Here is a 48,513-nt window from a genome sequence, read left to right on the forward strand (position 1 = left end):
GTTCGGCCGCCGCCGGGTCCGCGATCCGCTCCGCGAGGTCGCCGACCTCGCGGACGAACGAGCGGTGCCCGAGCGACCGGTACACGTCGTCGCCCCGGACCTGCGAGATCGCCGCGGTCTCCAGCAGCGCCAGCAGGCCCAGGCCGATCACCGCCGCCTCCGGCTCGGAGGCCGACGTACGGGCCTTGTGGATCAGCCGTACCAGTTCGGCCAGCAGGTCCGCGCGGCTCTGCTGGCGCAGCGCCTCCGCCTCCTGGCTCATACCGGCCGACGACACGAAGAACACGGTGGCGGCGGACCGCTGCTCGCCCAGCCACGCCAGCAGCGTGGTGACGGTCGGCCCGATGTCCGTGCCGGGCTCGTGGGCCTCGGTGAGTGCCCGCAGCTCCTCGCGCAGGGCGGCGGCGAACACCCGCATCCCCTCCGCCAGGACCTGGTCCTTGGAGGAGAAGTGGTAGTACACCGCGGCCGAGGTCATCTCCGCACGGGCGGCGATGTCGGCCACCGTCACCTCGTCCGGCGACTGGGTCGCGAACAGCTCCGTGGCTGCCTCGATCACCCACTGCTTGCGCGAGGGACGGTGGGCGGCGCGGGTCCCGGATGTCGTCATGATGTCAAGTATGCCGGGACCTGGATGCTCCGGAGGCCCATGTTCAGCAACAATTCCGCCGCCCGCCGGTCGGAGTTACTGGATAACATGGTCAGTACAGAGGATCGGCGGAAGCGGTCCACGGCAGTCGCCAGGGGAGCACGATGGCCACCACGAAGAACGGCAAGCAGCCCGCCCACCGCCCCTCGCGACGGCAGCACATCATCACCGCCGCCGTGCGGGTGTTCGGCCGCAACGGTTTCGCGGAGACCAGCATCCAGGACATCGCGGCCGAGGCCCAGGTGGTGCCCACGGCCGTCTACTACCACTTCGACGGCAAGGAGGAGCTGCTCGAACTCGCCATGCGCCGCGTCTTCGACCAGCTGAACGCGGTCGTGGAGGCCGCCCGGCCGGAGTCCGAGCCGGGCGATGCGGAGGGTCTGCTGCGCGTCATCGACGCCGTATGGGAGTGGGTGGAGCGGAACCCCGACGAGGCCCGCCTCTATCAGGTGCAGTTCGCCTCCGCGAGCGGCAGCGTCAAGGCCCTGCGCGACGAGTTCGAGCAGCGTCACATCCAGCGGGGCTACGACTACCTGCCCGAGGGCACCACCCGCAGCCCCCGGGCCGCCAAGGCCCGGCACGCCGCGCAGGCGCTCGCGGTCCGCACGCTGATCAGCACGACCATGCTCGTCACGGCGCTGCGGGCGGAGGGGGGCCCGTTGTCGCAGATGCCCTCCCGGGCCGTGCTGGAAGCCGTCAGGGCGCTGGCGCTGCGGATCGTCGCCGAGGAGAAGCCGGCCCCGGCACGCCCCTGAGGCGTCTCACCGGGGCGGCGCCCCCAACGCCCGGCCGCCCGCCCGTCCTCACACCGTGAGGACCGAGCAGGCGCTGATGCCGGGCGCCCCGTACACGTGCGTGAAACCCACCCGGGGAGCGCCCGGTACCTGTATGCCCGGTGCCCGCCCCTGCAACTGCCGTACGACCTCGTGGAACTGCCGCAGCCCGGAGGCGCCGACCGGCTCTCCGCCGGCCAGACAGCCGCCGTCGGTGTTCACCGGTATCCGGCCGGTGGGGTCGGTGTCCCCGCGGGCCAGCAACTCCTCCTGTTCGCCGTGCCCGCAGAGTCCGGTCTCCGCCAGGTGGATCAGTTCCGAGCCGCTGTCGGTGTCCTGCAGCTGGGCGACCCGTACGTCCGCGGGCCGCACACCGGCCGCGCGGAAGGCGGCCTCGGCGGCATCGACGCTGGGGCTGCGGTGCGGTCCCGGCGGCAGCCAGGGGGAGAACACCTCGAAGGAGCCGAACCGCCGGGTGCGCAACGCCAGCGCCGCTAGCTTGACGGGGCGTTCGCACAGGTCGAAGGCGCGGTCGCCGAGCGCCAGCACGAGCGCCGCCGCGCCCTGGCCCGGCGAGCAGAACATGTACTGGGTGAGTGGAGGGCTGACCTCGGCGGAGTCCAGGATCTCCCGCTCCGTGAGCGGCTTGCGCCGCCAGGCCAGGGGGTGGTGCGCGCCGTTGCGGAAGGCCCGCGCGGCGATCGTCGCGAGCGCCCGCTCCGGGATGCCGTGCTCGTACAGGTACCGCTGGGTCTTCAGGGCGAAGAACTGGGTGGTCAGCATCATGCCGGTCTCGGCGTACCAGTCGCCCAGGCCGTAGCGGGCCGCGGAGACGTGGAAGGCGCCCCGTTCGTGCTTGTCGAACCCCACCGCGAGGCCGAGGGCGGCCTCGCCCGCGCGCAGCGCGTTGGCCACCGCGAGCACGGTGGAGGCGCCGGTGGCGCAGCCGTTCTGGACGTTGACGAACGGTACTCCGGTCAGGCCGAGGCGGCTCACCAGGGTGTCGGGCTTGCCGGAGACGTCGGAGCCGCCGGCCGCGTGACCGATGTCCTCCCAGGCGACCCCGGCGTCGGCCAGCGCCTCGCGGACCGCCCGCTCGGCCATGTCCATGCCGGTGACGCTCTCGTCGCGGCCGAAGGGATGCATCCCGCATCCGACCACGTAGACGTCGTCGGTCCGGCTCATCGCTCCCCTTCCCCGTCCGGCCGGAACGCGAAGGTCAGGACCTCGGTTCCGTCGTCGTCGCGGTAGGCGGGCACCGTGGTGAGCCGCACCGGCAGCCCGATCCGGATCTCCGCGCGGGGAACCGCGAGCCGCGCCTCGACCAGCACCTCACCGAGGTCGACATAGCCGACGTGGTACGGCCGGTGGGCGCCGGCCGGCGGCCGGTAGGGCGGCTTGGGCGGGAACGCCTGGAGCGTCCAGGACCACACCCGCCCGTGCACCGGCAGCACATGATCGGCCATGGGCCCGTCCGAACACCTGGGGCACGAGTCCTGCCGGGGGAAGACGACTGTGTGGCACCCCGGGCAGCGGGCGCCCACGAGGCGCGACGGTGCCCCGTCGGGCCCGTCGTCGAACAGCGAGTCGTCGATGAGTCGGGTGGTCATACCGGTTCCGCCTTTCACGTCACCAGCCCAGCAGCCCGGCCAGCCGTTCCCGGTGGTGCGTGGCGCCGCCCAGCAGGACGGCGTCGGACTGGGCCCGCCGGAAGTACAGATGGGCGTCGTGCTCCCAGGTGAAGCCCATCCCGCCGTGCAGGTGCACGCACTCGGCGGCGACGGACACGAATGCCTCGCACGCCCACGCCTGGGCCACCGCCGCCGCCTCGGCCAGCGCCTCGGGCGAGTGGGCCACCCGGACGGCACGCGTCACCGCCGAGCGGGCGCCCTCGACCTGGAGCAGCATGTCGGCGCAGGTGTGCTTGACCGCCTGGAACCCGCCGATCGCCCTGCCGAACTGGGTACGGTCCCGCACATGGGCGACCGTCATGTCCAACGCCGCCTGCGCACCGCCGAGTTGCTCGGCCGCCAGGGCGACCAGGGCCACGTCCAGGGCCCGGGAGACGACCTGCGCCCCCTCGCCGCCGGTGGTCAGGGCCCGGACCCGGGCGCCGGAGAGGGTGACCACCGCCTGGCCCCGGCTGAGGTCCAGGGTGGACACCCGGCGGACCGTCACCCCCGGCACGCCCGGGTCGACGAGGAAGAGGTCCACGCCGTCGGCCCCGGCGGCGGCCACCACCAGCGCCCGGGCGTCGGCGCCGTCGAGGACGAACGGCGCGGTGCCGTCGAGGACCGGGGCCCCGCCCTGCCAGGAGACGGCGACCGGCACGGCCCCGGGCCGCCACGTCCCGTCGGGCGACGCCACCGCCAGGGCGTGCACCGTGCCCTCGGCCAGCTCGGCGAGCGCCTTCTCGGCCGTACCGCAGCCGGCGAGCACCTGCCCGGCCAGCACGGTGGAGGACAGCAGGGGGACCGGTGCCAGCGTCCGGCCCAGTTCCTCGCAGACCACGGCGATCTCGGCGAGTCCGCCGATGCCGCCGGCCGGCTCGGGCAGTCCGAGGGCGGCGAGGCCGACCTGCCGGCCGAGGGTGTCCCACAGCGCGGCGTCGATGCCCGGGGAGTGCTCCGGCAGTCGCCGCACCGCCGCGGTGCCTCCGGCGTCCGCGCACACCGACCGTACGGTCTCGCGCAGGTCGTCCAGCTCGGCGTCGGACAGGGCCGGGCCGCCCGTCACGGTGCTCGTCATCGTGCGCTCCCGATCCCGCTGTCGCTCTCGTCGTGCCGTTCGCGCCGGGCACTGTGCGCGGCCGCCATCCGGGCCACCGGCACGCGGTGCGCGGAGCAGGAGACGTAGTCGAGGCCGAGGCCGTCGCAGAACGCGATCGACTCCGGATCCCCGCCGTGCTCCCCGCACACGCCCAGCTTGATGTCGGGCCGCACGCTCCGGGCCCGTTCGACGGCCAGGGCGATCAGGGCGCCCACCCCGTGCGGGTCGAGCCGTGCGAACGGGCTGGCCGTCAGAAGGCCCCGCTCCTCATAGGTGGCGAGCACCTGGCGCTCGACGTCGTCGCGCGAGAAACCGTAGGTCAGCTGGGTGAGGTCGTTGGTGCCGAAGGAGAAGAACTCGGCGTGTTCGGCGAGTTCGCCGGCCAGCAGCGCGGCGCGCGGTGTCTCGATCATCGTGCCGAGCCGGTACGGAACCCGCACTCCGGTGCGCGCGGCGACCGCCCCGGCGGCCTCGCGGACGTACGCGGCCGCGGCGGCCAGCTCCTCCGGCAGGCTGACGAGCGGGATCATCACCTCCAGCTCGGGCCGGACCCCGCCGGCGGCGACGTCCGCCCAGGCGGCGAAGAGCGCCTCGGCCTGCGCGGGGTAGAGCCGCTCGTGCAGCAGCGCCAGCCGTACCCCGCGCAGCCCGAGCATCGGATTCGCCTCGCGCAGCGCGGCGGCCCGCTGCTCCTCGGCCGCGTCCGAGGCGTGTCCGGGGGCGGGCAGGAACTCGTGCAGCGGGGCGTCCAGCAGCCGCACGGTCACCGGGCGGTCGCCGACGGCGGCCAGCAGCGCCCGGAAGTCGTCGTGCTGTGCCTGTTCCAGCGCCACCAGCGCTTCGTCGCGGGCGGCCGGATCGGCGGCCAGGATCACCCGGCGGATCAGCGGCAGCCGGTCCCCGAGGAACTGGTGCTCCGTCCGGCACAGTCCGACACCTTCCGCGCCCAGGGCGACGGCGGTGCCGACCTCGGCGGCGGTGTCGGCGTTGGCCCGTACGCCCAGTCGGCGCATGCCGTCCGCCCAGGAGAGCAGGGTGGACAGTTCGGGCGGGGGCCCGGCGACGCCGACGCTCAGCGTCCCCGCGTAGACGGCGCCGGTACGGCCGTCCAGCGACACGGGGTCGCCCTCGCGGAGCACCCGGTCGCCGATGCGTACCGTCCCGGCGGCCCGGTCCACGTGCAGCCCCTCGGCGCCGCACACCGCGGGTGTGCCGGCACCCCGTGCCACCACGGCGGCGTGCGAGGCGATGCCGCCGGTGCCGGTGAGTACGGCGGCGGAGGCCAGCATGCCGGGGACGTCCGCCGGGGTCGTCTCATGGGCCACGAGCACGACCGGGGTGCCGTCCGCGCCCCGTTCGAGGGCCCGCTCACTGGACAGCACGACCACGCCGGTCGCCGCGCCGGGCGAGGCGGGCAGCCCCTTCACCAGCAGGTCCTCGTCGCCGGTCAGCCGGAACCGGGGGTGCAGCAGCTCCTGCACCTGCGCGGGGCCGATCCGCAGGACGGCCTCCTCGGGGCCGAGCGCGCCGTCGCGGGCCAGATCGGCCGCCAGGCACACCGAGGCCCGCAGCGGCGGCCGCTGCTGGGCGGAGGCGGCGAGCAGGGAGATCTCGTCGTCACGCACCTCGAAGTCGACGCAGACGGGCGCGTGCAGATGACGTTCGAGGGTGAGCAGCGAGTGCTCCAGCAGGGCCCTGCCGCCCACGAGACGGTCCAGCGGTTCACCGGTGTGCGGGGGCGGGGCACTACGCCGCACCCCACGGAAGAACGAGCCGTGCGGGGAGAGACGGCCGGTCTCGGGATGACGGCTGACCGCCGTGCCGTGGCCCGAGCGGTCGGCCGGGCCGATGCGCAGCGCCTGGACGTGCAGGGCGATCCCCAGGTCCGCGGGCAGCCGCTGGGCCTTGCGGGACCTCCTGGCCCGGGGCGAGTCCCACCGGGCGAGGAGGGCACGGGCGGCCAGGGCGAGCTGCCGGGCCGGGTCGTCGGGAAAGGGCTGGGTTCCGTGCCGTGCGGCCAGGCCCAGCAGCGCGTCGATGCGCGCCCGCGGCTCGGGGGTGTCGAGGAGGGCGTCGTCGAGCACCGCGCCGGGTACGTCGAGGGCGTGCTCGGCGATCAGCCGCACGGTCGCCGTCCACACCTCGAACAGGGCGTCCCCCCGCCCGATGACGCTGCCCAGGGCGTCGGCGTTCGTGGCCGTGACACCGAGACAGGCGAGGTCGGGCGGCAGTCCGGCGATCTCGGTCGGTGCGCTCGCCGACAGACGCAGCAGCAAGGGACGGGCGGTGTCGCCGATCCGTCGTCCCGCGAGCTGTTCGACCAGGCCGACGGCGGCTTCGGCGGTGCCGGCTTCGCACAGGGAGGCGGCGGCCCCGGCCGGCACGGTGAGTCCCGGGACGACCGGCAGCCCGAGGGCCACCAGCCCGTCCATCGCCGCGCCGTGGGCGCCCAGCTCCGCGGCGTCGAGCCCCCGGCCACGGCCCTGTCCGTACGGCACCAGGACCCGGCCGGGGGTCTCGGGAGACGGGGTGGGCGGTGTCTCGGTGCCGACCGGGACGAGTGGGGCCCCGGGCCGCGCGAACGGTCCCGCCCCGCGGTCGGTGACGCTCAACCCCGGCTCCTCGTGACCAGTTCCTCTTCCCGGGCCTCGTCCTCGGCCCGGCTGATGCCCAGCACGAGCAACAGCTCCTGGTGCAGCCGCATCCACACGGTGTGGTACGAGTCGCACAGCGGCGAGGCCAGCCACTTCACCGCGCCGTCGTCGAAGTGGTCCAGGGCCTCCTCCAGGTCGGTCAGATACCGTCCGCTGCCTGCGAGGACCCGCTCCAGCCTGCGCAGCACGGGCTGGATGGCCTCGTGCACATCCTCCAGCGACTCGCGCACCCCGGCGTCGTAGACGCTGTCGGAGTGGTCGTTGACGGTGCCGTCCGGGCGGCACTGCCATGCCGTGCACACCTCGCGGATCTTCCGGTTGACCGGCAGGAACGCCTCGTACGCCGTGATGATCTGCTGCTCCTCGGCCGATCCCGGCGGGACGCGCAGGACCTGTGCGGCGGTGGCCTTGGCACGCTCCGTCGGCAGCACGAGCGGGCCCTTGACCATCGCCAGCCCGGCGTCGACCAGGGGGCGGTGCTCCGACTCGGGCCTGCCGCGCCACATGCCCCGCAGAACGAGGTCCACGACGGCTTCGGTGAGCGTCTCGTCGGAAGCGTCCGGAAGGTCCACGGCAGCAGATTGCATCGCCACACCATTTCCCCGGTTCTGTGGTGACCGGTTCCTCGGTTCTGTGTTGCCCGGAGGTTACGCTCCGGCGGGCCTGTTAGTGAAGAGGGATTCAAGAAACACTTTCCGCGTCCCGGGGGCGGGCCCCGCCGTCGCCCGGCCGTGCACGGTCTCGCGCGCGGTCCCGGGAGCGGTCCCGCGCGGCGAGGAACGAGGCCATGCGCTCCTGTGCCTCCGGCCGGCCCGCCAGGGCCGCGATCTGCCGCGCCTCCTCGGCGAGATGCGTGGCCAGGGAGTCCTCGTCCCGGCCGCGCAGCAGGGCCTTCGCGGCGCGCAGCGCGTCACCGGCGCCGGCGGCCAGACCGGCGGCGGTGCGGTGGGCGGCGCCGTCCAGCTCCCCGTCCTCGACGCAGCGGGAGACCATGCCCCACCGTTCGGCATCTTCCCCGGTCAGGACCCGGTTGGTGAGGACCAGGTCGGCCGCCGGCCGGGGGCCGACCAGCCGTGGCAGGAACCAGGAGGCCCCGCAGTCCGGCGTGAGCCCGACGTCCGTGTACGCCAGCCGGAACCGCGCCGACCGTGCCGCCAGGACGATGTCCCCCACCAGGGCGAGCCCGACGCCGCCGCCGGCGGCGGCACCGCGCACGGCGGTCACCACCGGTACCGGCAGTGCGTGCAGGGCCTGTATCGCGGCGTGGGCGGCCGTCGCCACGGCGTGCACATAGGCGCTCGTCCCTTCGCCGAGACCGGCGAAGGCGCGCAGGTCACCGCCGACGCAGAAGGTGCCGCCGGTCGCCCGCAGCAGGACCGCGCCGCCCGGGTCCGACGCCACCCGGGCCGTGGTGTCCCGCAGCGCCTCGGCCGTCGCCAGGTCCAGGGCGTTGCCCCGGCCGGGATCGTCCAGCCGCACCTCGACCACCCCGTCGGGGTGGCGGACGACGCGGACCGGCTCGGGACTCGTGGAGTTGCTCATGGGACGTGTCTCCTGTCGTCTTCCCGTCGCCGGGTTCTCTCGGCAAGATACTGAAGACGCTATACAGTTTCTAGACGCGACGGGACCCGGTGCCCGTACGCCCTTCGGCGGGAGGCCCCGTGCCCATCCAGTTCGACATCGATCCGACGGTCGCCCAACTTGCCGCGTCCACGTCCGCGTTCGTCCGCGACGTGGTGATCCCGGCCGAGCGCGCGTGCGGCGGGTCCGTCCACGACGCCCCCGAGGACCTGCGGCAAACCCTCCAGAAGGGCGCCCGTGAAGCGGGCGTGTTCGCTCCGCACGTGCCGGTGCGGTGGGGCGGACACGGACTCGACCTGCGCGGACAGGCGGCGGTGTTCGAAGCCGCGGGCTACTCGCTCCTCGGGCCCCTGGCGCTGAACTGCGCGGCGCCCGACGAGGGCAACACGCATCTGCTGGAGAAGGTGGCCACCGAGGAGCAGCAGGAGCGCTATCTGCGCCCGCTCGCCGCCGGCGAGGTCCGCTCCTGCTTCGCCATGACCGAACCGGCCCCCGGAGCCGGGGCCGACCCCCGCTCCCTGCGGACCACCGCGACCCGCGTTCCCGGCGGATGGCGCATCGACGGGCGCAAGTGGTTCATCAGCGGGGCGCACGGCGCCGCCTTCAGCATCGTCATGGCCCGCACCTCCGGGAGCCCCGGCGACCCGGGCGGCGCCACCATGTTCCTGGTCGACGCGGGCACCGACGGCATGACCATCGTCCGGGACATCGAGACCCTGGACGAAGGACTCTTCGCCGGGCACAGCGAGATCGTCTTCGACGGCTGCGTGGTCGGGGAGGACCAAGTGCTCGGCGCGGTCGGCGAGGGCTTCGCGGGAGCCCAGGTCCGGCTCGGCCCCGCCCGGATGACGCACTGCATGCGCTGGCTGGGAGCCGCACGGCGCGCCCAGGACGTCGCACTGGAACGGGCCGGCAGCCGCACGGCGTTCGGCTCCGTCCTCGGCGACCTCGGCATGGTGCAGCAGATGCTGGCCGACTCCGAGATCGACATCGAGGCGAGCCGCGCCCTGATCCTGCGCACCGCCTGGGAGCTGGACACCGGCTCGGCCGCCGCCGCCCAACTCACCTCGATCTCCAAGACCTTCGTGGCGGAGGCCGTGAACCGGGTGGTCGACCGGGCGGTGCAGATCTGCGGAGCCCTCGGCATCTCGGCCGCCGACGCCCCGCTGGCCCGCCTGCTCAGGGAGGTGCGGCCGTTCCGGATCTACGACGGCCCGTCGGAGACCCACCGCTTCGCCATCGCACGCCGCGCCGTACGGCCCTACCGGCGGCCGACAGCGGACGCGTGACCTCCTCCCCGGGGGGGCCGGACGCGCCGCACCGTACCCGGGGCCGGACGGCGAGCGTGCGGCCGTGATTCTTCCTCGCGGGGGAGGGCGCCTCGTGAGCGTGAGCCCCCGCGCACGCCCCGTACCCAGAGGTGTCAGACCATCAGGGAAACCGCCATACCGATGAGCCCGATCGCCACCAGAGCCGTCACGACCATGATCACGACGATGGGCATGGGCCCCCACCCCTTGCTGCGCAGCTCGGGCGGCTCCGGATGGGAGATGCCGTAGGTGCCCCCCTCGCCGGGAGGGGTCTCACCGGGTGACACACCGCCGCCCGGCCGGCCCCCCGGGACGCGTCGCGGGTTGGAATCTGGAGTGGTCATGGCACACGCTTCTTCCGTGGAGTGCAGGGTGCGTACCGGCTCTCGACCGGCCGGGTACCCAGGGGCGCGGAGACCGCACACGACCTGCTCATCCCCGCGACCGAGCGGTGCCGACCGCCCCCCGTTCACCCGGACCGGCCACCGAGGGGCCGCCGCAAGCGACGTACGGAGGGGGTCCGAAGCGCCGCCACTCGCCCCGTTTGCCCTCTTCGCGGGCGGGGACCCGCCCGCCATGAGTACGCGATCACGTCGCCTGACCGGGCGGACACCGTCATCGACGCGCTCCCGCCTCGGGGTGAGGTCCCTGCCGCTGGGGCGCGGCCGGGACCTGCTGCACGGCGGATGGCTGGGGCATCCGGTGCATCCGCTGCTGGGCCAGGTGCCGATCGGCACCTGGCTGTCCGCGGCCGTGCTCGATGCGCGCCCCGGCCGCTCGCGCGAGGCGGGGCTGCTGGTCGGAGTCGGTCTGGCCGCGGCCGCCCCGGCGGCCGTCGGCTCAGCCGGCTCCTGAGCAAGGCCGCGGTGACGAGCCCCCTGCGGGCCCCCTTCACGCGGTACGTCGGCCCGCAGGGCGCGGCCGAACTGCACGAGGAGGCGCGGCCCGAGGGTGGCAAGGACACCGTCGGCGAGCTGGTGACCTGCCCCTTCTGCGTGAGCGTCTGGGTGGCCTCGACCCTGACCGCGGGCCGGCTGCTCTGGCCGCGCGCGACCCGTACCGCGATGGGCGCCCTCACGTCCCTGGCGGGCGCGGACGCCCTGCAACTGGCGTACGGCGCGCTGATGGGCAGGGCGACGGCGGACGAATGAGGGCCGATGAATGAAGGCCGACGCATGAAAGATGAATGAAGGCCGACGCATGAAAGCCGACGAATGAAGGCCGCCGAGCGGGACCGGCGCGGGGGAGGGCTCCGCGCCTGACGCAGGCTGCCCAGGGGCACAAGACCGCACATGACGGTGCAGGCGGTGTCAGTCCGCGATGTGCCGCTGGATCCAGTCGGCGGCGGTCCGGCGGAAGAGTCTGCGGCTGTCCGCGCGCAGGAAGTCGTGGCCCTCCTCGCGCAGCAGGAGCAGTTCGGCCTCCAGACCGCGTTCGCGGGCCGCGCGGACGAACTGCTCGGACTCGCCGAGCGGCACATTGGTGTCGTGCTCCCCGTGGACGGTGAGGACGGGAACCCGCAGCGCGTCGACGCGGGTCATCGGGGACAGCGAGCGCAGCAGTTCACGGTCGTGTTCCGGATGGCCGTACTTGTGCGCGGCCGACTCCGCGATCCACGGCTCGGTGCCGGCATAGAAGGTCGCGAAGTCGGACATGCCGCAGGCCGCGACGCCGGTGCGGAAGAGGTCCGGGTGCCACACCAGGCAGGCCATCACCAGGTAGCCGCCGTACGAGCGGCCCATGACGGCCAGCCGTCGCGGATCGGCGAGGCCGGCCACGACGACGTGGGCCGCGCAGTCGGCGACGTCCTCGATCGCGGCGAACCTCCCGGTGCCGAGGTCGGCGTCGACGAACGACCTGCCGTGTCCCGACGAGCCGCGCACGTCCGGCGCGAACACGTCCACACCCCGGCCCAGCAGTTCGTGGTAGAGCGGGTTGAAGACCGGGCGTTCCTGTTCCTCCGGGCCGCCGTGCAGATGCAGGACGCAGGGCGCCGGCACCCCGGGCCCCCGGCCCGGCGCGCGGTAGTACCAGCCGTTCAGCGGCAGGCCGTCGCGCGCCGCCAGCCGCAGCGGAACGGGACGCACGGGGGGACGGCCGGGCGGCACCGCGTCCTCGTCGCGGGACGACCACCGCGTGCGCCGCGCCGTGCCGTCCGGGAACCACCACACGCCCGGCCGGCGCTGCGAACCGGACAGGGCCAGTACCAGTCCGGCCCGGCCGCCGACCCGCGGGACGCGGGTCACCACCTCGTGCGGCAGCGCCACCGTCTGCCGCGGCCCCGTGCGGGCGTCCTCGCCGGCCGGCGCCGAGACGGCGGTGACCTCCAGCTCACTGGCCCCGCGCACGTTCCAGGACAGTGCCGCCGTACGCCCGTCGCGCCCGAAGGCCAGCAGTTCCAGTCCGCAGTCCGCGCGCTCGGCGGCGACGGACAGCCCGAGCCCCGCGCCGCCGGGGTCCAGGCGCACGGCGAACAGCGCCGCGAACTCGCGGGAGGCGTCGCTGCGCAGCCACAGTGTGCCGCCGTCCGGGGAGAACCGGCCGATCCACGGATCACCGTCGGCGACCGGCAGGGCGAAGGTGGTCCGCAGGTCGGTGGTGCGGACGACGAGGGCCTCACGGCGCCCGCGCGGGCCCCGGCGCACCAGGGCCAGGCGTCCGTCCCGGCTGATGTCGCACACGCGCAGGGTGGCGGCGCCGCGCTCGACCGCCAGCAGGGCGGGGGCGGCCACGCCCAAGGGATCGACGAGGTAGGCGGCCAGCCCTCCGCCGGCCGCGTCGGCGGACGCACTGTCCGGCCCGGGCGACGGCCCGGCCCCCGACAGGTGCGGGGGATCGTGAGCGTCCCCGGCTTCATCCCCTCCCCGTGCGGTCCGAGTGTGGGCGGCGGGACCGGCGTCGCCGTGGTGCGGACCGCCCAGCAGCACCGCCCGGCCGTCCCGGGCGGCCCACCCCGGCGGGCGGCGGGCGGTGTACGTACCGGGGTCGGCGAGGCCGGGCTCCGCGAGGGCCGGCCACTCCTCGGCCTCGCCCTCGCCCGGCGCGGGAACCGGCTCGGCGACGGTGACGGCGACTGCCGAGCCGTCGTGCTGCCAGCAGCCCAGGTAGGCGGAGCTGCCGGGCTCGGCACCGGCCAGGATGCGGCGCCCGGTGCCGTCGGGGCGCACGCACAGCACGCGAGTGTGCTCGCCGCCGCCCGGCGCGGTGGTGTAGGCGATCCAGCGGCCGTCGGGCGACCAGGCCACCTCCTTGACCGGATGGGGATCGGAGTCCAGCAGATGGACCTCGTGTCCGCCGACCGGGCCGCTCCATAGCTGTGGCACGCCCCCGCGGTCGCAGATGAAGGCGACGTGCGCGCCGCTCGGATCCACCGACGGATACCAGCAGCCGTGGGACCTCAGCGGCTGGGGTGTGTCCAGCGGGCCGGCGTTGTCGGGCAGCGGGACCTGCGCCGGCGCCGGAACCGTGACGGGCGTCGTCGGGGACACGGCCGTCGTCCCGGCGGCCGGGGCCGCGCCGTCCTCCTCGGCCCGCCACGGCACCCCGTCGACGACGTTCTCGCCGACGGGGGCGCGGGAGGGGAGACCCGGCGGCCGCTGCGCCGCGGCGTCCGTCGCGGAGTACGCGTTCCTGGCCCCCTGCGCGCCGGTCAACTGATTCCGTGCGTCTGCAGCCATATCTCCAGCAGAGCCACCTGCCACAACTGGTTCGCCCCTCGCCTGGTGCGGTGCTCGTCCGGCGCCGACAGCAGCCGTTCCACGTACGCGTCCTGGAAGACGCCCCGTGACCTGGCCTCGGGCGCCGTCAGGGCCTCGCGAACCCGGCTCAGTACGGGGCCGGCCATGTGCTTGACGGCGGGCACCGGGAAGTACCCCTTGGGCTGGTCGACGACCGCGGAGGGCAGGACCCGGCGGCCGGCGGCCCGCAGGACGCCCTTGCCACCGTCGGCGAGCTTCAGTTCCGGCGGGCAGGCGGCGGCCAGCTCCACCAGCTCGTGGTCGAGGAAGGGGACGCGGGCCTCCAGCCCCCAGTCCATGGTCATGTTGTCGACCCGCTTGACGGGATCGTCGACGAGCATCACCTCGGCGTCGAGCCGCAGCGCCGCGTCCAGCGCGGTCTCGGCGCCCGGGCGGGCCATGTGCTCCGCCACGAAGCGGCCGGACACGTCGTGGTCGGGCAGCAGAGAGGGCTGGACGATCCCCGCCAGCTCGGAGTGCGACCGGTCGAAGTACGTCTCGCCGTAGACCTCGTGCGCGCGCTCCCGCTCGACGGCGGCCATGTCCGGGTACCAGTGGTAGCCGGCGAAGACCTCGTCCGCGCCCTGGCCGCTCTGGACGACCTTGACCTCCTTCGCCACCTGCTCCGACAGCAGGTGGAAGGCCACCACGTCATGGCTGACCATCGGCTCGCTCATCGCCTCGATCGCCGCGTCCAGCGCGGTCGACACCCGGTCCGAGGGGACCATCAGCTGGTGGTGGTCCGTGCCGAAGTGCCGGGCGACCAGGTCGGAGTAGGGGAACTCGTCACCGCTCTCGCCACCCTCGGACTCGAACCCCACGCTGAACGTCGCGAGATCGCGCTGCCCCTCGTCGGCCAGCAGGGCCACGATCAGGCTGGAGTCGAGACCGCCCGACAGCAGGACGCCCACCGGCACGTCGGCGACCATGCGCCGGCGTACGGCGGTGCGCAGCGCGTCCAGGACCGCGTCCCGCCAGTCGTCCGCGTCCATCCCCGCGTGTTCGGGACGACGGGTGTAGGGGGGCCGCCAGTAGCAGTGGTCGCGCTGGCTCCCGTCCGGCTCGATGACGCGTACGGTGGCGGCCGGCAGCCTGCGCACGCCGGTGAGGACGGTGCGGGGCGCGGCCACGGTGGCGTGCCAGCTCATGTACTGGTGCAGCGCGACCGGGTCGAGCGAGGTGTCGACGCCGCCGCCCGCCAGGAGGGCCGGCAGCGAGGAGGCGAACCGCAGCCGTCCCGGCGCCTCGGCCAGGTACAGCGGCTTGATGCCGAGCCGGTCACGGGCCAGCACCACGCGCCCGGTGGTCAGTTCGACGATGACGAAGGCGAACATGCCGTAGAAGCGGTCGACGCAGGCGGTTCCCCACTGCTGGTAGGCCTTGAGCACCACCTCGGTGTCGGAGCCGGAGAAGAAGCGGTGGCCGAGACCGCGCAGTTCCGCGCGCAGCTCCTGGTAGTTGTAGACGCATCCGTTGAAGACACCGGCGATCCGCGCCTCGGGGTCGGCCATCGGCTGGGCGCCGCACTCCGACAGATCGATGATCTTCAGTCGGCGGTGCCCCAGTGCGACGGGGCCCTGGGACCACAGGCCCCTGCCGTCCGGACCACGGGGAGCGAGACGGTCGGTCATGCGCTCCACGGCCGCCAGATCGGGCCGTCCACCGTCGAAGCGGATCTCTCCGCTCAGGCCGCACATCAGGCCGCACCCCCTCGCAGGGGCCGGCCGCCGGCCTCGCTCGGGGGCGGACCCACGAGGGCGAACGAGCCGCTCGGATTCGCGTGCGTGTCGGTGTTCCTGCTGGGCATGCGAGCCACTCTCCTTGATCGCGGGCGGCACCGCACCACGGGCGGAGGACGGCCTTTCCGTCCGGTTTCACCGCACCGGGGTGAGTCGTCGGTGGCGACAAGCGGGTGCCTGCCTTCCTGCATGCGCTCGGGTATCAGCCGCCGAGGGTCCCCACCGAGAACGGCGCCGGGGCCCCGGGCGGGGCGGTGTCGGCCACCGTGACGGGTCGGCGTACGGCGTTGGCGGCGGGGCTCGGCGCGCGCTCGCCGCGGGTCTCGGCGACCAGCGAGGCGACGCAGGCCGGCAGCCCCTGCTCCCCGGCCACGCGGCGCAGGCGGTGCGCCGCGCTGCCCCGGGCCAGGGCCTCCTCCATGAGGACGGGCACGGTGTCCCAGTCGCCGAGGGCCTCCAGGGTCGGCCGCAGCCGTCGGAGCATCCCGCCCAGGACGGCAGGCGCGGGCTCGGCGGTTCGGGTGACGGGGTCGACCAGGTCGCCCTCCAGGCCGGACCGGGCGGCGCGCCAGACGGCGGCACGCAGCCACTCGTGCCCGCCCTCGCAGACCCGTCCCGGCTCCCGCTCCAGCAGGAGCCGGGCCTCCTCCACGAGGGCCCGGAACAGTCCGGTGACGAGCACGACCGTCTCGGGGCGCGGAGCGGCGTCGCAGATGCGCAGCTCCAGGGTCCGCTGGTGCTCGCTCGGCCGGAGGTCGTAGTAGACCATTCCCGAATCCTTGATCACGCCGGAGCGGATCAGACCCTGGACGGCGGCGTCGTACTCGGCGGCTCCGGCGAAGCAGCCGACCGGCCCGGCGGTGGGCCAGCGCTGCCACAGCATCGTGCGCCAGCTCGCGTAGCCCGTGTCCGCGCCCAGCCAGAACGGTGAGCTGGCGGACAGGGCCAGCAGCGGGGGCAGCCACGGCGAGACGGCGCACATGATCCGTACGGCCGTGTCCCGGTCGGGTACGTCGACGTGGACCTGCGCGCTGCACACCAGGTGCTCGTCCGCGACGCGCCGGTACTCCTCGGCCATGTACCGGTAGCGGAAGTCCGGGGTCGTGTCACCGGGCGTCATCCGCGCGAGCGGTACGGTCCCGGCCGCGACGACGGACAGTCCGACGTCGGAGGCCGCCGAGGCCAGCCGTCGCCGCGCTCCGGTCAGGTCGGCGTGCAGGGACTCCAGGGAGGCGTGCACCGGGCTGTTCCACTCCACCGCCGACCGCTGCAGCTCGGCCTTGAACTCCGGTCCGGGTACCCGGCCGAGAATCGCGCCGGCTCCCGGTACCAGCCGCCCGTTTTCCGCGTCCAGAACATGGAACTCTTCCTCTACGCCCACACGAACGGTCACGGTCTCTCCCTCGTCCGTCGCCCGAGGCCGTCCGCCGGGCCGGAGCCCCACCGACGACCGCTGCGCACCCCGAGTTCCCAACAAATGTTCACATAAGCCTCACCCTCGTACATCTGCTCCCAATACGCCCTGTCCGGGGACACGCCATGTCACCGGCCTCTGCCGCCGCCCGCACGGGATGCGGTTTCCTGGTCCGTGCCGGGCCGGATGCAGGGGAGTGGGAGACAGATGCGCGTTCCGATGACGATGGCCGACTTCCTGGACCGGGCGGAGCTGGGGTTCGCCGACAGCCCGGGGGTGATCGACGAGCCGGACCAGCCCGCGGCGCCGTTGCCGCCGTCGACGTACGGGCGGCTGGGGGAGCGGGTGCGGGCCTGGCAGGCGGGGCTGGACGCCCTGGGGGTGGGGGAGGGCGAGCGGGTGGCGGTGGTCAGCCACAACTCGGCCCGACTGCTCGAACTTCTGTTCGCGGTGCCGAGGGGTGGGCGAATCTGTGTTCCGGTCAACTTCCGGCTGAAGGCGGAGGAGATCGAGTACGTGGTGCGCCAGAGCGGTGCCTCGGTGCTGCTCACCGATCCGGAGGTCGAGGACGCGGTCGCCGGGGTCGAGGTGGCCCACCGGTTCACACTGGGGGAGCCGTCGGACGCCGAGCTGATGCGCTTCGGGGTGGAGCCGAAACCCTGGTCGAGGCCGGACGAGGACGCCACCGCGACGATCAACTACACCTCGGGCACGACGGCACGCCCCAAAGGGGTCCGGCTCACGCACCGCAACATCTGGGTCAACGCACTGACCTTCGGTCTGCACACCCGGGCCTGGGAACGCGACGTGTACCTGCACACGTTGCCGATGTTCCACTGCAACGGCTGGGGGATGCCGTTCGTGATGGCCGGTCTCGGCGCCAAGCAGGTGGTGCTGCGCAAGGCCGACGGGGCCGAGATCCTGCGCCGGGTGGACGAGCACGGCGTCACGCTGATGTGCGGCGCGCCGGCCGTGTGGAACGCGGTGCTGGACGCGGCGGCGACCTGGCAGGGCCCGGTGCCGGGACGCGACCGGGTACGTATCGTGTGCGCGGGAGCGCCGCCGCCGAGCCGGACGATCCAGCGGGTCGAGGAGGAGCTGGGCTGGGAGTTCACCCAGATCTACGGCCTGACGGAGACCTCTCCGTTGCTGACGTTCAACCGCGCGCGGCCCGGGGACGACGCGCTGCGGGGCGAGGAGCGGGCCCGGAGACTGTCACGGGCGGGGTTGCCGGCGCTCGGTGTGAAGCTGCGCGTGGCGGACTCCGGAGAGGTGCTGGCGCGGTCCAACGTGGTCCTCGACGGGTACTGGGAGAAGCCCGAGGAGACGGCGGCCGTGCTGGAGGACGGCTGGTTCCACACGGGCGACGGCGGGACGCTCGACCCGGAGGACGGCCATCTGACGATCTCGGACCGCAAGAAGGACGTCATCATCACCGGCGGTGAGAACGTGTCGTCCATCGAGGTCGAGGACACCGTCTTCGGTCACCCCGGGGTGGCCGAGGTCGCGGTCATCGGCGTGCCGGACGCGAAGTGGGGCGAGACGGTCAAGGCCCTGGTCGTCCGAGCCGAGGGAGCGACGGTGACCGAGGCGGAGATCATCGCCCACTGCAAGGAGCGGATGGCGGGATTCAAGGCCCCTACGAGCGTGGAGTTCCGGGACGCCATCCCCCGGACGGCGACCGGGAAGATCCAGAAGTTCAAACTGCGGGAGCCGTACTGGTCCGGGCACGACCGGAGCATCGGCTGACGGCCAGAACGCGTGAAGTCCCGGCAGGATGCGGGTGAACCTTCGGGGCTTCGTCGCCGACAGCGCCTGCGGCGGCCCGTGCGGCACCGCCCACGCCACCCCCGCGGGCCCGGGGATCTCGGGCCGGGTCATCAGCCGGACCACCGTCGACGGCACGGGCCACACCCGGCGGGAGATCACCCTCCCGCCGGGCCAGGTCACCGGCCGGCACCACCACCACGGGCCGCTGTTCCACGTCCTCCTGCACGGCTCCCCGTTCTCCGAGGAGGCCCCTGACCCGGGCTGCTCCTTCGAGCGAGCCCCCTGCAGGGGGCCGGCGCGCCGCGCGGCACCCCGCAGTTAGGCGCGGCGGCCCACGGCGACATAGGTGTGGCCGAAGAAACGGAGGTCGGACAGGGACCGTTCGGCCGCTCGGAACCCCTCGTCCCAGCGGGCGATGTCGTCCGGGGTGGCCAGACCCTCGGCGAGCAGGGTGTCACGCGCGGCCCAGGCGGGACCCCGCATGCCGGGCGGAGGCGTCATCACGTCGATGTGCCCCTCGTAGGCGCTGACTTCGAGGCCGGCGGCGGTGAGGAGTTCGTCGAGCCGGGTGCCGACGGTCAGGTCGTTGCCCCGGCGCCGGTGCAGCGCGAGATAGCGCTCGCTCATCTCCTCGTACGCGGCGGGCGCGCCCCGCAGCCGGAAGGCGGTCGCGTCGATGTCGACGAGGTACACCGTGCCGCCGTCAGGCCTGGCCAGCCCGGCCAGGTGGTCCACGATCGCCTGCTCCCGGCCGCCGTTGTGGGCGAGGACGTGCCGGAGCATCACCACGTCGAAGGTGTCCTCGGGCAGCGTGGTGGCCTCGGCGGAGCCGGTGGAGGTGTGCACGGGGACACCGGAGCGTTCGGCGAGCGCGGCGGCGACGGCCAGTGCACCGGCGTCGCGGTCCACGGCCCAGACGGCGCCCCCGGGGGCGGCGATGTCCGCCAGCCGCACGGAGAGCGCGCCCGGCCCGCACCCCACGTCCGCGATCCGCGCCCCGGACACCACCCCGGCAGCGGTCCACAGCTCGCGTTCCCGCCGCTCGGCGATGTCGGCCATCAGCCGGTAGCGCGCGATCTCCGAGTCGTCGAGGGTCAGTGAGTAGTCGGCCACGGAAGGGTCCTTCCCCTGGGCGTCGATGGCTCATTGTGGTCCGCGGAACAGCTGGCGCGGACCAGGACGCACAGGACGTTTCACCGGTTGCCGGGTTTGCCGGGTTTGCCGTGCGTCGCGGGGCGCGTCGCGGCAGCGGTCGCCGGTGACGCTCGGGCTGCTCCTCGACCTGCCGGACCGGCCGGCCGGCGGCGCCGTCAGAACATCGCGCGGATGATCCCCACGGTGCGCGCCAGATGCGGCTCGGCGCGCTCGGCCCGGTGGGCGACGGCCAGTTCCACGCGCGCGTCGGCCCCGGCCAGCGGCAGGTAGGCCACGCCGTCGAGCGCCAGCGCGGTCACGGGCTCGGGCACCACCGCGACACCGAGGCCCCCGGCCACGAGCGTGACCAGCGTGGAGGTCTCGCCCACCTCGTGGCGGACGTGCGGCTCGACGCCCGCGTCGCGCAGGAGCCCCACGACCACGCCGTACATCACCGAACGACGGTCGGCGGAGTGCACGATCAGGTCGGCGCCGTCGAGGTCCGTGACGCGCAGCCGTTTCCGGCGGGCGAGCGGATGGTCGACCGGCACGGCGACGACGAGCCGGTCCCGCCGCAGCGCGTGCACGGTGAGGGACGGGCCGGCCACCGGGGGACGCAGCAACGCCACGTCGATCGCGCCGGTGCGCAGCGCCTCGGCCTGGTCGGGCGCCAGCATCTCGCCGCGGAAGGAGAAGTCGACGCCGGGCAGCTCCTCCGCGAGCCGCCGCGAGAGCGCGGGCAGCAGGCTGTACGTCGCCGAGCCCACGCAGCCGATCGCGAGGTGGCCCACCGTTCCGGCGGCGACGCGGCGAGCGTGGTGCGCGGCCTCGTCGACCTCGGCGAGGATCGCGCGGGCCCGCTCCAGATAGGCCCGGCCGGCCTCGGTCAGATCGACCCGGCGGGTGGTGCGGTGGAGCAGTTCGACGCCCAGCTCGCTCTCCAGCCGGCGGATCTGCTGGGAGAGCGGCGGCTGGGCCATGTGCAGCCGTTCGGCGGCGCGACCGAAGTGACGCTCCTCGGCCACCGCCACGAAGTACCGGAGATGCCGCAGATCCATATGTCGTCCATATCAATCGGTCGGGATATGCGTACTTCAGAATATTGTGGCCGGGCAGTAGCGTCGCTGCCATGAGTGCTTTCCTGTACGCCGCGACCCGGACGCCCTTCGGCCGCTTCAACGGTGCGCTGGCCGGGGTCCGCCCCGACGACCTCGCCGCCGCCGCGATCACCTCGACACTCGCCGGGGTGCCGGACCTCGACCCCGCCGCGATCGACGACGTGGTCTGGGGCAACGCCAACGGCGCCGGCGAGGACAATCGCAACGTCGGCCGCATGGCGGCGCTGCTCGCCGGGCTTCCGGTGAGCGTGCCCGGCACCACGGTCAACCGGCTGTGCGGCTCCAGCCTCGACGCGGCGATGGCGGCCAGCCGCACCATCGAGTCCGGGGACGCCGAGGTGGTGCTGACCGGTGGCGTGGAGTCGATGACCCGGGCGCCCTGGGTGCTGCCCAAGTCGGCCAAGCCGTTCCCGGCCGGCGATGTCACCGCGGTCTCGACCACGCTCGGCTGGCGACTGGTCAACCCGCGGATGCCGAAGGAGTGGACGGTCAGCCTCGGCGAGGCCAACGAACGGCTCGGGGAACGCTTCGGCATCTCCCGCGAGCGGCAGGACGAGTTCGCCGCCCGCTCCCACCGACTCGCCCACGAAGCCTGGGAGTCGGGCTTCTACGACGACCTGGTCGTGCGGGTCGAGGGTGCCGACCTCACCCGCGACGAGGGCATCCGGCCCGGATCCACCCCCGAGGTGCTGGCCGGGCTCAAGACGTCGTTCCGTACGCCGGAACAGGGCGGCACCATCACGGCGGGCAACGCCAGCCCGCTCAACGACGGGGCCTCCGCGGTGCTGCTGGGCAGCGAACGGGCCGCGGCCGCCATCGGCACCGACCCGGTCGCCCGGATCGCCGGCCGCGGCGTGATGGCCCTCGAACCGGAGGCCTTCGGCTACGCACCGGTCGAGGCCGCGAATCGCGCGCTGGCCCGGGCCGGGATCGGCTGGGACCAGGTGGGAGCGGTCGAGATCAACGAGGCCTTCGCCGTGCAGTCCCTCGCCTGCCTCGACGCCTGGAAGATCGACCCCGCCCTCGTCAACCAGAAGGGCGGAGCCATCGCGATCGGCCACCCGCTGGGCGCTTCCGGCGGGCGGGTCCTCGCCACCCTGGCCAAGGTGCTGCGCGAGACGGGGCAGCGCTACGGTGTCGCCGCGATCTGCATCGGTGTCGGCCAGGGCCTGGCCGTCGTCCTGGAGAACTGCGACACGACGGGGGCGGCAGCGTGAGCCGGGCGGAGATCGTCGAGAGCACCGATGCCGCGGTCGCCGGGGTGGAGGACGGCTCCACCGTCCTCGTCGGCGGCTTCGGCATGGCCGGGATGCCGTTCGACCTGATCGACGCGCTCATCCGGCAGGGCGCCAAGGACCTCACCATCGTCTCCAACAACGCCGGCAACGGCGATGTCGGGCTGGCCGCGCTGCTCGCCGCCGGCCGGGTGCGCAAGGTGCTCTGCTCCTTCCCGCGCCAGGCCGACTCCTGGGTCTTCGACGGCCTCTACCGCGAGGGGAAGGTCGAACTGGAGGTGGTGCCGCAGGGCAACCTCGCCGAGCGGATGCGCGCGGCCGGGGCCGGCATCGGCGCGTTCTACTGCCCGACCGCCGTCGGCACACCGCTCGCCGAGGGCAAGGAGGTCCGGGAGATCGACGGCCGCACGTACCTGCTGGAGTACCCCATCAAGGGCGACTACGCGCTGATCGGCGCCCACATGGCGGACACCCTGGGCAACCTCGTCTACCGCAGGACCGCGCGCAACTTCGGCCCGGTCATGGCGACGGCCGCGACGACGACGGTCGTCCAGGTGGACCAGGTCGTCGAGGCCGGGAAGCTCGACCCCGAGGCCGTCGTCACGCCGTCCATCTACGTCGACCGGGTCGTCCAGGTGGAGGCCCGCCGCTACACCGTGCAGGGGGCCCGATGACCACCACGTCCCGCGGACCGGCGTACGCCGGAGTGCCGAGGACCGCCGACCACCGGCTCTCGACGGACGAACTGGCAGCCGTCATCGCCCGCGACATCCCGGCCGGCGCCTTCGTCAACCTCGGTATCGGCCAGCCGACCCGGATCGCCGACCATCTCCCGGCCGACTCCGGGGTGGTGCTGCACACCGAGAACGGCATGCTCAACATGGGGCCGAAGGCCGAGGGCGACGCGATCGACCCGGACCTGACCAACGCCGGCAAGGTGCCGGTGACCGAGCTGCCGGGCGCGGCGTACTTCCACCACGCCGACTCCTTCGCCATGATGCGCGGCGGCCACCTCGACGTCTGCGTGCTCGGCGCCTACCAGGTCGCCTTCGACGGCGACCTGGCCAACTGGCACACCGGCGCCGCCGACGACATCCCCGCCGTCGGCGGTGCCATGGACCTCGCCATCGGTGCCAAGGACGTCTACGTGATGATGACTCTCTTCACCCGTTCCGGAGAGCCGAAGCTCGTACCCCGCTGCACCTACCCGCTCACCGGCGTCGGCTGTGTCAGCCGTGTCTACACCGACCACGGCGTCTTCGACGTCGGCCCCGAGGGCGTGCGCGTCCGGGAGACGTACGGCATCGACGCCCACGAACTCGCGGAGCGCCTCGGCCTCACGTCGGCGTAGGCCGCGGGCTCCCCTCCACCGTTCCGCCGGCGCGTGCCCCGCGCCGGCGGTTCGTTCTGTCCGGGAGCGTGTCCGGCACGCGCCCCGAGTGCGTCGGTGACCGGAGTCACGCCCGACCTGACACCGCTCGAACCACGGTGTCGAGAGTCACGCCTGACTCCGCATCGGAAGGGACCGCGATGTGGACAGGACGCACGACCCATGTGGTTGAATCGTGGACTACCGGCCAGGTGGCTCGAACCTGTCGACCGGCCCGCCCGTTCTGCCCTGAGGCAGGACTTCCACGTGGCCCGGTGACAGGTGTCAACCAGGCCGAGGCGCACCGCACGTGCGTCGGGGGAGGGACAGGGGGACAGGGGGCGTCTTCAGTCGGCTCTGCGGTCGAACCCGGAATGCGGGGACCGGCGAGGAGCCGGAAAACCCGGTACCGCGTCGGCCCGGCCCGCGACGTGGCAGGCAGGTGCGCCCCACCCATGTGCCGGCACACCCGTGCCTCGCCGCTGACCGCCGGCACACCTGAGAAGGGAACCCGCCTTGAACGCCACCGTCTCCAATTTCTACTACGGCGCGGCGACTCCGGTCGCCGCCTACCTCATGGCATGCCTCGGCGCGGCACTCGGGCTGCGGTGCACGACACGGTCGCTGCGGCGACCGCAGCGCAGGGCCGGATGGCTGTGCCTGGGCGCGATCTCGATCGGCTGCGGCATCTGGACCATGCACTTCATCGCCATGATCGGCTTCAGCGTCCAGGGCGCCCTGGTCACCTACGACCTGACGAAGACGGTCCTGAGCCTCGCGGTCGCCATCGGTGTCGTCGCCCTCGGCGTGTTCCTCGTGGGCTACCGGGGCGGCTCCCCGACGACCCTGGCGACGGCGGGCGCGGTCACCGGCCTCGGCGTCGCGGCCATGCACTACCTCGGGATGGCCGCCGTCCACACCAACGGCACGGTCCACTACGACACCAGGACGGTCGTCCTGTCCGTCGTCATCGCCGTCGTCGCCGCCACGGCGGCGCTGTGGGCCGCCGTCTCCATCCACACACTGTGGGCGAGTCTCGGAGCGAGCCTGGTCATGGGCGTCGCCGTCACCGGCATGCACTACACCGGCATGGCCGCCGTCTCCGTCCACCTCACCGGGCGGTCCGCCGTCTCGCAGTCCTCCGCCGACCTGCTGTCGTTCCTGCTGGCGATGCTCGCGGGCCCGCTCGCCGTCCTCCTGATCGCCGCGGTCATCGTCATGTTCGACCCCGACATGGTCCTCGGTGACGACGACGACTGGCGCCGGTCCGCGCCCGCACCCGCACGCGCCCGGCACGCAGGCGGGGACAACGCCTCGGCGCAGCAGTCCGCCCCGCCCTCCACCCCCTGGTGACCTTCCGGCCGGTGACCTTCCGGCCGTGCGCGAGCCGGCGCCCGTCAGCTCTGCGCCGGTGCTCCGTAGTTGAGATGCCGGTTGGAACGCAGGTGCTCGCGCAGGGCCTGTTCGGTGTTGCTCACGTGCAGCAGGGCGGCTGCCTGGCTGAGCCCGGAGTCACGGGTGACGAGGGCCGCGTAGATCGCCTCGTGCTCGGCGAGGGTCCGGCCCGCGGCCTCGTCGTCGACCAGGCCCCGCCAGATCCGGGCGCGCAGCGTACGGCCCGAGACGCTCTCCAGCAGGGTCAGCAGGGTCTCGTTGCCCGTCGCCGCGACCACGGCGCGGTGGAAGGCGGCGTCGTGCCGGTTGAGCAGCTCCACGTCGTCGCGGGCGTCACGCATGGCGTCCAAGTGGCCCTTGACCTCGGCCAGCTGGTCGTCGTCGATCCGGATGGCGGCCAGCCCGGTGGCGACGGGTTCGAGCAGCCGGCGTACCTCCATGAGGTCCTGCAGCGCGGCCGAGTCGCCCTGCAGCAGCTCCACCGCGCCGCCCAGTCCCTCCAGCAGCAGGCTCGGCTGCAGGCTGGTGACATAGGTGCCGTCGCCGCGGCGGACCTCCAGGACCCGGGCCACGGCCAGCGCCTTGACCGCCTCCCGCGCGAGGTTGCGGGACAGGCCCAGCTGCGCGGCGAGATCCGGTTCCGGGGGCAGCTTCGATCCCGGGGGCAGCGCACCCGTGCGGATCAGCTCACGGATCTGGTCGATGGCCCTGTCCGTCAGAGACACTGCGAACTCCTCGCGCTTCCGCCCCTGCCGGGCACGTCCGACCTGATCAGTCCCTGGGCACGAAGGTCCTCCCAGAGCCGGTCGGGAATGTGCCGCTGATGGAGTTCCACGTTCCGTCCGACCTGGTCCGCAGTCCGCATACCGAGGGTGACGTTGATGATAGTGGGATGGGTGTACGGGAAGGCGATCGCGGCCGCGGGCAGGGTCGTCCCGTGGGCGGCGCAGACGTCGGCGATCGCCCGGGCCCGGTCGACCAGGGCGGTCGGGGCATCCTGGTAGTCGTACTTCATGCCTTCGGCGGGCCGGTCGTTGGAGAGCAGGCCGGAGTTGAAGACGCCGACGGCGACCACGTTCTTGCCGTGTTCCTGTGCGGCGGGCAGGACGTCGTCCAGGGCGGTCTGGTCGAGGAGGGTGTAGCGGCCGGCGAGCATGACGACGTCGGCGGCGGTCTCGCGCAGGAAGCGGGCGAGCATGGCGGACTGGTTCATGCCGGCGCCGATGGCTCCGATGACGCCCTGGTCGCGCAGGTCGGCGAGCGCGGGCATGGCCTCGTCGGCCGCCTGCCGCCAGTGGTCGTCGGGGTCGTGCAGATAGACGATGTCCAGCCGGTCGAGGCCCGTCCTCCCCAGCGTCTCCTCGATGGACCTGAGCACCCCGTCCCGGCTGAAGTCCCACTGCCGACGCAGATCGTCCCGTACGACGAAGCCCTCACTGTCGACACCCTGGGGCCGCTCGTTGGGGACGAGGAGACGGCCGACCTTGGAGGAGACCACGTACTCGGCACGGGGGCGCTCGCGCAGCGCGGCTCCGAGGCGCAGTTCGGACAGGCCGAGTCCGTAGTGCGGGGCCGTGTCGAAGTAGCGGATGCCCGCGTCCCAGGCGGTCTCGATCGCCGCGTTCGCGTCCTCGACCGGGGTGACCCGGTAGAGGTTGCCGATGACGGAGGCTCCGAAGCCGAGGTCGGTGAGTGCGACGGAGGTGTTCGTGATCGTCCTGCTTCCGATGGTCCGATGCCTCAACTGTGCTCCTGGTGAATACGACTGCGGCTACGACTGTGTGGAGGAGGGGATCAGCGTCTGACGGCGGCCGACGTGCCCGCGATCAGTGCCTCGACCTCGGTCAGCGAGGCCATGGAGACGTCTCCGGGGGTGGTCATGACCAGGGCGCCGTGGGCGGTGCCGTAGGCGAGGGCCTGTTCGAGGGTGGTGCCGGTGAGGAGGCCGTAGACGAGTCCGGCGGCGAAGCCGTCGCCGGAGCCGATGCGGTCCAGGACATGCAGGCCGGGCATCCGGGGGCCGGTGACCAGGCCGGTCTCGGGCGACCAGGCTGCCGAACTCCAGTCGTTGACACCGGCCGAGGGAACTTCGCGCAGGGTCGTCGCCAGCACCTTGGCGGAGGGGACCCGGGCGGCGACTTCGGCGAGCGCGTCGCCCACCTCGTCGGCGAGGACCCGCCCCTCACCCGGGCGGGGACCCGCCAGGCCGAGGGCACCGATGATGACGTCGGCGTGGGGGGCGAGGCGGAGGTCGGTGTCGCGGGCGTGGTCGGGGCCGCCGCGGTCGGTCCAGAGGCTGGGGCGGTAGTTGGGGTCGTAGGAGACGGTGATGCCGTGGCGGCGGGCGGCGGTCATGGCTTCGTCGGCGAGGTCGGTGGTGGTGTCGGAGAGGCCGGCGAAGATGCCTCCGGTGTGGAACCAGCGGACTCCGGTGGAGAAGAGGGTGTCCCAGTCGATGTCTCCTGTGCGGAGTTGGGAGACGGCGGTGTTCGCGCGGTCGCTGACGCCGAGGGCGCCGCGGATGCCGTAGCCGCGTTCGACGAAGTTGAGGCCGTTGCGGGTGGTGCGGCCGATGCCGTCGTCGGGTCTCCAGCGGATCTGGGTGGTGTCGACGCCGCCTTGGAGGATGAGGTCCTCGACGAGGCGGCCGACGGGGTTGTCGGCGAGGGCGGTGACGATGGCGGTGCGCAGGCCGAAGCAGCGGCGCAGGCCGCGCACGACGTTGTACTCGCCGCCGCCTTCCCAGACCTGGAAGGTGCGGGTGGTGCGGATGCGTCCCTCGCCGGGGTCGAGGCGGAGCATGACCTCGCCGAGCGCCATCACGTCGGTCATGGGGTGCTCCGTTCCACTGCCTGGGCGGTGAGGCGGCTGATCTCCGTGTAGTCGCCGTGTTCGAGGTGGGCGGGGGTGGCCATCCAGCTGCCGCCCACGGCCAGGACCGCGGGATGGGCGAGGTAGCCGGGCAGCTGGTCGGGGCCGATGCCACCGGTCGGCATGAAGCGCGCCTGCGGGAGGGGTGCGGCCAGCGCGCGCAGGGTTTGCAGGCCGCCGATGGCTTCGGCGGGGAACAGCTTGACCGTGTCGATGCCCGTCCGCAGGGCGCGCATCAGCTCGGTGGCGGTGGCGATGCCGGGCACCACCGGCACCCCCAGCTCCCGGCACGTGGCGACCACTTCGGCGTCCAGGCCCGGCGAGACGATGAAGCGGGCGCCGGCGGTTACGGCGCGTTCGGCCTGCCGGGGGGTGAGGATCGTGCCGGCGCCGACGGTCAGGCCGCCGTGGGCTGCCATCGTCTTCAGGACGTGTTCGGCGTCGGGTGTGCGGAAGGTGACTTCGACGCACCGGGCGCCGCCGGTGGTGAGTGCGTCGGCGAGGGGGGCGGCCGTGGCGGGGTCGGGGACGGTCAGGACGGGGATGATCCGGGCGCCGTCGAGCAGGCCGGCGAGGTCGGTGGTCATCGGCCGAGCCATCCGCCGTCGACGGGCAGGACGGTGCCGTGGATGTAGGCGGCGGCGTCGGAGGCGAGGAAGACGGTGGCGCCTGCGAGGTCGTCGGCGTCGCCCCAGCGTCCGGCGGGGATGCGCTGGAGGATGGCGGTGCTGCGGGTGGGGTCGTCCTGGAGGGCGCGGGTGTTGTCGGTGGCGATGTAGCCGGGGGCGAGGGCGTTGACGTTGACGCCGTGGGGGGCCCATTCGTTGGCCAGGGCTTTGGTGAGTCCGGCGATGCCGTGCTTGGCGGCGGTGTAGCCGGGCACGGTGATCCCGCCCTGGAAACTGAGCAGCGAGGCGGTGAAGATGACCTTGCCGCTGCCCCGGGCCACCATCGTCGTGCCGATGGCGCGTGTGAGGGTGAACTGGGCGGTGAGGTTGATCTGGAGGACGGTCGCCCAGTCGTCGTCGGGGTGGTGTGTGGCGGGTGCGCGGCGGATGGTGCCGGCGTTGTTGACGAGGATGTCGACGGGGCGCCTGCGTGCGGCGAGGTTGTCGCCCAGGTCTCGTACGGCGTGGGGGTCGGCGAAGTCGGTCCGGATGGCTTCGAAGGTGCGGCCGGCGGCGAGGACGTCTTTCTCGACGTCGCTGCCGGTGTCCTCCAGGGTGGCGCTGACGCCGATGATGTCGGCGCCGGCCCCGGCCAGCGCGCGGGCCATGGCCCGGCCGATCCCGCGGCGGGCACCGGTGACGACCGCGAGCTTCCCGGTCAGGTCGAAGGGGGAGGTCATGCGGTGGCTCCCTGCGTGGCGTCGTCGGTGGTGCAGGTGGTTGCGGTGGCGCAGTCGACGAGGATCTTCATCACGTCGCCGCCGCCCTCCAGGGCCTCGAAGGCGGCCGGTGCCTCGGTGAGGGGAACGGTCCTGCTGATCAGCCGGTCGGCGGGGACGGTGCCGTCCGCCACCAGGGCCACCGCCTTCTCGAAGTCGGCGCGGTCGTACAACCGGGCCCCGACGAGGGTGAGTTCGCGCCAGAAGAAGCGGTGCAGGTTGATCTCTCGGGGCCGGGGGTGGATGGCGACCAGGCACAGCCGGCCCCGCACTCCCAGCACCTCGACCGCGGTGTCCACACCGCCCGCGGCACCGGACACCTCGAAGGCGACCTCGGCCCCCGCACCACCGGTCCACTCACCGACCAGAGCGGGCACGTCCTCGGCGGCCGGGTCCCAGACGGTCAGTCCCAGTTCCGCGGCGAGTGCGCGCCGGTGTGCGCTCAGTTCCACCACGCGCACCTCCGCCCCGGCGGCCCGCGCGACGAGCGCGATGAGGATGCCGACCGGTCCGCCGCCGACCACCACGGTCTTCTCGCCCTCCCGGAGGGCGGCCCGGCCCACGTCGTGCACGGCGACGGCGGTGGGTTCGACCAGTGCGGCCCGGTCCAGTGGCAGGGCGTCGGGCAGGCGGATGAGGGTGGAGGCGGGGACGGTCCAGCGTTGCTGCATCGCGCCGGGGGAGTCGATGCCGATGAAGTCGAGGTTCTGGCAGATGTGCCGGTGGCCGGCCCGGCAGGCGGGGCAGGTGCCGTCCCAGCGCAGGGGCATCACGGTGACCGCGTCACCCGGCGCCCAGCCCTCCACATCCGGCCCGACCCGGACGATCCGGCCGGACATCTCGTGACCCAGGACCGCCGGCGCGGCGACCCGGGCGTCCATGTCACCGTGGAAGATGTGCAGGTCGGTGCCGCAGATACCGACATAGGCGGGAGCCAGCTGCACCTCACCAGGACCCGGCGGCACGTCGAGCGCCGGAGCCGTGTCCAACGTGCGGGCGGCCGTGTAACGGACAGCGAGGGTCATCGTGTTCTCAGGGTCCCTTCAGCGCGGACGCCGATGGTCAGCAGCAGATTGGCGTAGGTGCGGGTGTCGGCGGTGACGATCGCCAGCGCCAGGTCGGGGGAGCGGGCGGCGTCGTAGAACGCGAAGCGGCCGAGCGTGTCGACCGGGACCGGTGCCAGGCGGGCGCGGTACTCGGCGATGGCCGGTGGTTCCGGTTCGCCCTCCGGCGGAACCATCACCTGGGCGGACTCGACGGGCAGGGCGCCCAGCAGGACGTCGAGCACGGTGGTGACGTCCAGCAGGCCGGGGGTGAGGTTGAGGTGGACGGTCCGGGCGCGATCCCCGGTGGCGGTGCTCGCGGGATAGTGGCCGTCGGCGAGCAGGACGCGGGCGCCGTGGCCGGCTCCGGCGAGGGCTTCGAGGATGCCGGGGTGCAGCAGGTCGGTCAGGAGCACGGTGTCTCCTCCCTCCTCTCAAGGGGCTGCGGAAGGTTTCAAAGGGTGCGCGTGGCAGGGGAGTTCAGGTGGTAGAACGCGGTGGCGGTGCCGTTGAGGACCGCCTCCCCCTCGGCGGCGGAGCACTCGTCGAGCAGGTCCTCGACGGTGGCGGCCCACCGGTTCCAGCCGCCCGCGAGGACACAGACCGGCCAGTCCGAGCCGAACATCAGCCGGTCGGCACCGAAGGCGGAGAGCAGGACGTGCCACACGGGACGGATGTCGTCCGTGGTCCACGTCCGGTGGTCGGCCTCCGTGACCAGCCCCGAGACCTTGCAGCGCACCTGGCGGTGGCCGGCCAGCCGCCGCACCTCCTCCTCCCAGGCGCCCAGCCCGCCCGAGGCGATGGGCGGCTTCCCGGCGTGGTCGAGGACGAGCGGCAGACCGGGGAGGCGTTCGGCGAGCCGCACGGCCTGGCCGAGCTGGTGGTGGCGCACCAGTACGTCGTACGCCAGCCCGCGATCGGCCACGGCCCGCAACCCCCTTTCCACGGAAGGGCGTTGCAGCCACTCGGGGTCCGGCTCGCCCTGTACGAGATGCCGTACGGCCCGTAGGTGCCCGCCGCCCGGACCGGCCCGCAGGTCGTCGAGGACGTCGCCGATCGCGGGGGAGGTCAGGTCGGCCCAGCCGACGACCGCCCCGATCAGGGGGTCCCGCTCGGCGAGGGCGAGGAGTTCGCGGGTCTCCGGCACGGAGGTGACGCACTGGACGACGACGGTGCCGCCCAGCGACCTCCCGGCGACGGGCCGGGGCGCGGCCGCGCGCAGGTCGTCCATGTCGAAGGTGCGGCGGATCGGTTCGTGGCCGGGCTCGTCCAGCCAGGGCTGTGGCCGGTGGGCGAGGTCCCACACATGGTGGTGGGCGTCCACCAGCCGCGCGGCGTCAGACACGGGCCGACCAGACCGGGCCGTCGGGGTACGTGTACTCCTTCAGGGACTCGGGGTGCATCTCCGCGCTCAGGCCGGGGCGCTCGGGCGCCAGGTAATGGCCCTCGGCGATGCGCACCGGGTCGACGAAGTGCTCGTGCAGGTGGTCGACGTACTCGATGACCCGGTCCTCGGTCGTGCCGGAGACGGCGACGTAGTCGAACATCGACAGGTGCTGAACCATCTCGCACAGGCCGACCCCGCCCGCGTGCGGACAGACCGGCAACCCGAACTTCGCGGCGAGCAGCAGGATCGCGAGGTTCTCGTTGACGCCGCCGACCCGGGCGGAGTCGATCTGCACGATGTCCACCGCGCCGGCCTGGAGGAGCTGCTTGAAGACGACCCGGTTGGCGATGTGCTCGCCGGTGGCGACCTTGATGGGGGTCACGGCCCGGCGGACGGCGGCGTGGCCGAGGATGTCGTCGGGCGAGGTGGGCTCCTCGATCCAGTACGGGTCGTAGGGGGCCAGCTCCCGCATCCAGTCGATGGCGGGCTGGACGTCCCACCTCTGGTTGGCGTCGACCGCGATGCGAACGGAGTCGCCGACGGTCGCACGGGCCGTGCGCATACGGCGGACGTCGTCCTCCAGGTCGGCGCCGACTTTTAGCTTGATCTGGGTGAAGCCGTCGGCGACGGCCTCGCGGGCGAGACGGGCCAGCTTCTCGTCGGAGTAGCCGAGCCACCCCGGGGTGGTGGTGTAGGCGGGGTAGCCGCGCTCCAGCAGGCGGGCGGTGCGCTCCTCGCGGCCCTCTTCGGCGCGGCGCAGGATCTCCCGTGCCTCGTCGGGGGTGAGGGCGTCGGACAGCCAGCGGAAGTCGATCTGGGCGACCAGCTCCTCGGGCGACATCTCGGCGAGGAAGCGCCAGACGGGCTTGTCCGCGCGCTTGGCGGCGAGGTCCCAGGCCGCGTTGACGACGGCTCCGGTGGCCATGTGGATGGCGCCCTTCTCCGGGCCCAGCCAGCGCAGTTGGGGGTCGTGGACCAGGGAGCGGGAGAAGGCGCCCAGGTCGCCGCAGACGTCCTCGACGGACAGGCCCACCACATGGGGGGCGAGGGCCGCGATGGCGGCGGCCTGGACATCGTTGCCGCGTCCGGTGGTGAAGGCCAGGGCATGGCCCTCCAGCCCGTCTCCGGCATCGGTGCGCAGGACGACGTAGGCGGCCGAGTAGTCGGGTTCGGGGTTCATCGCGTCCGAGCCGTCCAGATGCTCGGACGTGGGGAAGCGTACGTCGAGGACGTCCAGGGCGGTGATGCGGGGGGAGGCGGACTCAGCGGAGGACATGGCAACTCCTGTGCGAGCGGGGGACGAAGGGCCCCTGCGACGAGATGAGGAAAGAGCAGGGCGCGGCGGCGGTGCCGGCACCGTGGTCCGGGCGACTGCCGCCCGGCGTCACTCCTGGACCTTGCCGCCCGTGATGCGGGAGATCATGAGCGCGACCAGGATGATCAGGCCGTTGAGGGCACCGATCCACTGGGCGGGGACGCCGGCCAGGGTGAGCACGTTCTGGATCATGAAAAGCAGCAGGATGCCGCTGAAGGCGCCGAACATGGTGCCCTTGCCGCCGTTGAGGCTGATTCCGCCGATCACGGCGGCGGCGAAGACGGTGAAGATGTAGCCGTTGCCCTGGGCCGAGGCCACCGAGGCGAGCCGCCCGGAGAGCAGCAGCCCGGCGAGGGCGGCGAGGAGGCTGCCGGTGACGATGACGATCCACAGCACCCGGTCGGTACGGATACCGGCCGCCTTCGCCGCGTCCACGTTGCCGCCGATGGCGTACAGAGAGCGGCCGAAACTGGTCCAGCCGAGCACGACGACGGCGACGGCGAACAGGGTGAGGCAGAGCCAGATGGAGGCGGGCACCCCCAGCCACTGGGCCGTGCCGAGGTAGAGCATCGACTCCGGGAGCTGGAAGAAGGTCTGGCCGCCGGAGATGCCGGTCAGGACGCCGCGCAGGACGATCAGCATGCCGAGGGTGACGATGAAGCCGTTGAGGCCGAAGCGGATGATCAGCAGGGCGTTGATGACCCCGATGAGCGCGCCCACGGCGAGGGTGACGGGGATGGCCCAGGCGCCGGGCAGGAGGCCGAGGCCGTGTCCGGCACCGGTCGGTACGACCAGCCAGGCCGCGACGCCGGGCGCGAGGCCCATGGTCGACTCCAGTGACAGGTCCATCTTCTTGACGATCAGGACCATCGTCTGGGCGAGGACCAGCAGGGCGATCTCGGACATGGTCTGCAGGACGTTGATGAGGTTGTCGCCCTGCAGGAAGACCGGGTTGACGATCTGGCCGACGATCGCGATGACCACGATCGCGGGGACCAGCGCGAGGTCGCGCAGCCGGGCCAGGGGGATGCGGCCGCCGAACAGCGCGGTCCCCTTGGCCCGTGGCTCGGTGGCCTTGGGGGCAGGTGTGTCCGCGAGGACGGTTTCAGGCATTGAGGTCCACTCCTTCCATCGCGGCCACGAGGTCGTGGTCGTGCCAGCCGCGGGCGATCTCCGAGGTCACACGGCCCTGGAACATCACCAGGACCCGGTCGCACATGCGCAGGTCGTCGAGTTCGTCGGAGGCGATGAGCACACCGGTCCCGGTCTGCGCGGTCTCCTCGACCTTGCCGAGGAGGAACTCCTTGGACCGCACGTCCACGCCCGCGGTCGGGTTGATCAGGACCAGCAGCCGGGGGTCGTCGGCGAGGGCGCGGGCCATGACGACCTTCTGCTGGTTGCCGCCCGAGAGGGCGGAGACGGGCAGTTCGGGGCCGGGAGTCTTGATCGCCAGTTTCTCGATCATGCCCTCGGCGAGCCGGTCGCGGGTGCGGCCGCTGAGGAAGCCGTTGTGGCCGAGCCGGTGCGGTACGGACAGCGTGGCGTTGTCCGCGATCGACATGCCGGGGACGTACCCCTGGTGGTGCCGGTCCTGGGGGACGAACCCGGCGCCCGCGGCGAGCGCGGCGGGCACGCTGCCCGGCCGGGGGAGCGTTCCGGCGATCTCGACCCGGCCGCCGTCGGCGGTCCGCAGCCCCACGACGGTCTCGGCGACCTCGGTGCGACCGCTGCCGGCGGCCCCGGCGAGCCCGACGATCTCCCCGGCACGCACCTGGAAGGAGACACCGTGGTAGGTGTCGCCGTCCAGGCCGCTGATGTCCAGGGCCGCGGCGGTGTCCGTGTTCAGTGAACTCGCCCGCTCCTGGCGGCGTTCGGCGGCGGCCTCGCCGGTCATGGCGGCGACGAGGTCGGTGCGGGGGAGTTCGGTGACCGGTGCGGTCAGGATGTGCCGGGCGTCCCGGAACACCGTGACCATGTCGCAGATCTCGTAGACCTCCTGGAGGTGGTGGCTGATGAACAGGAAGGTGACACCCTGGCGTTGCAGGTCGCGGATGCGGTCGAAGAGCCGGTTGATCGCCGCGCCGTCGAGCTGGGCGGTCGGTTCGTCGAGGATGATGAACCGGGCGCCGAAGGACAGCGCACGGGCGATCTCGACGAACTGGCGCTGCTCCACGTCGAGTTCACCGGCCGACGTCTGCGGGTCCACGTCCACCGACCAGGTCGACAGCAGTTCCTGGGCGCGGCCGCGTACGCCCTTCCAGCTGATCAGCCGGTGCCGGCCGTGGTCGTGCCGGTTGAGGAAGAGGTTCTCGGCGACGGTCAGCGTGGGGATGATCGTCGACTTCTGGTAGACGCAGGCCACGCGCTGCCACCAGGCGTCCCGGTCGGCGAGGCGGGGGGCCGGGGAGCCGCCGAAGGTGACCGTGCCCTCGTCGGGGGCCTGGAGTCCGGTGAGCACGGACACCAGGGTCGACTTGCCGGCGCCGTTACGGCCGACGAGCGCGTGGGTCTCGCCGGGCCTGATGGTGATCCGGGCGCCGTTCAGGGCCACCGTCGGACCGAATCGTTTGACTATGCCCGTCGCCTCGACGACGGCCGGGCCCGCCGGGGCCCGTCCGTCGTCCGTCGGGGCGGGCGCGGGGGTGACTGCTCGCTCCCCGTCGCTCATCTCAACCGCCTTGTGTTCGTGAGCCGTCGCGTTTCCTGACGATCCATCAGCCGAGGTTGTTGCCCCACAGGGACGTGTCGTCGCTCTTGACGCTGGGCACACCGCCGTAGGTGCTGCCGTCGGCCGTGACGAGGGGGGCGGACAGCTGGTCCTCCAGCAGTCCGTCGCGGACCTGGACGATGGTGCTGTCGTGGTCGGTCTTCCCGGGCTTGAAGGTCTTCCCGTCGATCGCGGCCTTGAGGTAGTACAGGGCGTACTTGGCGTAGAGGTCGGCCGGCTGGGACACGGTGGCGTCGATCTTCCCCGCGGCTATCGACTTGAGCTCCTCGGGAATGCCGTCGTTGGAGACCACGAACACGTGCTTCTTGTTCTTCGGGTCGACCAGCAGGCCCTTCTGCTTGAGGACCTGGAGGGTCCCGGACAGGGCGAAGCTGGACTGCATGTAGATGCCCTTGATGTCCGGGTGGGCGGTCAGGTCCGTCTGCAGCTTCTGCGCGGCGACGGCGCCGTCCCAGTTGGTGGCCTCACCGAACACCTTGATGTCCGGGTAGTTCTTCTTCATGCACTCGTTGAACGCCTCGGTGCGGTCACGGCCGTTGATGGAGTCGAGGCCGCCCTGGAGCATGACGACCTTGCCCTTGCCGCCGAGCTTGGTGCCGAGGTACTGGCACGCCTTCTCGCCGTAGGCCCGGTTGTCCGCCCGTACGACCATGAACACCTTGCCGGTGTCGGGGCGGGTGTCGACGGTGACGACCGGGATCTTCTTGGCCTCCAGCTGCGTCAGGGTCGGCGCGATGGCGGCGGTGTCCTGCGGGGCCATCGCCACGCCCTTGACGCCCTGGCTGATGAAGGTCTGGGCGTTGGCGGTCAGCTTGGCGACGTCGTTCTGCGAGTTGGTCGTCTTCAGGGAGAGACCCAGCTCCTTGGCGTACTCCGGCGTGTACTTGATGTACGAGTTCCAGAAGTCGGTGTCGGAGCGCGGGTAGTCGACGCCGACCAGCGGCTCACCGTCGCTCGACGCGGTGGTGGTGCTGCCGGAGCCGCCGCAGGCGGTCAGCAGTGCCAGGGCGGAGAGGGCGGAGGCAGCAGAACAGAGGGCGGTTCTGACTCTCATCGGTGATTCCTCACGCTGGTCCCGTAGCGGGAGATGTTTCGTGAGCGACGGTGTGTGCCGTCGCCAGGGGAGAGATGGGATGTATGTATAGGCCGGGATTCGTGTTCTGTCCAGCCCCTCGTAAGTTTTGCCTGAAAGTACCGGTTCGTTCGGCGCATCTGTGGCGACAGTCTTCTATGAAGAGGGAAATCCATCCCATCAATCACGACCGGTCCGTGATCGGCCGGAGCGGGGTGGAGTCGACGAAACATGTGATGTCTCGTGGTGAAGAAGTCGGGGCAAAGCCCGGTTAATCGGATGAAACATATCTCCGATTGACCACTTTGATCCCTGCGCGCCCGTTGACATCGCGCGGGGGCGTGCGGTGACCTTCATGCGTGGCGATCGGCGCCCCGGAGCCCGAGAGCCAAGTCGATCGCCCTTCCCCCTGTCTCCCCTCCGCATCAGGGATGCCCCCATGTCGGTTTCGATCAACAGACGTCAGCTCCTGGCCGGCGCCACCTGCGTGGCCGCGCCCGCGGTCGCCGGGGGCGTCCTCGGCGCCGACACCACGCAGGCCGCGCCCAGTACGTACACGCCCGACTGGAACTCGGTCGACCAGCACCCGCCGGCCCCGGAGTGGTTCCAGGACGCCAAGTTCGGCATCTACTTCCACTGGGGCGCCTTCAGCGTTCCCGCCTACGAGAGCGAGTGGTACCCCCGCTCCATGTACCAGAGCGGGAGCAAGGCCAACAAGCACCACACGGCGACCTACGGCAGCCCCGCCTCCTGGGCGTACCGCAACTTCATCGACGGCGCCAAGGACCTGGCGGGCGCCACCGTGAAGTTCGCCCCGAAGCTCAAGTCGGCGGGCGGGAACTTCGACCCCGACGAGTGGGTCCAGCTGTTCGTCGACGCGGGCGCGAAGTTCGCCGGCCCCGTCGCCGAGCACCACGACGGCTTCTCCATGTGGGACAGCCAGGTCAACGAGTGGAACTCGGTGGACAAGGGCCCCGGGCTGGACCTGCTGGACCTGTTCACGACGGCGATCCGCGGCAGGAATCTCAAGCTCCTGGTCGCCATGCACCACGCGTACAACCACAACGGCTTCTACGAGTTCGCGCCCGCGCAGAGCGACACCGGCCTGAAGAAGCTGTACGGGCAGCTGGGCAGGGCGGCGGAGGACCAGCTCTGGTACGACAAGCTCAAGGAGGTCATCGACCGGGCCGAGCCCGACATCCTCTGGCAGGACTTCAAGCTGGACGCCGTCGACGAGACACAGCGGCTCAAGTTCCTGTCGTACTACTACAACCAAGCCAACGGCTGGGGCCGCGAGGTCGTCGCCACGTACAAGGACGGCATGAACGGCAAGGGCGAGATGTTCGACTACGAGCGCGGCGGCCCGGCCGACCTCACCGCCCCGTACTGGCTCACCGACGACAGCATCTCCAGCTCCAGCTGGTGCTACACCCAGGGCATCGGCTACTACAGCACCCAGCAGATGCTGCACTCCTTCCTCGACCGGGTCAGCAAGAACGGCAACGTGCTGCTGAACGTCGCGCCGATGGCCGACGGCACCATCCCCCAGGCCCAGAAGAACATCCTGCTCGGCATCGGGGACCACCTGAAGCGCTTCGGCGAGTCCGTCTACGCCACCCGCGCGTGGACCGCGTACGGCGAGGGCCCGACCAAGATGGGCGGAGGGTCCTTCACCACCCCGCACGCCGGCACCGCCCAGGACATCCGCTTCACCCGCGACAAGGCCAACACCGTCCTGTACGCCACCGTCCTGGGCTGGCCCGGCAGCTCCGTGACGATCAAGACGCTCACCTCGGACCGGATCAGCCTGTCGTCGCTGACCTCGGTCAAACTCCTCGGCACCACCGCCGGCACCTACATCGACCTGCCGGCCCCGGTGCAGAACTCCTCCGGCCTGACGGTCGCTCTGCCCTCCTCGGCGCCGTACAGCGCCGACGCGTACGTCCTGAAGCTCACCTTCCCGGGACAAATCCCCAGCCTGCGGCCGCTCGCCGGGGCCGTCGCCTTCAAGGACGTCGACCACGCGGGCACCGGCGCCGTGCTCCCTGTCGGCGACTACACCGCGGACGCGCTGACCGCGTCGGGGCTGGGCACGCTCACCCTCTCCTCGCTCCGGCTCGCACCCGGATACCAGGTCATCGGCTACTCCGGCGACGGCTTCACCGGCACCTCGTGGACCTTCACCGCCGACAACCCCGACCTGCGGGTGACCGGCAACAACGACAAGGTCACCTCCCTGCGGGTGCAGTTCAGGCCCACGACGTACTTCCGGATCGACAACGTCACCAACGGCCTCGCCCTGGACGGCGGCGGCAACGTCGCCTCGGGCGCCGACCTCAAGCAGTGGACCTGGGACGGCCACCACAACCTGCAGTGGCAGGTGGTCGACGTCGGCGGTGGCTACGTCAGACTCGTCAACCGCACCAACGGCATGGTCGCCGACGGCTGGGGCGCCACCGCCGACGGCTCCACCGTCCGGCAGGCCGCGTGGAACGGATCCGGCAACCAGCAGTGGAGGATCACCCACCGGGGCGACGGCCGGTACTCGATCGCCAACCGGGGAACCGGCTTGGTCCTCGACGGAGCCGGCAACGTGGCCTCGGGCGCCGTGGCCAAACAGCGGGCGTACGACGGCAGCACCAACCTGCTGTGGACCTTCACGGCACTCTGACCCACCCGGCAGGTGACGACGGCCGGCCGGTGCGCATGCGTGCCGACCGGCCCGGCGGGGGAGAATGGGGGCCGAACCCAACGGTCGGCCAGTGCGGAGGAACGGGACATGCAGGACGCGCGAGCAGGACAGGTCGCCGGACCCGAGGACCTCGTCGACGTGGCCCGCCTGGTCACGGCGTACTACGCGCTGCACCCCGACCCCGCCGACCCCGGCCAACGGGTCGCCTTCGGCACCTCGGGACACCGCGGTTCGTCCCTCGCGGCCGCGTTCAACGACGACCACATCGCCGCCACCAGCCAGGCCATCTGCGAGTACCGCACCGCGCAGGGCACCGACGGCCCCCTCTTCCTCGGCGCCGACACCCATGCCCTGTCCGAGCCCGCCCGGATCACGGCGCTGGAGGTCTTCGCCGCCAACGACGTGACCGTCCTCATCGACCAGGCCGACGGCTACACGCCCACCCCGGCGGTCTCGCACGCCATCCTCGCCCACAACCGCGGCCGTACGTCCGGCCTCGCCGACGGCGTGGTGGTCACCCCCTCGCACAACCCGCCCGCCGACGGCGGCTTCAAGTACAACCCGCCGAGCGGCGGCCCCGCCGGTTCCGATGCGACCTCGTGGATCCAGGACCGGGCCAACGAGATCATCACCGGTGGCCTGAAGGACGTACGCCGCATCCCGTACGCCCGCGCCCTGGCCGCGCCCGGCACCGGCCGCCACGACTTCCTGGGCGCCTACACGGCCGACCTGCCGAACGTCCTGGACCTGGACGCGATCCGGTCCGCCGGCGTGCGCATCGGCGCCGATCCGCTGGGCGGCGCCTCCGTCGCCTACTGGGGCCGGATCGCCGAGGAGCACCGGCTCGACCTGACGGTGGTGAACCCGCTCACCGACCCCACCTGGCGGTTCATGACGCTGGACTGGGACGGCAAGATCCGGATGGACTGCTCCTCGCCGTACGCGATGGCCTCGCTCATCGAGCGGCGCGACCGGTTCGACATCTCCACCGGCAACGACGCCGACGCCGACCGGCACGGCATCGTCACCAAGGACGCGGGCCTGATGAACCCCAACCACTATCTGGCGGTGGCGATCTCCTACCTCTTCTCGCACCGGGAGCGGTGGCCCGAGGGCGCCGGGATCGGCAAGACCCTGGTGTCCTCCTCCATGATCGACCGGGTCGCCGCCGACGTCGGCCGGCGACTGGTCGAAGTCCCCGTCGGCTTCAAGTGGTTCGTCGACGGTCTGGCCGGCGGGACGCTCGGTTTCGGCGGCGAGGAGTCGGCCGGCGCGTCCTTCCTGCGCCGCGACGGCTCGGTGTGGACCACCGACAAGGACGGCATCATCCTGGCGCTGCTCGCCTCCGAGATCACGGCCGTCACCGGCAGGACCCCCTCGCAGCACTACACCGCGCTCACCGACCGCTTCGGCGCCCCCGCCTACGCGCGCGTCGACGCCCCCGCCTCCCGGGAGGAGAAGGCGCTGCTCGCCAGGCTCTCGCCCCGCCAGGTCACCGCCGACACCCTCGCCGGCGAGCGGGTCACCTCGGTCCTCACCGAGGCCCCCGGCAACGGCGCCGCCCTCGGCGGCATCAAGGTCGGCACCGACAACGCCTGGTTCGCGGCCCGCCCTTCGGGCACCGAGGACGTCTACAAGATCTACGCGGAGTCCTTCCTCGGCCCCGACCACCTGGGCCGCGTCCAGGAGGAGGCCAGGTCCGTGGTGCTCGCCGCGCTCAACGCGTGACGACGGCGTCTTTTCCGGCCCGGAGCGCCGCCGGGAGAAGGCCTGAAGGACCGAGGCGGCCGGGGCCACGACCTGTCTCGGCACGAAGGCCGGTGCCGGCGGCTCCAGCCTCGCTCGTGCGCCTCCGTCGACGAGTTGGGACGCCGGGACGGTGAAGCGCCCTGACCGGCGGCGACGGAGCACCGCTGGGACGTACGCGGGATGCGGCACCCGGGACAGGGGCGCCGTGACCCGGGGCCGGCCGTCGGGAGCGGGAGCGTCCGCGTGGCACCGGTTCCGGCGGTTCGGCGTCCGCCGGTGAACCGTGTCACCGCCCGGGACGTACTTCCTGGCGAGCGGGCGGCCTCGATCTTCCGGTGCGGGCGTTGAGCACGGAGCCGTGGACGGCCGTATCGACGGTACGAACAGGGAGGGGACCGGAACCATGGAAGGTGCTCCCGCGGTGGCGGCTCCGAACGGCGGAGGAGAGCGCGTGACGCCCGGGGAGGGTGTGGGCCACGAGCCCGTCGCGCCCCCGGAGTTCGCGCAGGCGGAGTCCGTGGAGGCCGCGCGCGCGGCCGGGGTGCCCACGGCCGGTGAACTGCTGGCGCTGCACGGCACGTCCGTCCTGCGGTACGCGGCCCTGTGCGCGGAGCGGAACCGGGGCGCCGCGGAACGGCTGGCCGGGCTGGCCTTCCGGACCGCCTACGGTGACGCGGCGGCACACGCCGGAGCGGACTTCCCGTGGCGGCCGCGACTGCTCTCCGCGGTCCTCGACGCCGCCCGGGAGTGGAACACGGACGACAGGCGCACCTCCCTCCACCCCGGCCTGCGGGACGACGCGGCCGGCGACGCCCGCCGGACGGTGTCCGGCACGGACCGGGGGAGCGGCGCCAGAGGCCTGGTCCTGCTCGCCTTCCGCAACCTGCCGCACCGCGCTCAGACGCTGCTGTGGCACACCGTCGTCGAGGCCGAGGACATCGAGACGGTCGCACCGCTGGTCGGTGTGGAACCCGCCCTGCTGAACCCCGAACGCGCCCGCACCCTGCTGCGCGACGAGTGCGTACGGGTCCACCTCGACCGCGCTCGCGACGAGCGCTGCCGCCGCCTCCACCGGCTCATCGACGTCCACGTCCGCCGGGGGGACACGGAGATGATGGCGGAGGTGAGCGACCACCTCGACGGCTGCGCCTACTGCCGGGCGGCGGTGGACCAGCTCGACCAGTCCCCGGAGCGGCTCCCCGTGCTGCTCGCGGAGGCGGTTCTGGGATTCCGCGCGGCGGACTACCTCGCGACCCGGCCGGGCCGTCAGGAGAGAGCGAGGACGTCGGCCGACGTCCTCGCCCGGGCGGCGGCCGATGCGCGGCCGGAGCCCGCCGCACGGCCCGTGGAGGCGGAGGCCCGGCCCGTGGACGCGGACCGTCCCGCGCCGCGGCGGCTCCGGTGGCCACTACCGGCCGCCCTGGGGGTGCTGCTGTGCGGGGTGATCGCGGCGTCTCCGATGGCCCTCGACGGAGCCGGTGGTGACAGCGAGGCAGTGGGCGGTTCGGCGGCCGTGCCGTCCGCGAGCCCGTCAGCGACCGCCTCCGTGCCGTCCGCCGTCGCACCGGGCCCCGGCACCGCCCCGTCCTCGGACACGTCAGCCGCCCCGGGGGCGAACGAGGTCCCGGTGACCCGGCTGCGCAACGTGCGGACCGGGCTCTGCCTCGACCTGCGCGCCTCGGCGGAGGCGCCGGGCACTCCCGCCGTGACGGCCCGGTGCGAAGGGTCGGCGAGTCAGCTGTGGCGGTGGGACGGGAAGGGACGCCTGCGGAACCAGGCGGCTCCCGAACTGTGCCTGAACGCCGAGCCGCAGGGCACCGTCGCCCTGCGGCCGTGCGCGGCCGCGCAGGACGGCGGGGAGTCGGCGGACACGCGCTACGACCTGGCGTCAGACGGCCTCCTGACGCTCGTCGCCGAGCCCGGCGTGGCCGTGACGCCGGTGCGCCGGGCCGAGGGGGCGATCATCCTCCTGGAGCCCGTGCCTCAGGACCGGGTCCGCAGGTCCCAACGCTGGCTGACCGATGAGGGGTTCGCCGACGCGGTCTCGTGAGCGCGCTCGCCGCTCGCCCCGGTGCTCCGCCGATTGACGGATTCACCTCCGTCACACCGGGCAGGGAGCCAATAATGTCATGAGCACGACTGCCCCTTCCCCCACGAGGAGGTCGATCATGCACGTCCGCACGCTGACCGGTGCCTTGACCGCGGCGCTGGTGGTGTCCCTGTCCCTGACCGGTGGCCAGGCCGTGGCCGCTTCCGCCGGCACGGCCGATGTCTCCGCGGCCGCCCGTGTCCTCACCTACGACGCCAGCGGTTCGGCGGAGTTCAGAAGCGCGGTCGACCGGGGCGCGGCGATCTGGAACGAGAGTGTCGACGCCGTCGAACTGCGGCCGGTCGCCACTGGGCAACGCGCGAACATCCGGGTCCTCGCCGACAACGGCTGGCCGCGCGCCCTGCCCACCACCCTGGGCAACGGCACCGTCTACATCGGACGCCAGGCCGTCGACCAGGGCTACAACACGATCCGTATCTCCGCCCACGAACTCGGGCACATCCTCGGGCTGCCCGACCGCAAGCCCGGACCGTGTTCGAGCCTGATGTCCGGCTCCACGGCGGGCACCGCGTGCACGAACCCGTATCCGAACGCCGCCGAGAAGTCGGAGGTCGAGGGCAACTTCGGCGGCCTGCGCGCCGGGCGGGCCCCGGCGGCGCGCACCGGGGTGATCGTGGACTGACGCGTGCCGCCCGGTGCCCGTCGGCGCCGGGCGGACCCGGGTCGAACGCCCGCCGGCGTCCAGGCCGGCGGACGTCGGCGCGCCGGACTTCCCGCAGGGCCCCAGTCCTCCCGTAGCGCCGCCCGGTCCTCCCGGTGGGCCCCGGTGACCGTCCGCCGAAGCCTGGCCGGCTGCCGGGCACCCCCTGGGGCGCACTCCTCGCGGAGTTGCACGCCGGGGCCGTCGGCCGCCGCCGCGGATGCCCGGCGTCACGGCGTCCGGCGCGTTCCGTGGCCGCTCAGCGAGCGAACACGTCCGCGAACTTCCGGCCCGCCACCACGGGGTAGCCGAAGTCCGTCGCGTTGAAGGAGGTCGCCGACGTCGTCGTCAGGCCGGACGCCGAGCCCCGCAGCACCCAGGCCGCGCCGTCGTCGTAGCCGTTCGGCAGGATGTCCTCGCCGTCCGCGCCGATCGCCAGATCGGCCTTGCCGTTGCCGTTGACGTCGCGCAGGCGGAGCGCGGAGCCGAAGTGGTCCCCCGCCTCCGCCGCGCCCGGAACGCCCGCCGTGGCCTGGTGGAAGGACTGGGCGCCGGCCGTGGTCAGGCCGTCCGGGCCGCCCTTGAGGAGAACGACGTTGCCGACATGGCGCTTGCCGTTCACGGTCTCGTCCGGCGCGCCGACCGCGAGGTCCGCACGGCCGTCGCCCGTCACGTCGCCCAGGGCGAGCGCCGCGCCGAATTTGTCATAGACCTCGTCGGTGCCCGGGACGCCGGGGCTGTCCTGGTGGTATGTACGTCCCTTGTGCGGCAGACCGGACGCCGAGCCGTACCGCACCATGATCGAACCGCCGTTGACGCCCGCCGTGTCGGCGGTCACCAGATCGTCGTACCCGTCGCCGTCGATGTCGCCCGTCGCGACGGCCGCCGAGCGCCAGGCGGCGGAGCCGGTCGTCCCGTCGTCGCTGAGTGTGGCGTAGACGGAGCCGACGTCGCCGGGGCCGCCGCGCACCACGCCCACATAGCCGGGCATCGGCGAGCCGTCCGGCTCGAACTGGCGGCCGTGCAGGACGTACTCGTAGCCGTTGCCGCCGTCCTTGGAGGAGAAGTGGCCGGCCACGATGCCGTCCAGCTGGACGCCGTCCGGCAGGAAGTCCACCTCGGGGGCGAGCGCGCCGTCCTGCGTGGGCCCGCCGTCGGCGTACCACCAGAACGTGTCGCTGCCGACGACGGCGAGCTGCGGGCTGCCGTCCCCGTCGAGGTCGGCGAAGGCCGCGCTCTCGCCGAAGCCGTCCGCCTCGGCGGTGGGCGCGGTCAGCACCATGCCCCCAGAGGTGAACGGCTTCGCGCCGCCCCAGACGATCGTGACCGAGCCCCGCGGCTTGCCGGTGACCTCCTCGCCGGGCGCGCCGACGATCAGATCGGCGTAGCCGTCGTGGTTCACATCGCCGCTGGTGACGTTCTCCCCGAACCTGTCCACGCTCTCCGGGGCACCGGGCACGCCCTGGGTGTTCTGGGTGACGTTCACCGACCGGGCCGGGCTGACGCCGGCGGCGGAGCCGAAGAGGACGGTGACCGTGCCGCCGCTCGCCTTGGGCGTACCGATGGCGAGGTCGCGGTAGCCGTCGCCGTCGAAGTCGTCCGCCAGACCGGAGGGCGCCGCGACGGCCGTGGGTGCGCCGAGCCCGGTGACGGCGAGGGCGAGGGCGGCGGTGGCCGTGGCCACGGTCAGGGTGCGTCTGCGCAACGTAGTGCTCCTGTCTGAGAATCCGACGCCCGTACGACCTTCCAGGAGAGCGAACGGTTGTACGGGGCGGAGGGCGAGGTGGACGGGGGCGCCACCATCAGCCCGTCGCGAGCCGCCCGGAGCCGTGTGCCGGCGGAAAGGGTCTCAGTGATAGGCGTGGACGACGGCGTGGCCCTTGCCGCGTCCGATCATCCACTTGTTCACGGGCGTGGTGATCAGGAAGGCGACCGCGAACCCGCCCAGCAGTGCCGACCAGAAGAGTCCGTCGTCGAGATGGGCGTCCATGGCTCCCGGGGTGAGGGCGATGATCGCGTTGTCGACCAGCTCCATCACGGCGATCGAGACGGTGTCGGCGGCCAGGGCCACCTTGAGCGCGCTCTTCCAGCTCAGTCCGGCCCGACGCACCGCGAACAGGGTGAACGAGTAGCCGAACACGAACGCGAGCGCGATGGCCAGCGCCATGGTCGGCACATTGCCCCACAGCAGGGCCGTGCCGATGACCATTCCGAGGATCTCGCCGACGGCGCACCCGGTCAGGCAGTGCAGAGTCGCCTTCGCCGCCATCGCCCAGGAAGCTCCGCCGTGCCCGGGCCCGTGGGGTGAACCGTGGGCGGTGTGGCCGTGCGGGTGCTCGTCGGCGGTGTGGTCATGCCCGGCGCCGTCGTGGTGAGCGCTGTGGTCCATGTCCTCTCATCACCTTTCTCGTCCGTGTGGTCCTGTCCCTCGGTCGCTGCCAGAATATACCCCCTGGGGGTATATGGCGAGGACGCTTCGATCCTCCCTTCGGAGTGTCGCGCCCGCCCCGCTGAGTCGGAACCTCGATCGGTACGTACTAAGTAGATACGTAGTGATCGACGGACGGAGCGGTGATCCGGAATCCGGTGCCGCGAAGGGGTGGTGACGTGACAGGACACCTGCTCGGCTGGATGCTGATGACGCTGAGCGCCGGAGTGGCCGTCGGAAACCTCGTACGCATGGCAGTGGCGGGCGGCCGGGCCCGTTTCGAGGCCGGGGCCGAGGCCGTGATGGGTGGGGGCATGGCCGTGATGGCGGCGCCTCCGACGGCGGTCCTCTACGGGACGTACGGCATGTGGTGGGCGGCGGTGTTCGCCGTGCTCTGTCTCGGGGGTGTGGCTCTGTCCGTACGGCAGGCCCTCCGGAGCGGCGTCCGGCATCTCGGGCACGCCGCCCATGTGGTGGTAGGCAGCGCGGCCATGGTGCTGATGACGTTGGCCATGCCCGGCGCCGCCTCGGGCCCCACGCTCGCCCTGGCGGGCTCCTTGGGACACGGACACGGACACGGGGCCACGGCCGGGGCGGTGGACATGGACGCGCACGGCGTGACCGAGGCCGCGGCCACGTCCGGCTCCGCACTGCTGTGGCGTGCCGTCTTCTGGGCGCTGGCCGCCTACTTCCTGCTCGTCACGGCTCTCGCCGTGCGTGCCCGGACACGGGACTCGGGCGGACCACCCGCTCCGCCCGCCGCGAAGGCCCGCCACCGCCGAGCCACCCGGACTCCGGCGATGCTTTCCGCGCCGAACGTGCGCCTGGCCGGGCAGGTCGGCATGGGCGGTTCGATGGCGACGATGCTGCTGATGATGGCCGCGTGACCGTGCCCGCGCGGACAGGGCCACACACCTCGCCCGAACCGCCGTCAGCACCTCTCAACCGACGCCGATCGGGCAGGCGACCAGCAGCGGCATCAGCGGTACGACGGCGGTCGCGGCGGCCATGGCGCCCCGGAGGGCGGGGTGCGGAGCGGTGCGCGGCCCGAGGAGCCGCCGCATCCGGACCAGGGCCGTCCGGCCGCCCGCCGCGAACGCGTCCTCCGGCGTCCGGGCCGCCGCCATCGCGTACATCGCCGTCGCCAGGGCCCCTTCGGAGTGGGTTCGCAGGGCCCGGTCGTCGGCGACCATCTCCAGCAGCAGTGCCGTCTGTTCGCGGACCTGGCGGGCCAGGGGCAGCAGGGGGAAGACCGAGCGGAACGCCGCCGCGCCGGCGAGCGCCAGATGGTGGCGGCCGGCGATGTGGGCCCGCTCGTGCGCCAGAACGGCCGCGAGCTGCTCCGGCGCCAGCTCCCGTACGGCCGCTTCACTGACCACGATCCTGGGCCGGCGTCCGGGCAGGCAGTAGGCGGCGGGAACGTCGTACGGCAGGACGGTGGCACCCAGCCGGACCGAGCGGCGGCCCACCAGATCCACCGCCTCCCGGTGCCGGGTCCGCGTCAGCCTGGCCCGCGCGACGTGGAAGGCGAAGCCGCCCGCGAGAGCGATCCCCAGGGTGGCGGGAAGCACGACGGAGAGGCGCTCGGCGGTGTCGGGAGCGGGGCCGCCCGCGCCCAGGTCGACACCGCAGGAATGCAGCAGCCCCGACAGCCCCTCGTGCGCGTGTTCCATCGGCATGAACAGGTGGTACGCGGTCAGTGCGGTCCCGAGCGCGAAGGAGAGCGCCAGGGTGTGCCAGACCGCCAGGGCCAGGGCGGGTGCCCGGTGCGGCCAGTCGGCCCGCAGGAGGAGGAACGGGGCGACGAAGCCCACGAGGAGCGTGTAGGCGCCGAGTGCGAGGGCCGCGTTCACTGCTTCGCCTGCCGCCCCACCGCGCGCAGCGCCTTGCGCAGGGCGGCCTGCTCCTCCTCGGTCATGTTCTCGACGAAGTGGACCAGCGCGGCCGGGCGGTCCTTGCTCGCGCCGAGACCGTCCTCCATCAGGGCGGCGGCATACGCCTCCCGGCTGCGCACGGGTGAGTACAGCCAGGCGCGGCCCTGCTTGCCCCGCAGCAGCCAGCCCTTGTTGTAGAGGATGTTGGTGACGGTCATCACGGTGGTGTAGGCGACCGGACGGATCCTGTTGAGGTCGTCCACGACCTCGCGCACCGTGGCCGGACGGTTCCACGTCCACAGGCGGTCCATGATCTCCGCCTCCAGTTCCCCCAGCCGTCGCATGCCCCTGACTCCCTTTCGCCGCCCACACGCCCCACGCGCAGTGAATACGCAAGGGCATAGTAGAGGGCGTCCCGGAGAGCGGTGTCCGACCGGGGCCGCCACCCCGCTGTGGGGGGGGGCGCGCCGGGGGGGCCCCCCCCCCCCGGCGGCCCAACGCCGGGGGGGGGGCCCCCCAATTTTTGGACGCCCGGGGGCGGGGGCGCGCCCAGGAGACCGCCCCCGGGGT

The 48,513-nt window shown here is 72.8% G+C and carries 43 protein-coding genes and 1 pseudogene; 15 read left to right on the forward strand and 29 right to left on the reverse strand.

Annotated features, from left to right (window positions below; genetic code table 11):
- The coding region (locus ACFU5F_RS32515; RefSeq protein WP_383895071.1) for a TetR/AcrR family transcriptional regulator at positions 1 to 610 on the reverse strand (610 nt) is incomplete at its 3' end.
- A gap of 143 nt (positions 611 to 753) precedes the next feature.
- Here ACFU5F_RS32515 and ACFU5F_RS32520 point away from each other — a divergent pair.
- Positions 754 to 1,404, forward strand: a complete 651-nt coding sequence (locus ACFU5F_RS32520) for a TetR/AcrR family transcriptional regulator (protein ID WP_383895074.1) — start codon at positions 754 to 756, stop codon at positions 1,402 to 1,404.
- Between the two features lie 48 nt (positions 1,405 to 1,452).
- On the opposite strand, the gene ACFU5F_RS32525 is transcribed toward ACFU5F_RS32520, so the two are convergent.
- The 6 genes from ACFU5F_RS32525 to ACFU5F_RS32550 form a co-directional block, all read right to left on the reverse strand.
- Positions 1,453 to 2,607 (reverse strand): thiolase family protein, encoded by a 1,155-nt coding sequence (locus ACFU5F_RS32525; protein ID WP_383895077.1) that lies wholly within the window; start codon positions 2,605 to 2,607, stop codon positions 1,453 to 1,455.
- Positions 2,604 to 3,032 (reverse strand): Zn-ribbon domain-containing OB-fold protein, encoded by a 429-nt coding sequence (locus ACFU5F_RS32530; RefSeq protein WP_383895079.1) that lies wholly within the window; start codon positions 3,030 to 3,032, stop codon positions 2,604 to 2,606. The genes ACFU5F_RS32525 and ACFU5F_RS32530 overlap by 4 nt, the downstream gene beginning before the upstream one ends.
- Positions 3,033 to 3,051: 19 nt before the next feature.
- Positions 3,052 to 4,170, reverse strand: coding sequence for an acyl-CoA dehydrogenase family protein (locus tag ACFU5F_RS32535; protein ID WP_383895081.1), 1,119 nt, complete (start codon positions 4,168 to 4,170; stop codon positions 3,052 to 3,054).
- Complete coding sequence (locus ACFU5F_RS32540; RefSeq protein ID WP_383895084.1) at positions 4,167 to 6,803, reverse strand: putative PEP-binding protein; 2,637 nt, start codon at positions 6,801 to 6,803, stop codon at positions 4,167 to 4,169. The genes ACFU5F_RS32535 and ACFU5F_RS32540 overlap by 4 nt, the downstream gene beginning before the upstream one ends.
- Positions 6,800 to 7,432 (reverse strand): hypothetical protein, encoded by a 633-nt coding sequence (locus ACFU5F_RS32545; protein ID WP_383895086.1) that lies wholly within the window; start codon positions 7,430 to 7,432, stop codon positions 6,800 to 6,802. Before ACFU5F_RS32545 ends, ACFU5F_RS32540 begins: the two co-directional genes overlap by 4 nt.
- A 94-nt stretch (positions 7,433 to 7,526) precedes the next feature.
- Positions 7,527 to 8,387 carry an enoyl-CoA hydratase/isomerase family protein gene (locus tag ACFU5F_RS32550; RefSeq protein WP_383895088.1) on the reverse strand — a complete coding sequence of 287 codons (861 nt, stop codon included), beginning with the start codon at positions 8,385 to 8,387 and terminating at the stop codon, positions 7,527 to 7,529.
- 119 nt (positions 8,388 to 8,506) lie between these two features.
- Between ACFU5F_RS32550 and ACFU5F_RS32555 the strand changes: the two genes are divergently transcribed.
- Positions 8,507 to 9,715 carry an acyl-CoA dehydrogenase family protein gene (locus ACFU5F_RS32555; RefSeq protein WP_383895091.1) on the forward strand — a complete coding sequence of 403 codons (1,209 nt, stop codon included), beginning with the start codon at positions 8,507 to 8,509 and terminating at the stop codon, positions 9,713 to 9,715.
- Positions 9,716 to 9,849: 134 nt separating this feature from the next.
- Here the strand turns inward: ACFU5F_RS32555 and ACFU5F_RS32560 are convergent, their stop codons facing one another.
- Positions 9,850 to 10,080, reverse strand: coding sequence for a DUF6480 family protein (locus ACFU5F_RS32560; RefSeq protein WP_383895094.1), 231 nt, complete (start codon positions 10,078 to 10,080; stop codon positions 9,850 to 9,852).
- A gap of 243 nt (positions 10,081 to 10,323) precedes the next feature.
- Here ACFU5F_RS32560 and ACFU5F_RS32565 point away from each other — a divergent pair.
- Positions 10,324 to 10,574 (forward strand): annotated as a pseudogene (locus ACFU5F_RS32565) ((2Fe-2S)-binding protein); the annotation flags it as partial.
- A 28-nt stretch (positions 10,575 to 10,602) separates the two neighbouring features.
- Entirely contained in the window at positions 10,603 to 10,887 is a 285-nt protein-coding gene (locus ACFU5F_RS32570) for a DUF1360 domain-containing protein (protein ID WP_383895097.1), read from the forward strand.
- 159 nt (positions 10,888 to 11,046) lie between these two features.
- Here the strand turns inward: ACFU5F_RS32570 and ACFU5F_RS32575 are convergent, their stop codons facing one another.
- The 3 genes from ACFU5F_RS32575 to ACFU5F_RS32585 form a co-directional block, all read right to left on the reverse strand.
- A complete protein-coding gene (locus tag ACFU5F_RS32575) occupies positions 11,047 to 13,413 on the reverse strand; it encodes a prolyl oligopeptidase family serine peptidase (protein ID WP_383895100.1) in 2,367 nt (788 codons plus the stop codon).
- Complete coding sequence (locus ACFU5F_RS32580) at positions 13,386 to 15,170, reverse strand: N-acetylglutaminylglutamine amidotransferase (protein ID WP_383895103.1); 1,785 nt, start codon at positions 15,168 to 15,170, stop codon at positions 13,386 to 13,388. The genes ACFU5F_RS32575 and ACFU5F_RS32580 overlap by 28 nt, the downstream gene beginning before the upstream one ends.
- A 244-nt stretch (positions 15,171 to 15,414) precedes the next feature.
- Complete coding sequence (locus tag ACFU5F_RS32585) at positions 15,415 to 16,605, reverse strand: YbdK family carboxylate-amine ligase (protein WP_383895107.1); 1,191 nt, start codon at positions 16,603 to 16,605, stop codon at positions 15,415 to 15,417.
- Between the two features lie 228 nt (positions 16,606 to 16,833).
- Here ACFU5F_RS32585 and ACFU5F_RS32590 point away from each other — a divergent pair, with 228 nt between their 5' ends.
- Entirely contained in the window at positions 16,834 to 18,375 is a 1,542-nt protein-coding gene (locus tag ACFU5F_RS32590; protein WP_383895110.1) for an AMP-binding protein, read from the forward strand.
- 28 nt (positions 18,376 to 18,403) lie between these two features.
- On the forward strand, positions 18,404 to 18,718 hold the full coding sequence (locus tag ACFU5F_RS32595; protein ID WP_383895112.1) for a hypothetical protein: 315 nt from the start codon (positions 18,404 to 18,406) through the stop codon (positions 18,716 to 18,718).
- Here ACFU5F_RS32595 and ACFU5F_RS32600 read toward each other — a convergent pair.
- Together ACFU5F_RS32600 and ACFU5F_RS32605 are read right to left on the reverse strand one after the other, a co-directional pair.
- On the reverse strand, positions 18,715 to 19,509 hold the full coding sequence (locus ACFU5F_RS32600; protein ID WP_383895115.1) for a class I SAM-dependent methyltransferase: 795 nt from the start codon (positions 19,507 to 19,509) through the stop codon (positions 18,715 to 18,717). The genes ACFU5F_RS32595 and ACFU5F_RS32600 overlap by 4 nt on opposite strands.
- 197 nt (positions 19,510 to 19,706) lie before the next feature.
- Entirely contained in the window at positions 19,707 to 20,588 is an 882-nt protein-coding gene (locus tag ACFU5F_RS32605) for a LysR substrate-binding domain-containing protein (protein ID WP_383895118.1), read from the reverse strand.
- 71 nt (positions 20,589 to 20,659) lie between these two features.
- On the opposite strand from ACFU5F_RS32605, the gene ACFU5F_RS32610 reads away from it, so the two are divergent.
- The 4 genes from ACFU5F_RS32610 to ACFU5F_RS32625 all read left to right on the forward strand — a co-directional run bounded on the left by ACFU5F_RS32610 (position 20,660) and on the right by ACFU5F_RS32625 (position 24,605).
- A complete protein-coding gene (locus ACFU5F_RS32610; RefSeq protein WP_383895121.1) occupies positions 20,660 to 21,865 on the forward strand; it encodes a thiolase family protein in 1,206 nt (401 codons plus the stop codon).
- A complete protein-coding gene (locus ACFU5F_RS32615; RefSeq protein ID WP_383895124.1) occupies positions 21,862 to 22,557 on the forward strand; it encodes a 3-oxoacid CoA-transferase subunit A in 696 nt (231 codons plus the stop codon). Before ACFU5F_RS32610 ends, ACFU5F_RS32615 begins: the two co-directional genes overlap by 4 nt.
- A complete protein-coding gene (locus ACFU5F_RS32620; RefSeq protein ID WP_383895126.1) occupies positions 22,554 to 23,234 on the forward strand; it encodes a 3-oxoacid CoA-transferase subunit B in 681 nt (226 codons plus the stop codon). Before ACFU5F_RS32615 ends, ACFU5F_RS32620 begins: the two co-directional genes overlap by 4 nt.
- A gap of 534 nt (positions 23,235 to 23,768) precedes the next feature.
- On the forward strand, positions 23,769 to 24,605 hold the full coding sequence (locus ACFU5F_RS32625) for an MHYT domain-containing protein (RefSeq protein WP_383895129.1): 837 nt from the start codon (positions 23,769 to 23,771) through the stop codon (positions 24,603 to 24,605).
- 44 nt (positions 24,606 to 24,649) lie between these two features.
- On the opposite strand, the gene ACFU5F_RS32630 is transcribed toward ACFU5F_RS32625, so the two are convergent.
- The 12 genes from ACFU5F_RS32630 to ACFU5F_RS32685 all read right to left on the reverse strand — a co-directional run bounded on the left by ACFU5F_RS32630 (position 24,650) and on the right by ACFU5F_RS32685 (position 36,432).
- A complete protein-coding gene (locus tag ACFU5F_RS32630; RefSeq protein ID WP_383895132.1) occupies positions 24,650 to 25,372 on the reverse strand; it encodes a FadR/GntR family transcriptional regulator in 723 nt (240 codons plus the stop codon).
- A complete protein-coding gene (locus tag ACFU5F_RS32635; RefSeq protein WP_383895135.1) occupies positions 25,363 to 26,391 on the reverse strand; it encodes an aldo/keto reductase in 1,029 nt (342 codons plus the stop codon). The genes ACFU5F_RS32630 and ACFU5F_RS32635 overlap by 10 nt, the downstream gene beginning before the upstream one ends.
- A 50-nt stretch (positions 26,392 to 26,441) precedes the next feature.
- Positions 26,442 to 27,479 (reverse strand): PfkB family carbohydrate kinase, encoded by a 1,038-nt coding sequence (locus tag ACFU5F_RS32640; protein ID WP_383895138.1) that lies wholly within the window; start codon positions 27,477 to 27,479, stop codon positions 26,442 to 26,444.
- A complete protein-coding gene (locus tag ACFU5F_RS32645; protein WP_383895141.1) occupies positions 27,476 to 28,105 on the reverse strand; it encodes a bifunctional 4-hydroxy-2-oxoglutarate aldolase/2-dehydro-3-deoxy-phosphogluconate aldolase in 630 nt (209 codons plus the stop codon). The genes ACFU5F_RS32640 and ACFU5F_RS32645 overlap by 4 nt, the downstream gene beginning before the upstream one ends.
- On the reverse strand, positions 28,102 to 28,866 hold the full coding sequence (locus ACFU5F_RS32650) for an SDR family oxidoreductase (protein ID WP_383895144.1): 765 nt from the start codon (positions 28,864 to 28,866) through the stop codon (positions 28,102 to 28,104). The genes ACFU5F_RS32645 and ACFU5F_RS32650 overlap by 4 nt, the downstream gene beginning before the upstream one ends.
- On the reverse strand, positions 28,863 to 29,930 hold the full coding sequence (locus ACFU5F_RS32655; RefSeq protein WP_383895147.1) for a zinc-binding dehydrogenase: 1,068 nt from the start codon (positions 29,928 to 29,930) through the stop codon (positions 28,863 to 28,865). The genes ACFU5F_RS32650 and ACFU5F_RS32655 overlap by 4 nt, the downstream gene beginning before the upstream one ends.
- Positions 29,927 to 30,364 (reverse strand): RbsD/FucU domain-containing protein, encoded by a 438-nt coding sequence (locus tag ACFU5F_RS32660; protein ID WP_383895149.1) that lies wholly within the window; start codon positions 30,362 to 30,364, stop codon positions 29,927 to 29,929. The genes ACFU5F_RS32655 and ACFU5F_RS32660 overlap by 4 nt, the downstream gene beginning before the upstream one ends.
- Positions 30,365 to 30,402: 38 nt before the next feature.
- Positions 30,403 to 31,293 carry an amidohydrolase family protein gene (locus ACFU5F_RS32665; RefSeq protein ID WP_383895152.1) on the reverse strand — a complete coding sequence of 297 codons (891 nt, stop codon included), beginning with the start codon at positions 31,291 to 31,293 and terminating at the stop codon, positions 30,403 to 30,405.
- Positions 31,286 to 32,611, reverse strand: a complete 1,326-nt coding sequence (locus ACFU5F_RS32670; RefSeq protein ID WP_383895155.1) for an enolase C-terminal domain-like protein — start codon at positions 32,609 to 32,611, stop codon at positions 31,286 to 31,288. The genes ACFU5F_RS32665 and ACFU5F_RS32670 overlap by 8 nt, the downstream gene beginning before the upstream one ends.
- A 108-nt stretch (positions 32,612 to 32,719) precedes the next feature.
- Positions 32,720 to 33,763: an ABC transporter permease gene (locus tag ACFU5F_RS32675; RefSeq protein ID WP_383895157.1), complete on the reverse strand. Its 1,044-nt coding sequence runs from the start codon at positions 33,761 to 33,763 to the stop codon at positions 32,720 to 32,722.
- Complete coding sequence (locus tag ACFU5F_RS32680) at positions 33,756 to 35,318, reverse strand: sugar ABC transporter ATP-binding protein (RefSeq protein ID WP_383895159.1); 1,563 nt, start codon at positions 35,316 to 35,318, stop codon at positions 33,756 to 33,758. Before ACFU5F_RS32680 ends, ACFU5F_RS32675 begins: the two co-directional genes overlap by 8 nt.
- 46 nt (positions 35,319 to 35,364) lie before the next feature.
- Positions 35,365 to 36,432 (reverse strand): sugar ABC transporter substrate-binding protein, encoded by a 1,068-nt coding sequence (locus tag ACFU5F_RS32685; RefSeq protein ID WP_383895162.1) that lies wholly within the window; start codon positions 36,430 to 36,432, stop codon positions 35,365 to 35,367.
- A 457-nt stretch (positions 36,433 to 36,889) separates the two neighbouring features.
- On the opposite strand from ACFU5F_RS32685, the gene ACFU5F_RS32690 reads away from it, so the two are divergent.
- The 4 genes from ACFU5F_RS32690 (at position 36,890) to ACFU5F_RS32705 (ending at position 43,623) form a co-directional block, all read left to right on the forward strand.
- On the forward strand, positions 36,890 to 39,121 hold the full coding sequence (locus ACFU5F_RS32690) for an alpha-L-fucosidase (RefSeq protein ID WP_383895165.1): 2,232 nt from the start codon (positions 36,890 to 36,892) through the stop codon (positions 39,119 to 39,121).
- Positions 39,122 to 39,229: 108 nt separating this feature from the next.
- The gene (gene pgm / locus ACFU5F_RS32695; RefSeq protein WP_383895168.1) at positions 39,230 to 40,870 is read left to right on the forward strand and encodes a phosphoglucomutase (alpha-D-glucose-1,6-bisphosphate-dependent); all 1,641 of its coding nucleotides are present in this window, start codon (positions 39,230 to 39,232) and stop codon (positions 40,868 to 40,870) included.
- Positions 40,871 to 41,342: 472 nt separating this feature from the next.
- Positions 41,343 to 42,941, forward strand: coding sequence for a ricin-type beta-trefoil lectin domain protein (locus ACFU5F_RS32700; protein WP_383895171.1), 1,599 nt, complete (start codon positions 41,343 to 41,345; stop codon positions 42,939 to 42,941).
- 118 nt (positions 42,942 to 43,059) lie between these two features.
- Positions 43,060 to 43,623 carry a snapalysin family zinc-dependent metalloprotease gene (locus ACFU5F_RS32705; protein ID WP_383895174.1) on the forward strand — a complete coding sequence of 188 codons (564 nt, stop codon included), beginning with the start codon at positions 43,060 to 43,062 and terminating at the stop codon, positions 43,621 to 43,623.
- 277 nt (positions 43,624 to 43,900) lie between these two features.
- On the opposite strand, the gene ACFU5F_RS32710 is transcribed toward ACFU5F_RS32705, so the two are convergent.
- Positions 43,901 to 45,346, reverse strand: a complete 1,446-nt coding sequence (locus ACFU5F_RS32710) for an FG-GAP repeat protein (protein ID WP_383895177.1) — start codon at positions 45,344 to 45,346, stop codon at positions 43,901 to 43,903.
- A gap of 144 nt (positions 45,347 to 45,490) precedes the next feature.
- Positions 45,491 to 46,030, reverse strand: coding sequence for a DUF4396 domain-containing protein (locus tag ACFU5F_RS32715; RefSeq protein ID WP_383895179.1), 540 nt, complete (start codon positions 46,028 to 46,030; stop codon positions 45,491 to 45,493).
- Positions 46,031 to 46,248: 218 nt separating this feature from the next.
- Between ACFU5F_RS32715 and ACFU5F_RS32720 the strand changes: the two genes are divergently transcribed.
- Positions 46,249 to 46,956 carry a DUF5134 domain-containing protein gene (locus tag ACFU5F_RS32720; protein WP_383895182.1) on the forward strand — a complete coding sequence of 236 codons (708 nt, stop codon included), beginning with the start codon at positions 46,249 to 46,251 and terminating at the stop codon, positions 46,954 to 46,956.
- A 54-nt stretch (positions 46,957 to 47,010) separates the two neighbouring features.
- Here the strand turns inward: ACFU5F_RS32720 and ACFU5F_RS32725 are convergent, their stop codons facing one another.
- Both ACFU5F_RS32725 and ACFU5F_RS32730 read right to left on the reverse strand, forming a co-directional pair.
- A complete protein-coding gene (locus ACFU5F_RS32725) occupies positions 47,011 to 47,922 on the reverse strand; it encodes a M56 family metallopeptidase (RefSeq protein ID WP_383895186.1) in 912 nt (303 codons plus the stop codon).
- A complete protein-coding gene (locus ACFU5F_RS32730) occupies positions 47,919 to 48,287 on the reverse strand; it encodes a BlaI/MecI/CopY family transcriptional regulator (protein WP_383895188.1) in 369 nt (122 codons plus the stop codon). Before ACFU5F_RS32730 ends, ACFU5F_RS32725 begins: the two co-directional genes overlap by 4 nt.
- Between the last annotated feature and the right edge of the window lie 226 nt (positions 48,288 to 48,513).

This window comes from Streptomyces sp. NPDC057438 (assembly GCF_042802995.1).
Taxonomy (GTDB): Bacteria; Actinomycetota; Actinomycetes; order Streptomycetales; family Streptomycetaceae; genus Streptomyces.

Excerpts from the sequence above, each read along its gene's own strand:
- ACFU5F_RS32520 (WP_383895074.1), top strand. The coding sequence starts at position 754 with ATGGCCACCACGAAGAACGGCAAGCAGCCCGCCCACCGCCCCTCGCGA.
- ACFU5F_RS32525 (WP_383895077.1), bottom strand. The coding sequence starts at position 2,607 with ATGAGCCGGACCGACGACGTCTACGTGGTCGGATGCGGGATGCATCCC.
- ACFU5F_RS32530 (WP_383895079.1), bottom strand. The coding sequence starts at position 3,032 with ATGACCACCCGACTCATCGACGACTCGCTGTTCGACGACGGGCCCGAC.
- ACFU5F_RS32535 (WP_383895081.1), bottom strand. The coding sequence starts at position 4,170 with ATGACGAGCACCGTGACGGGCGGCCCGGCCCTGTCCGACGCCGAGCTG.
- ACFU5F_RS32545 (WP_383895086.1), bottom strand. The coding sequence starts at position 7,432 with ATGCAATCTGCTGCCGTGGACCTTCCGGACGCTTCCGACGAGACGCTC.
- ACFU5F_RS32550 (WP_383895088.1), bottom strand. The coding sequence starts at position 8,387 with ATGAGCAACTCCACGAGTCCCGAGCCGGTCCGCGTCGTCCGCCACCCC.
- ACFU5F_RS32560 (WP_383895094.1), bottom strand. The coding sequence starts at position 10,080 with ATGACCACTCCAGATTCCAACCCGCGACGCGTCCCGGGGGGCCGGCCG.
- ACFU5F_RS32575 (WP_383895100.1), bottom strand. The coding sequence starts at position 13,413 with ATGGCTGCAGACGCACGGAATCAGTTGACCGGCGCGCAGGGGGCCAGG.
- ACFU5F_RS32580 (WP_383895103.1), bottom strand. The coding sequence starts at position 15,170 with ATGTGCGGCCTGAGCGGAGAGATCCGCTTCGACGGTGGACGGCCCGAT.
- ACFU5F_RS32590 (WP_383895110.1), top strand. The coding sequence starts at position 16,834 with ATGCGCGTTCCGATGACGATGGCCGACTTCCTGGACCGGGCGGAGCTG.
- ACFU5F_RS32595 (WP_383895112.1), top strand. The coding sequence starts at position 18,404 with ATGCGGGTGAACCTTCGGGGCTTCGTCGCCGACAGCGCCTGCGGCGGC.
- ACFU5F_RS32605 (WP_383895118.1), bottom strand. The coding sequence starts at position 20,588 with ATGGATCTGCGGCATCTCCGGTACTTCGTGGCGGTGGCCGAGGAGCGT.
- ACFU5F_RS32610 (WP_383895121.1), top strand. The coding sequence starts at position 20,660 with ATGAGTGCTTTCCTGTACGCCGCGACCCGGACGCCCTTCGGCCGCTTC.
- ACFU5F_RS32620 (WP_383895126.1), top strand. The coding sequence starts at position 22,554 with ATGACCACCACGTCCCGCGGACCGGCGTACGCCGGAGTGCCGAGGACC.
- ACFU5F_RS32640 (WP_383895138.1), bottom strand. The coding sequence starts at position 27,479 with ATGACCGACGTGATGGCGCTCGGCGAGGTCATGCTCCGCCTCGACCCC.
- ACFU5F_RS32645 (WP_383895141.1), bottom strand. The coding sequence starts at position 28,105 with ATGACCACCGACCTCGCCGGCCTGCTCGACGGCGCCCGGATCATCCCC.
- ACFU5F_RS32650 (WP_383895144.1), bottom strand. The coding sequence starts at position 28,866 with ATGACCTCCCCCTTCGACCTGACCGGGAAGCTCGCGGTCGTCACCGGT.
- ACFU5F_RS32655 (WP_383895147.1), bottom strand. The coding sequence starts at position 29,930 with ATGACCCTCGCTGTCCGTTACACGGCCGCCCGCACGTTGGACACGGCT.
- ACFU5F_RS32670 (WP_383895155.1), bottom strand. The coding sequence starts at position 32,611 with ATGTCCTCCGCTGAGTCCGCCTCCCCCCGCATCACCGCCCTGGACGTC.
- ACFU5F_RS32675 (WP_383895157.1), bottom strand. The coding sequence starts at position 33,763 with ATGCCTGAAACCGTCCTCGCGGACACACCTGCCCCCAAGGCCACCGAG.
- ACFU5F_RS32680 (WP_383895159.1), bottom strand. The coding sequence starts at position 35,318 with ATGAGCGACGGGGAGCGAGCAGTCACCCCCGCGCCCGCCCCGACGGAC.
- ACFU5F_RS32685 (WP_383895162.1), bottom strand. The coding sequence starts at position 36,432 with ATGAGAGTCAGAACCGCCCTCTGTTCTGCTGCCTCCGCCCTCTCCGCC.
- ACFU5F_RS32690 (WP_383895165.1), top strand. The coding sequence starts at position 36,890 with ATGTCGGTTTCGATCAACAGACGTCAGCTCCTGGCCGGCGCCACCTGC.
- pgm (WP_383895168.1), top strand. The coding sequence starts at position 39,230 with ATGCAGGACGCGCGAGCAGGACAGGTCGCCGGACCCGAGGACCTCGTC.
- ACFU5F_RS32705 (WP_383895174.1), top strand. The coding sequence starts at position 43,060 with ATGCACGTCCGCACGCTGACCGGTGCCTTGACCGCGGCGCTGGTGGTG.
- ACFU5F_RS32715 (WP_383895179.1), bottom strand. The coding sequence starts at position 46,030 with ATGGACCACAGCGCTCACCACGACGGCGCCGGGCATGACCACACCGCC.
- ACFU5F_RS32730 (WP_383895188.1), bottom strand. The coding sequence starts at position 48,287 with ATGCGACGGCTGGGGGAACTGGAGGCGGAGATCATGGACCGCCTGTGG.